This window comes from Stutzerimonas kunmingensis, from assembly GCF_014764705.1.
GTDB lineage: Bacteria > Pseudomonadota > Gammaproteobacteria > Pseudomonadales > Pseudomonadaceae > Stutzerimonas.
The window spans coordinates 1-57,671 of the sequence record NZ_JACXXG010000014.1; the positions used below are offsets into that span (position 1 = coordinate 1).

Sequence of the window (57,671 nt, forward strand, 5' to 3'; positions counted from 1 at the left end):
GGTGCTCTGACCCACTTGCGAATCGTGTTGCGCGCCAACCCGGTGCGCTTGGCTATCTCATGCAGCGACAGCTTGTCGCGGAAATACATCCGGCGGATTTTGCCCATCATTTCCATACTGATCACCCTGTGTTCTCCTGCTCAAAAATTGAGCAGAAGCAGTTGAACACCTGGGTCAGTTTTCAGTCGGCAGAACAGCCTCTACTGGGTCAGTTTTCGGTCAGCGGCAACAATAACTAACTCAATTACTTTTTATTAAAACCATTTTTCATGGTAGCTAATGATACCTACTCTATTGACTTCTAGCTTCAGGTACTTCCCTAGTGTGTAACAGTGATTAGACCGAACGCTCGACTAATACGCAGCCTAACATTTCGCTAACAATGCTGACTTTTCTCTTGCGGATCAGTGTTTTATGCATCTTTCACTCCCTTCTGCTGCGACGTTATATCGAACGCGGTATAAGCCAGTTATAGCCGAATGCGGCATAAGCCCGCGCTTCACAGCATGTCGCCAAAGCTAGCAGGAATGAATGCTTGTGTGAGATAAGCAAGGCATCCATGCCGCCGAAGATGGGACTGCGCGTGAGAAGTTGTTTCCATAATGCTTTTTCTGCTGTTGATTGCCAAGAAATTAGTGGCCGCTTCTGGCCGTTTTCTGCCGGTTGCCACCTGACCGCGCGTTAATGCAAATGGATGGTCGAGGTCATGCAATTACGCAGCTGATTGCCTGAATCGGCATAGGGGGCAGTTTTGATGAACTGCGCCCCTGCCACACCACCCGGCATGCGGGTCCGCACCGGGCGGTTCGAGGGATTGAGGTTATGAGAGTCGGGCTAATCCCAGGCGGTCGAACCAGGCCAGGTTCAACACCCTATTGAGTAGCTTGCCGCTGTTGCACCACCAGCGCCGGCTGTTGGCCGCCACCCGTTGTGCCACTGTACGACTTGCCCCCAGTGCGCGTAGCTCCCGGAACATGGTCTTGCCTTGCTTCCACTGCTTGAGCTGGATCGCGCGCAACCGATGACGCAGCCACTCGTCCAGCATCTGCCAGACTCGCGACGTTTGCGCCAACCGGTAGTAGCCCTTCCAGCCCTCCAGGTAGGAACTCAGGCGTTCAACGACCTGCTGCAGACTGCGACCGCACGAGCGGCGGCTCAGTTGCCGAACTCGTTGCTTGAACGCTTCCAGCGCCTTCTTCGCCACCGTGCGCTTGATCACCCCTTTCGGGGCTACCCAGAAGCTGTACCCCAGGAACTTGCGCCCCGCAAAGACACTGCTCACGCGGCTCTTGGCCTCGTTGATCCTCAAGCGAAGCCTGGCGTACAAACGGCGTAGCAGCGCCATCACCCTTTCTCCCGCTCGGCGGCTGTGCACGTACACGTTGCAGTCGTCGGCGTAGCGAACGAAACAGTGACCGCGGCGCTCCAGCTCCTTGTCCACTTCATCGAGCAGCACGTTGGCCAGCAGCGGCGACAACGGACCACCTTGCGGTGTGCCTTCATGCCGCTGCATGACCAGACCGCCATCAAGGATGCCGCTGTTCAGGTACGCTCGTATCAGACGAAGAACGCCTTGATCCGGGACGCGCTTGCGCAAGCGTTCAATCAGGATGTCGTGGTTGACACGGTCGAAGAATTTCTCCAGATCCACGTCCACCACAATCCGGCGCCCAGATTGCACATACGCCTGAGCGGCAAGCACCGCATCATGCGCACGGCGTCCAGGCCGAAAACCGTAGCTATGCTCGCTGAAACCAGGATCGAGCAACGGTTGCAGCACCTGCAGCAAGGCCTGCTGGATCAGACGGTCGGTCACCGTTGGTATACCCAGCTCGCGCTGGCTTCCGTCCGGCTTGGCAATCATCACCCGCCGTACCGGACTGGGCCGGTACAACCCTGACAAGAGCTGCGCTCGAATCCCCGCCCACTCCGTCAGCAGCCGTTCGGCCGTCTGCTCTATGCTCAGTCCGTCGACACCCGCTGCTCCCTTGTTGGCTTTGACCCGCTTCCACGCTCGTTGCAGGTTTCCTCTCGCAAGGGCCCGATACAGCAGCCCTTGCCCTGTGCTGTCGGTTTCACCCCGCGGGCGCAGTGCCTCGTCGCTGACGGAGCGAATCACGGCTTCACCGCTCATCGCCTGCGCCCGCCCCACCTTCTGGTGAGCATCTGACTTCAGGTCATGTCGCATCAGGATGGCCTATCGCACTCTCTCTCGTTCGGCCCTTCGTCAAAAAAAAAAAACTACTACGGCCTCTGCTGACTTCTCGCTCCGGCTCGACGCCGTTACCCTTTCAGGATCGAGGCGAGATCTCCCCAGGTAAGAACGCACTCCTTCTCTGCACAACCGCCGGATCTACGCCACTTCGCCTTGATCACCAGAGCTTTGCGGTTTCTTGCCCGCTCGCCCTGCTCCATAGCGCCTTCTATCCGGTTCTTGTTCATCGGCTCGCAGATTACGCTCCACGCTTCCTCCCCACGCTCGGTCACCCTCACGCAGTTGCGCTTCACTTCGTTCGCTGTGATCAACTTACGGCGGGACTTGCACCCGCAGGAGGGCGCCCATGCTGGGCGCACAAAAGAAAACTCCCAGCGGCTTGCGCCAACTGGGAGTGGTACACCTAATGGTACATGTACTAAAAAGCAAATTAGCCTGAAGGCCTATCACTCACTCACTCACAGAGTTTTAGTACAATTTTGTGCTGTAAAGAGAGGATGAAACTTTATTTGCATCCCACATCGACTGCGGCCTCTCTCGACCGGCAGCAGTCGGCCGATTCTGTTGAAAAAGTCCCTCTACGATTTCTGCGTGCGAAAGTAGGCCGCTGACGTTGAAATCTGAAGCAGCTCCGCACCGAGTCTGCTTCAGAATTCGCGTAGCAACGCCAAAACCGTGCGTTTTTTGAACGATTGAAAGCGGCTCCAGCAAAGACCGCCTTTTTCAACAGAATCGGCCGATTTCTGCCTGTCGCCACTGGCCACTTCGGGTCGACACCTACCCTTCTCTCTCCTTTCGTTCATAGACCAGGGCTGCTAACCGCCCCTGGCTATCTACCTCACGCACCCCGTCCTGTAACAGCTCCTCAGAGCACATCAAGCGGCATCTTCAGATAACGCACCCCATTGCCCTCAGGCTCAGGCAGCACGCCGGCCCGGATGTTCACCTGGATCGAGGGCAGCAGCAGGTTGGGCATGTCGAGCTGCGCGTCGCGCTGGTTGCGCATGGCAACGAAGTCCCCCTCGCCCACGCCATCATGCATGTGAATGTTCGCCGCGCGCTGCTCGGCCACCGAGCACTCGGCAATCGGCTTGCGCCCAGACGGCGGGTAGTCGTGACACATGAACAGGCGGGTCTCTCCCGGCAGGGCGAGAAGGCGGCGGATCGAGCGATATAGCTGGGCGGCGCAGCCTCCCGGGAAGTCGCAGCGGGCGGTACCGACATCCGGCGGGAACAGGGTGTCACCGACGAATACCAGACGCTCTTCGATCTGGAACGCCAGATCCGCCGGCGTATGCCCGGGCACGTGCAGAGCGCAGGCACGCAGTTCGCCGATGGTGAAGGCCTCGTCGGCCTGGAACAGGTGATCGAACTGGCCATGCTCCGCGCAGTAGTCCGCGGGCAGATTGTAGATGCCCGTGAACACCCTCTGCACGTTACGGATCGCCCCGCTGGCGCCGATCCTGCCGCCCAGGCGCTGACGCAGGTAGGCGGCAGCGGACAGGTGATCGGCATGGGCATGGGTTTCCAGCAGCCACTGCACCGCGAGCCGTTGCTGTTGGACGTAAGCGAGGATTCCATCGGCCGCCCGGGTATCGGTGCGTCCGGATTTCGGGTCATAGCCGAGCACCGAATCGATGATGGCGCAGGGCGTGCCCGGCCCGGCGTGCACCACATGGCTGAAGGTCGAGGTCTGCGCGTCGAAAAAGCTTTCCACATGCGGCTGCATGGCGGGCTCCGGGGTTCAGTGAAGCGGAAAAAGGGATATGAGCGTCTTGCCCAGCAGCATCAGCGCGGCCAGGCCGGCGAGCAGGGCGAAACCCAGTTGCAGGTAGCGGGCAGGCACCCGCGGGGCCAGCAGACGGCCGCCGAGCATCCCGCAGCCGGACCCGGCGATGAACATCCAGGCCGCGGCGGACAGGCTGCCGCCGGACCAGAGGAAACCGGCAACCGTACTGGCGGAGATCAGCGCGATCACCATCAGCGAGGTGGCAACGATGCCGTGCATGCCGAGGTTGCTGAACTGGCGCACCCCGGGGACGACCAGGAAGCCGCCGCCGACGCCGAGCAGGCCGCTGAACAGCCCCGACAGGCCACCGATGGCGGACAAGCTGAAGAAGCACCGCGAATTCCAGCGCAAGCGCCCGGTCTCGGTGTTGAGCATGCAGTTTCTGCGCAAGGCCTCGGGTACCGCGCCCGGCGCAGGGCTGGTCAGGGCCTGGCCCGCCATGCGCCCGGCGATCAGCAGCAGCACGGCGCAGAACAGCAGCATCAGCGCCGCCACCGGCAGAACGGCCGCCAGCCGCAGCCCGAGCGGCGCGCAGAGTGCGCCGCCGAGCGCCATCAGCAGCGCTGCCTTGTAGCGCACCAACCCGCGGCGGAGGCCATCAAGACCGCCGAGGAAGGCCGAAGCACCCACCGCGACCAGCGCCACCGGCGCCGCTTCGGGCAGGCTGTAGCCCAAGCCGAGCACCAGCGCCGGCACGGCCAGCACCCCGCCTCCCCCGGTCATGCCCAGCGCCAGGCCCACACCCAGGCCGTAAAGGCTTTCCAGCAACATGCGTCCTCCTGCGCCTGAGCGGCGCCCGTCGCCGATCAGTAGCGGTACTGCATCTGTACCCAGAACTTGTCGGTATCCACCGCGAACTCGTCGGCGTCGTAGCGGGCGTACTTGGCCATGGCCACCAGGTTCTTCACATAGGGGATCGGTCGGCTGTAGGCCACGTCCAGCTCCTGGCCGTAGCTGTCGCCCCCCTGGTCGGCCCGGAAGTCGTGGTACCAGGCCTGCAGGCTGCCGCCCAGCAGGGGCACGCTGCCGCCGACATAGCTGTCGCGGATACCGGCTGCCGGGGTGATGAGGAACAGGTCGGCCCAGCCCTGGAACTGGTGCTTGGTCGCCAGCGGCGTCTGGAAGGCGCGATTGCCGGCACCTTCCTCCCCGCCGAGCACCTCGTAGCCGACCTTGGCCAGGTAGCCGCCCTGCTGGTAGCCCAGCTCGCCGAGGAAGTAGTGGCCGTTCAGGTCCAGCGGATTGTTGCCGTAGTCGCGCTGGCGGGCATATTCTAGGGTGTAGCTGAAGCCCTCCCGCGCGCCGGCGAGACGCACACCGCTGGTACGGCTGGACTGGCTGCCCGGCGCCGCGGTTGGCGCCACCGCCAGGTTGTCGAGGCCGAGCAGGTAGCTGTAGGCGGTGACCTTCAGCTCCGGGCGCCAAGCATAGGCGACGTTGAACAGGTGACTGTGCCCCTCGATGTTCGCCGGATTGGTCGGATAGCCGTGCTGGCCGTCGGGGCCGAACGTGGTGTTGATGTTGTCGAGGTAGGCGTAGGTCAGGGTCAGCTGGTCCAGCGGCTTGAGCTGGCCAAGGAAGCCGTCGTAGGTCTGCTCGTTCTGCCGCCAGGCGACACCGCCGACGAAGCGCTGATTGTCCAGATCGATGCGCTGGCGGCCGGCCACAGCGCTTCCCTGCGCATGGTCGTAGCGCAGCAGTGCCTGGTTGATTTCAGTACCGTCGGGGTCGCCCACCACCGAGTAATTGCCGCGACCATTGCGGGTATCGTTGAAGCGCTCGTCGCCGATGCGGTTGAGGTTGTCGACCTCGAGCACCCCGGAGAAGCCGTACCAGCTCCCGCTCTGGAAGCCGGCGCGTGTGCGCAGGGTCTGTGCGTTGGCATGGTCGAGGGCGTTGTCCTGATCGACGTGCTCGTAGCGATAACGCAGATCGAGGATCGGCTTGCCCTGGGTAAGCAGGTTGGCAAGGGCTTCTTCGGGCTGGGCTACAGCTGGCGCAGTCGAGGCCAGCAACAGGGGGCACAGCAGAGTGTTGGCACGCATGGGGGCTTTCCTGGCAAGTTTTTCAGGGCGCACCTTTCCCGTGCCGCCAGTACCGGAGTTCTGGCGGCCGCTGATTAGCGGATCGGGAAGGGGCGTTACAGGATGGTCAGTCAGGCGACGACGCGCATCCTGGAGGTCTGTGGTTGCTCGGGGCCGGGCGGCGGCTCGTCACTTTCCAGCCCCGGCCGCACGATCAGCGGCTCGCCACCGGCCTGCGCCGGCGCCCCGCTCTGCTGGATGACCTTGGAGCGGCGCACCAGGAAGTCCACCAGGTGGTTGCGGATGCGGTAGAACTGCGGGTCGTGGTGCATGGTTTCGCGGCTGCGATCACGCGGCAGGGTGTTGATGACGATCTCGGCCACTCGCGCATGGGGGCCGTTGCTCATCAGCATGATCTTGTCGGCCAGCAGGATCGACTCGTCGACGTCGTGGGTGATCATGAACACCGTCTGCCGGGTGGCTGAGCAGATCTTCAGCAGCTCGTCCTGAATCACACCGCGAGTCAACGCATCCAGCGCGCCGAACGGCTCGTCCATCAGCAGCATCTTCGGCTCCACGGCGAAGGCGCGGGCGATACCGACGCGCTGCTTCATGCCACCGGAAAGTTCGCTGGGCTTCTTCTGCGCGGCGGCCTTGAGGCCGACCATGTCGAGGAAGCGGGCGCCATGCTCGGCGATCTGCTTGCGCGACCACTCCGGGTAGCGCGAGCGCACGGCGAAGGCGATGTTCTGCTCCACGGTCAGCCAGGGCAGCAGCGCGTGGCTCTGGAACACCACGCCACGGTCCAGGCTGGGACCGGAGATTTCCTTGCCGGCCATCACCACCCCGCCGCTGCTGGCCTCTTCCAGGCCGGCTATGACGTTGAGGATGGTGCTCTTGCCGCAACCGGAGTGACCGATCACACAGATGAACTCACCCTGCTGGATGCTGAAGTTGATGTTCTCGAACACCGGCGGCAGATCGTCGCGATAGCGCTTGGTCAACCCTTCCACCTTGATGAAGGGGACGCTGTGCTTGTGAGCTTCATTCGACATAGGTCACCTTCTTTTGCAGGCTGGCAAACAGGAGATCAAGGAGCATGCCGATCACGCCGATCATCAGGACGGCGAAGATCACGTTGCCCAGGGACAGGTTGTTCCACTCGTTCCAGACGAAGTAGCCGATGCCGGTACCGCCGATCAGCATTTCCGCGGCGACGATGACCAGCCAGGCGATGCCCATGGAGATGCGCATGCCGGTGATGATGGTCGGCGCGGCAGCCGGCAGGATCACCTGGAAGGCCTTGCGCAACGGACCGACCTCGAGGGTGCGGGCGACGTTGAGCCAGTCCTTGCGCACCCCGGCGACACCGAAGGCGGTATTGATCAGCATCGGCCAGACCGAGCAGATGAAGATCACGAAGATCGCCGAGGTGGTGGAATCCTTGATGGTGTAGAGCGCGATCGGCATCCAGGCCAGCGGCGAGATGGGCTTGAGCACCTGGATGAATGGATCGAAGGCCTTGTAGAGCAGCGGCGACATGCCGATCACGAAGCCCAGCGGGATCGCCACCAGCGCGGCGATCAGGTAGCCGAGCCCCACGCGCCCCAGCGAATGGGCCAGCTGGATGCCGATGCCCTTGTCGTTGGGACCGTTGTCGTAAAAGGGATCGCTGAGCTGCTTCCAGGCCAGGCCGGCGAATTGCGCCGGGGTCGGCATGCCGTTGACCTCCTTCGTTTCACCGCTGACGGTCTGCCCCATCAGCAGGGCGTACTCCTCGTCCATCGCGCTGGTGGCGGCTTGCTTGCCAGGCAGGCTCGCCACCTGCCAGACCATCAGCAGCACCAGCAGCATCACGAAGGACAGCAGCGCGGCTTTCATACGTATCGATTTGCCCATGACGTTCTCCTTAGCTGCGCTTGATGGCGAAGCCATCCAGATAGGCCTGCGGCTGGCGCGGATCGAACGGCCGGCCCATCACCGAGAAGCTCTTGTAGCCGGACGCCGGTTCGGCATTGGCCTCGCTCATCGCCAGGCTAGCCATCTGCCGGCGGGCGTCGGTCATAAGGAACACCTGCTCGGCGAGTGCGCTGAAATTCATCTCACCCTTCACGTACCCCCAGCGCTTCATCTGGGTCAGCATCCAGGTCGCCATGGAGTACCAGGGCATCGCATCAAAGCCGGCGCGGTCCGGCTCGTTCTGCACCTTGCCCAGGCCGTCGGCATAGCGCCCGGTCAGCGCCTGGCGAATGACGATCTCCGGCTGGTTGAGGTAGTTCGGCGTGGAGATGGCCTGGGAAATCGCCGGCAGGTTGGCAGGATCGTTGGCGGCCGTCGCGGCATTGAGGATGGCGCGGTACAGCGCGGCGAAGGTGTTCGGGTTCTGCTCGATGAACGCCTGCGAGGTGCCGAAGGAGCAGCACGGATGGCCATCCCAGATGTCCTTGGAGAGGATGTGGATGAAGCCGATGCCGTCGTACACCGCGCGCTGGTTGAAGGGATCCGGGCCGAGGAAACCGTCGATGTTGCCGGCGCGCAAGTTGGCGATCATTTCCGCCGGCGGGGTCACCCGCAGTTGCACATCGCGATCCGGATCCAGGCCATGCTCGGCCAGGTAGTAGCGCAGCAGGAAGTTGTGCATGGAAAACTCGAAGGGGATGGCGAACTTGAAGCCCTTCCAGTTGTGCGGATCGCGGTTGTCCTTGTGCTTGAGTGCCAGGGTGATGGCCTGGCCGTTGGTGTTCTGGATGGTCGCCACGCGCATCGGCTGGGCGCTGGAGCCGAGGCCCATGGAGATGGCCAGGGGCATCGGGGCGAGGAAGTGCGAGGCATCCAGTTCGCCATTGAGCATGTTGTCGCGAACCAGCGCCCAACCGGCAGTCTTCTGCAGGCTAACGTTGAGCCCCTGCTCCCTATAAAAGCCCATCGGGTCAGCCATGATCAGCGGCGTGGCGCAGTTGATCGGAATGAAGCCGATCTTCAGGTTCTTCTTCTCCAGCGGACCCTTTTCCTCAGCCATCGCCTGCAGCGACTGCAGCGGCAGCACGCTGGCGATGGCCGCCATCGCGGTGCCCATGCCCACCGCCTTGAGGAAACGGCGGCGGGTGGCATCGTGAGGGAACAGCGCGCGCACGGCGGCTGCCTCGACGAAATCGCGGGACAGGGCTTCACTGTCGCGGCCGCGGGCCAGACGCTCCCGCTCGGCCTGCAGGTCATGCTCCTGCTGGCTGCCGTGGGCCCCGCAGGTGCAGCCCGACAGGCTGCTGTGCTCCGAATAGGGGCGGTAGAAATTCTTATCGGTCATGGCTGTGCCCTCTTTTGGCTCATCCGATCAAGCTGCTTTGGCCTGACCTACACGCAAGGTTGAAGCGGTACGGCCGTCGACCAGCTGCTCCATCAGCAGGCAGCTGTCGTCTTCACGCACCACAAGCCACTCGCCCTCAGCACAAGGCGTGCCATGCATCTCGATGGGCAGGGAGCGGGTCTTCAGGCGGATCACTGGCTGGCTGTGGGCGTAGCTCTCGCCAGCCCTGCCGAGCACGGCATGGGCAATCGCCCTCGCCTGCCGAGCGATCGGTTCGATGAAGCGGCAGGCTGCGCCGTCCAGACTGACACAGTCGCCCAGCGCGTAGACATCCGCGGCACTGGTCTGCAGGGTGCAGGGGTCGACCCGGATGCCCTTGTCGAAGGCCAGCCCGGCAATCCGCGCCAGACGGTCATCGGTCACCAGGCCGGTGGCGGCGACGACCTGATCGACGACCAGGCTCTGGCCGCACTGGGTGGTGATGAGCTTGCTGCCATCGTCCTGGGCGCTGATGCCTGCGACCTGGACAGCACCGAGATAGCTGACGCCGAGGCGCTCCTGGCTCTGGCGCAGGCGCTGTGCCGCAATCTCAGGCAACAGGCCCGCCAGCGGCAGGGCAAGGCGGTCCAGCAGGGTCACTTGATGGCCGGCGCGGGCGAAGTCCTCGGCCAGTTCGCAACCGACCATGCCGGCGCCGACGATGGCCACCCGCTGCGGCGCCTTGGCCAGCTGTGCCTGCAGGCCGCTCCAGCCGGCCAGGTCGTTGACTCGCCAGCACAGCGCCGGCGGAAGCGCGGCCGGCAGTGCAGGACGCGCGCCCTGGGCCAGCACCAGCTGGGTGTACGCCAGGGTGCCGCGGGTGGTACGCAGTTGGTGGAGCGCCGGGGCCAGGCCGACCACGAAGGTCTCCGTGTACAAGCGCACCCCCAGGCGGCGGGCGGCGTCAGCCGCCGTCTCGCGGACCAGTGCCTCGGGCGTTTGGCCGCGGCTCAGCGCCACCGACAGTTCCGGCTTGTGGTAGAGGTCGCCCTTACAGGCGCTGATCAGGGTGATCGGCACCTCGGCATCCAGCTCACGCAGGGCTTCGACGGTGGCCCAGCCAGCTAGGCCGGCGCCGACCACCACTACTCCCCTGCCCTGCGGCGCGCCCTGCACCGCACAGGCGGGCGCGGCATCGCGTCTGACGAAAGGCTCGAAGTCCAGCTTGGTCACGCCGCACAGCGGGCATTCCCAGTCTTCGGGGATGTCCTCGAAGCGGGTGCCGGGGGCCAGGCCGCTGTCCGGATCACCCATCTCCTCGTCGTAAATCAGGCCGCAGGCGCGACAGATGAACTGCCGCCAGGCTTGGGTGATGGCGCTCATGCCGGCATCTCCTCTTTCATCAGGCGGGCCATCTCCCAGCGCAGATGCTTGATCGCCGGAGTGACGATGGCGACGAACTGCGCCTCGCGGATGCGCCGCTGCGGCGCGGCGCTCTTCAGGTAGCCGCGCGCCCCCTGGTGCATCAGGGATGACTGCGAGGCGCGCAGGGCCAGCTCGGCGCCCTGGGTGCGGGCGTCGAGCACCTCCAGCATGAAGTCCTTGCTGCCGTCGAAGGGGCTTTGCGCCAGCTTCATGATCCGCCCGCCCAACTCGTCGAACTCGGCCTGCAGCTCGTCCGGGCGGTCGTGCAGGAAGCGGTTGACGTGGCCGAGCACCGGCTCGACCTCGCGGATCGAGTCGAGGCTGCCCTGGACGATGCCGGTGGCCATGCCGGCTTGCAGCAGCACGAAGGCGGCGCGGATGCGGGCGATGAACGGGCGGGCCGGGTCGGCGATCATGCTGTCCTCGCCGACGAAGTAGTCATTGAGCTGGATGCGCCAGGTGCTGGTGCCCTCCATTGCGGAGAACTCCGGGCAGGCCTTGAGCTCGGCGCGCTCGTCGAGATCGAGCAGGAACATGATCTCGTGGGAGCGCGAGCCGTCGTCGCGCTCCACCGCGGCGATCGCGCCGCAGTACTGGCCCTTGGCGATGTGGCTGACCCAGGGCAGCGAACCACTGACCTTGTAGCCGCCCGGCACCTTGCGGGCGCGCAGCAGCATGTTTTCGATGCCGGCCAGCGACTTCATCGGGTTGGACAGCGCGGTGCCGCCGAACGTCCGCCCCATGGCATGGTCGTTCAGCCGTGACAGCAGCGCCGGGTTGCCCGACTGCTCCATGTACAGGCCGCAGACGTCGTGGCACCAGGTCAGGAAACCGGTCGAGCCGCAGGTTCGGCTGACCTCCTGCATAGCCGCCAGCGACAGGCCGAAGCGGCCGCCGTGGCTGTCGAGATGCACACCCAGTGCGCCGCTCTCGCCGAGGGCAGCCATGATATCGAGCGGGTAGTAGCCCTCGTGGTCGATGCGGTTGACCAGTTGGGCCAGCGGACCGCGGGCGATACGGCCCACGTCGGCGAGCACGCGGGCATCGTCGGTCCAGGCGGTGGTTGTGGTGGGAACTGCGATTGCAAGACTGTTCATGGCATCCTCCGGCTAGGCGTGTGCTGGATCAGTCGGCCAGGCCGATGCTGAACGGAATCGGGTTGCGCATGGTGTTGGCCACCGGCGAGTAGAAGTTGGCGTGCTTGACGATTTCGTCCAGCTCCTCGCGGCTCGCATCGCCCTCCACCAGCACCTTCACGCGAATCGCCTGGAAGCCCATCTGCTCAGGCGCCATCTCGGCACCACCGGCACCCCAGGCCGCCGGGTTGCCGATATCGCCCTCGAGGAAAATTTCCAGCTTGCTCAGCTTCACCTGCTTCCAGGTGGCCACCGCGGTGATGCCCACGGCCAGGCAGCCACCGAGGCCGGAGAGGACGATCTCGCCCGGGGCCGGCGCGGTGTCCTCGCCGAACAGGTGCAGCGGCTCGTCGACCACTACCGGCTGGTGATCACCGACATAGCTCAGGCTGCGATACATGCCTTGCGTAACGGAGTGGACCTTGTTGGTGCCACGGGTGGCCGGGTTGTTGCGCCCCTTCTCGGCGAAGGCCATCAGCCCGTTGCGATCGATCGGCTTCAGGTAGGTTTTCACGGTCCTCGGGCAAGTGGCGGTTGCTGCGGTCATGGCATTCTCCAGCGGATCTGGTGAGCAGCGCGGCTGCTCCATCGGGTGTCGAATGCTTGATTGCAGGGGGCGTGCCAAACCGCACAAACCACAGAAAACATCAATAGAATCAATAGATTGAATCCAATACCCCCGACTTTCGAACGCCTCACCAGAGGAGCGGACAGCGGTTTGCACAGAGCCAATTGGCAACATTGTCGACATTGTCGACAGGTCCCGACGCAGCAAAACTGCAGAGACAGAAACGCTCAGGGCAGCCCGTGGTCTGCCCTGAGGGAGGAAAACGCGGGGAGAGTCGGGCTGCGGCCTACAGGCCGAGCTTCTGCCAGCGGTAGTTGAACTGGCGCGAAGTCAGACCGAGAAGCTGGGCTGCACGCGACTTGTTGCCCCCGCACTGGAGCAGCGCCTGCTGCAACGCATCAGCGGAGTGCGAGCCAGCCGGGGCGTAGGGGCGCATTGGCAAGGACATCATCAATGGCTCTGCCTGCAGCCGGCTGCTGACCGGCTGTACCTGCACCTCCTCGACCGTCTCGCCAGTGTTCAAGAAGGGTTCGAGATCGCCGGCATTCAGCGGCGACTTATCGGCCAGCAAAACCACACGCTCGATGACGTTGGACAGCTCGCGGATGTTGCCTGGCCAGGGGTGATTCTGCAGACGGGCGATGGCATCGGAGGTCAGGCTGATGTTGCGCTGGTTGGCCTGGTTGACCCGGTTGAGAAAGTGCATGGCCAAGGCTGGAATGTCGCTACGCCGCTCGGCTAGCGACGGCAGGTGGATCGGGATGACATTGAGTCGGTAGTAGAGGTCCTGGCGGAACTGGCCCCGCGCGACCTCGATCGCCAGGTCACGGTTGGTCGCTGCCACCAGGCGCACGTCGACCGGGATTTCCCGCTTGCCCCCCAGGCGGTTGATGGTGCCTTCCTGCAGGGTGCGCAGCAGCTTAGCCTGCATTCCCAACGGCAGCTCGCCAATCTCGTCGAGAAAGATGGTGCCGCCGTCAGCTTGTTCGAACCAGCCCGCACGCAACGCCGTGGCACCAGTGAAGGCACCACGCTCGTAACCAAATAGCTCGGACTCGAACAGGGTATCGGGAATGGCGGCGCAATTAACCTTGATGAACGGCTTGTCGCGGCGGGGACTGGCCAGGTGCAGGGCGCGGGCGAACAGCTCCTTGCCGCTGCCAGACTCACCGAGCAGCAGCACGCTGGCAGTGGCACTGGATACCCGCTCCAGCTCGGAAATCGCCCGCAGCAGTTCGGGGGAAGTACCGACGATGCCATAACGGGTTGCATCGGCATGCAGGGCACGGGTCAGCATGTCGTTGCGCTGTTCCAGGGCCAGAGTCTTCTCCTCGATGTAGCTGTGCAGATGCAGCATCTGTCCGGCCAGCGTCGCCAGGATGCGCAGTATGGTCAGGTCGTCGGCCAGCGGCCGGGCTCGCATGCGGATGCGATGGCAGGCCAGCACGCCGACAGTCTTCTGGCCGATCTGGATCGGCAGGGCGATGAAGGACACTGGCCCTGCCGGCAGCTTGCTGCGTTCGACCATGCGGCCGAGGAAGATCGGCTCCTTGTCGATGTCCTGCACGATGGTCACCTGGCCATGCGCCAGCACCCTGCCGGTAACACCCTCGTCCAAGGCATAGCGGCCGAGCACCACCTCCTCCTTGGTCAGGCCATACGCATAGCGAATGGTCCCTCCACGCCCATCCTCATCGAGCAGGACGATCCGCCCACGATTGAGGCCCAGCAGCTCGGAAAGCAGGTGGAGCATTTCCTTGAACACCGGCTCGACGGCGAGGCTCTTGCCCGCCAGGGCCATGACCTGCTGCAGCAGGAGCATTTCCTGTGAGCGCCAGAAGGCAGGTGAGCTATTGAGGTCGTCGATTTTAGAGTTATCTGGCATGCGGACTTGGATCTCTTTCATGAAGGACGCAGTGCATTACCGAGTATCTGGGGAATACGCTAAGGGCAATGCCGGGCTATTTGACGAACAGCAAGAATCACGCCAACGAGCAGAGGCATACCTACAGCGCCATCGGCCAAGCCGTTGGAGTTCATCTGCGCACCGTGCCGCATTGGGTCGCAGCCGGGGAGCCCCAAGGCAAAGAGGTCTCTATCGAGGGTGGCCAACGCGGGGCGCCGTCGTTGTTTTTATGCAACGGGAAAAGGGATGGATTACAGACAAGCGCTAGGATCGAGTCTGCGGAGAATTCGTAAGGCTCGCGGGCTTAGCCAGGAATCGTTCATGTCAATTAGCAGTCGAGCACACATCTCGATGCTGGAACGAGGGCTGAAAGGGGTCACTATCGAGAAGATGATAGAGATCGCTGAGGTTATGGGGGTTCACCCCCTCACAGTGCTGCTCGACTCGTTCAGTAGCTACGAAGGGGTGACGTCAGAGAGGCTTTTAAAACAAATTGCCCAAGAGCATGAAGAGCTCGGAGGGGACTAGTACTCCAAACCTAATGATAGCTCACCCATCTCCGTGCAGCTGGAGGTTACCAGCGGTGTGCGAAAGCCGTACGTTTTTGAATCTTAATTCACGCCTCAGGATCAGAGGTATAAACTGTACTCAATAGCAGGAGCCGCATCACACACTCAGTGCAAATAAAACCACCCAAGACTAACGCGTTTTTAGATCTACATAACTATATTAAATAATTAAGCCTGAAATAATAAAACCTAGCTTTAAAGGCTAGGCTTTATTATAAAGGGTATATCAGCAACTATCAGTGACGACCGACTTTCACCCACCGACAGATATATTAGTCGTCAGCCGGCTCTTCTAGAGCGGATAGGTTGGCAGATGTTTCAGGCTGTGGCTTCGACATCAGCTTGTCGCGAATCATGCCTTCCAGCTTGTCCATGGTAGCCTTGTTTTCCATAAGCCACTTCATGGTATTAGCTTTACCTTGGCCAATTTTATTACCCTCGAAGGAGTACCAGGCGCCAGCCTTTTCAACGAAATTATTTGCAACAGCTAGATCAACGATCTCACCCGCCTTGCTGATGCCATGGCCGTAGAGAATCTGGAATTCTGCTTGCCTGAATGGAGCAGCGACTTTGTTCTTGACAACCTTGACGCGTGTTTCACTACCGACCACTTCGTCGCCTTCCTTCACCGCGCCGGTACGGCGGATATCCAGACGCACCGAGGCGTAGAACTTGAGCGCGTTACCACCGGTGGTGGTTTCCGGGCTGCCGAACATCACGCCGATCTTCATGCGAATCTGATTGATGAAGATACACATGGTGTTGGAATTTTTCAGGTTACCAGTAATCTTCCGCATCGCCTGAGACATCATTCGCGCGGCAAGGCCAACATGGGAATCGCCGATCTCCCCTTCGATCTCTGCCTTTGGAACAAGCGCAGCAACGGAATCGACAACAATTACGTTAACCGCACCCGAACGAGTCAATATGTCTACGATCTCAAGAGCCTGTTCACCGGTATCTGGCTGCGAGCACAGGAGGTCATCAATGTTTACACCGAGTTTAGCTGCGTAGATTGGATCAAGAGCATGTTCGGCATCCACGAATGCACAGGTCAAACCTTGACGCTGAGCTTCGGCAATAACCGAAAGAGTGAGGGTAGTTTTACCAGAGGACTCTGGCCCGTAGATCTCGACAATACGACCACGCGGCAGACCACCCACGCCCAAAGCGATGTCGAGACCAAGGGAACCTGTCGAAACAACATCGATATCCATTGTCCGGTCTGAGCCGAGCCGCATTATGGCGCCCTTGCCAAACTGTTTCTCTATCTGAGAAAGAGCCATTTCCAACGCTTTGTTTTTTGCCTGATCCATTCTCACCGACCACTCAAATTAGGAATTAATCGAATACTACTGATTAGCTTAGGGAGTATCCCTTGGTAGGGAAGGAAGACTTCCTAAGTGAACCAAAACTACGCTGCAATACGTGATACTGCATCCTGGAGGCCGACGTGCGTGTCGCCCATCTCGCCTTCGATCTCGGCCTTGGGTACCAGTGCCGCCACGGAGTCGACGATGATCACATCCACCGCGTTGGAGCGCACCAGCATGTCGGTGATTTCCAGTGCCTGCTCGCCGGTATCAGGCTGCGAAACCAGCAGGTCGTCGACGTTCACGCCCAGCTTGCCAGCGTAATCCGGGTCCAGCGCGTGCTCGGCATCGACGAAAGCACAGGTGGCGCCCATCTTCTGCGCTTCAGCGATTACCGACAGGGTCAGAGTGGTCTTACCGGAGGATTCCGGACCGTAGATCTCGACGATACGGCCCTTGGGCAGGCCGCCAATTCCAAGCGCGATATCCAGGCCCAGCGAGCCGGTAGAAATGGCCGGAATGGCCTGGCGATCATGATCGCCCATGCGCATCACTGCACCCTTGCCGAACTGCTTTTCGATCTGGCCCAGGGCTGCAGCCAGGGCGCGCTTCTTGTTCTCGTCCATCAAATCCTCACTTGATCAAGAGGGCCGGAGGCCACAACAACTGTATAAGTAGCCAGTATTAGAACATAGGCAAATTTACTCGCCTAGCCCCGAAACTGTTTTTCTCCGACCGCCAGCACAAGCAAACCTTGCAACGCCGCCGCCACCGTCTGCTCACGTACGGCCTGGCGATCACCGGCGAATAGATAGCGTTGGGCCTGCAGATGCGAGTCATCTGCCCAGGCAATCCAGACCGTACCAACCGGTTTTTCTGCCGTGCCGCCGCCGGGTCCGGCAATGCCGCTGACAGCCACCGCAAAGCGCGCACCACTGTTGCGCTGCGCGCCCCGCGCCATGGCCTGCACCACTTCGGCACTGACCGCGCCGACCTGCTCGAATAGCTCCGCCGGTACACCGAGCTGGCGCGTCTTCTGGGCATTGGAATAGGTGATGTAGCCGGCCTCGAACCAGGCCGAGCTGCCGGCAATACGGGTGATGGCCTCGGCAATGCCACCACCGGTGCAGGATTCCGCGGTGCTGACCTGCGCACCCAGTCGTTGCAGCGCATCACCCAGCTGTGCCGCCAGTTCGGTGAGATTCATCAGGGCTCCGGCCAAAGGAAAGTGGCCGATACCCTACACCAGCGGGCTCCCGAGTTCAGCCATCCGGATGGCCAATGGTCGAGTTACGCGTCGCCCATCAGGCATCCTGGCGAACCGGCAGCACGACACGCTCGCCGATGCTCCGTCCGCGACGGCTTACCACTGCATCACCATAGCGCTGGATGGGATCTGCCAGGGTTCGCTTGACGAAGAAGCCGAACAGCGTCACCAGTAACAGCATCACCGCGATGTAGAGCGGGCCGGGAATGGCCAGCGCTCCAGCGCCGAAGCCCAGCCGCTCGGCGATTGCGAATACCGATGGATGGGCCAGGAAGACGATATAGCCGATCCCGCCTAGCGGCGCGATCCAGCGCAGCCCCTTACCACTGATGCGTGTCGCGCCAATGAAGACGGCAACACCCACCGCATAGCTGACGAAGTAGCGATACCAGGTTTCCCCGAGACCGGTATCGCGCGAGTAGGCCAGCACGCAGATCGGCAACAGAAACAGGTAGAACAGGCCCACTGCGATGCGCGCGTAATGCCCGGTATCGGGTGCGCGACCGTTATCCGTGGCCTTCCACAATGCGCCGAGGAAACACACACTCAGCATCAGCGGCAGGGCCACCGGCAGCTTCATTTCCAGCTTGTAGCGCAGGAACGCGAGCAGCAGGGTGAAGGCGTACTGGGCCAGCAGAAACAGCAGATCGCGCCTGGCCGAGCCGCCCAGACGCAGCGCGAAGATGACAATGCACAGCACATAGAAGGTCAGCTCTATTTGCAGCGTCCAGTACAAACCGATCACATTTTCGACAAATACGAAGCCTTGCAGCATCGTCGCATTGAGCGCGATGACAGCCGGACTGAACACCCGAGCCGGATCGTCCCAGGGAAACATCACGCCGAGAAGCAGCGATAGCCAGTACAGCGGAAAAAGCCTGAAGAAGCGCTGATAGACGAAGGCTGCGACCGGCCGTTCGTAGCGATGGCGGCTCTTGTACAACGCCGCGACGACGAAATAGCCGCTCAGGGCGAACAGCACCAGCACGCTGGTCTTGCCGACATCCAGCACCGTTTTGCTGACAAGGAACAGATCGCTGGTCAGCCCATCGAAATGGCCGTCACGCTTCATTTTTGCGATCAGATGGGAATAGGCGACGCACAACGCCGCAACGCCGCGCAGGGCGTCGAGTCCGAGTAGTCGAGACATGTCTGCTGCTCACTTGACCAGAAAAGGAGGTCGCCAGCATTACTGCAGGAAGAACTGACGCGAGGGGGTAGAACAGGCATTCGCCGAGGCGGGATGGCCGGGGCTGCAATCCACAGGACGGCGAAGCACGAGCGACAATCAGGCAAGCTACCGCGCCAGGCACCGTGGGGGCCTGCGCGACTGCATGATCGAGGGAGTCGCAGGCCCGGCGCGCGCAAGGCACAAGGCGCACCGGCAACCTGTCGACAGGCCAGAGTTACCAACAGCACCGGCTCGCTTGTCAACGCATTCCGCGCCCGGCCCGACAAACGACACCCGACCAAGCGGGAACCGGTCCTCGCCCTCACCTGTGGAGCCGCTCGGCCCGTGTTAACCTTGCCGGCTTCCCGCGGGAACCTGGCTGCGGACGGTCCGACCGCACCGTCATCCGATAGCCTTCCCCGCCACTCAACGAACCGCACGCAAGCCGATGACCAAGCCCAACGCCGACCTTTCCGCCCATACGCCGATGATGCAGCAATATTGGAGACTCAAGCGCGAGCATCCAGACCAGCTGATGTTCTACCGCATGGGCGACTTCTATGAGCTGTTCTACGACGATGCCAAGAAAGCCGCCGCGCTGCTCGACATCACCCTGACCGCGCGTGGGCAGTCGGCGGGCACGGCGATCCCGATGGCAGGCATTCCGTTCCATTCCGCCGAGGGTTATCTGGCGCGGCTGGTGAAGCTTGGCGAGTCGGTGGTGATCTGCGAGCAGATCGGCGATCCGGCCACCAGCAAAGGGCCGGTGGAGCGCCAGGTGGTGCGCATCATCACCCCCGGCACGGTGAGCGACGAGGCATTGCTCGACGAGCGTCGCGACAACCTGCTGGCTGCGGTGGTCGGTGATGAGCGCCTGTTCGGCCTGTCGGTGCTGGACATCGCCAGCGGCCGCTTCAGCGTGCAGGAACTCAAGGGCTGGGAAACCCTGCTCGCGGAACTGGAGCGTTTGAGCCCGGCCGAGCTGCTGATCCCCGACGATTGGCCGCAGGGCCTGCCGCTGGAGAAACGCCGCGGTGTGTGCCGTCGCGCGCCCTGGGATTTTGATCGCGATTCGGCATTCAAGAGCCTCTGCCAGCAGTTCTCCACCCAAGACCTCAAGGGCTTCGGCTGCGAGAACCTGACGCTGGCCATCGGCGCCGCCGGTTGCCTGCTCGCCTACGCCAAGGAAACCCAGCGCACCGCCCTGCCCCACCTGCGCAGCCTGCGTCATGAGCGCCTCGACGACACGGTGATCCTCGACGGCGCCAGCCGGCGCAACCTGGAGCTGGACGTCAATCTGGCCGGCGGCCGCGAGAACACGCTGCAATCGGTCATGGACCGCTGCCAGACCGCCATGGGCTCGCGCCTGCTGACCCGCTGGCTGAACCGCCCGCTGCGCAACCGCGAGATTCTCGAAGCGCGCCAGGATTCGATCACCTGCCTGCTCGAGCATTACCGCTTCGAGCAGCTGCAGCCGCAGCTCAAAGACATCGGCGACCTGGAACGCATCCTCGCCCGGATTGGCCTGCGCAACGCCCGCCCGCGCGATCTGGCGCGCCTGCGCGACGCGCTCGCTGCGCTACCGCAACTGCAGGCGGGCATGCAGGACCTGGTGGCACCGCATCTGCTCGAACTGGCGAAAAGCATCAGCACCTACCCGGAACTGGCCGAACTGCTGGCCCGCGCCATCATCGACAACCCGCCGGCGGTGATCCGCGACGGTGGCGTGCTGAAGACCGGCTACGACGCCGAGCTGGATGAGCTGCAGTCGCTTTCCGAGAACGCCGGCCAGTACCTGATGGACCTGGAAACCCGCGAGAAGGCCCGCACCGGGCTGGCCAACCTCAAAGTCGGCTACAACCGCGTGCACGGCTACTTCATCGAGCTGCCGAGCAAGCAGGCCGAATCGGCGCCAGCCGACTACATCCGCCGGCAGACGCTCAAGGGCGCCGAGCGCTTCATCACCCCGGAACTGAAGGAGTTCGAAGACAAGGCGCTGTCGGCCAAGAGTCGCGCCCTCGCCCGCGAAAAGCTGCTCTACGACGAGCTGCTGGAAATGCTCATCGGCCACCTGGCACCGCTGCAGGAAAGCGCTGCCGCACTGGCCGAGCTGGACGTACTGAGCAACCTGGCCGAGCGCGCGCTCAACCTCGATCTGAACCGCCCGCGCTTCGTCGAGCAGCCGTGCATGCGCATCGAGCAGGGTCGCCATCCGGTGGTCGAGCAGGTATTGGAGACGCCTTTCGTGGCCAATGACCTGGGCCTCGACGACGAAACTCGCATGCTGGTCATTACCGGGCCGAACATGGGCGGTAAATCGACCTACATGCGCCAAACCGCGCTGATCGTGCTGCTGGCACAGATCGGTAGCTTCGTCCCGGCTGCGGCTTGCGAGCTGTCGCTGGTCGACCGCATCTTCACCCGCATCGGCTCTTCGGATGATCTCGCCGGCGGGCGCTCCACCTTCATGGTGGAAATGAGCGAAACCGCGAATATCCTGCACAACGCCAGTGATCGCAGTCTGGTACTGATGGACGAAGTCGGTCGCGGCACCAGCACCTTCGATGGCCTCTCGCTGGCCTGGGCGGCAGCCGAGCACCTCGCCAAGCTGCGCGCCTTTACCCTGTTCGCCACCCACTACTTCGAACTGACCGTGCTGCCGGAAAGCGAGCCGGTCGTGGCCAACGTGCACCTCTCGGCCACCGAGCACAACGAGCGCATCGTCTTCCTGCACCATGTGCTGCCGGGGCCGGCGAGCCAGAGTTATGGATTGGCCGTTGCCCAACTGGCCGGCGTGCCGGGCGAAGTCATCCAGCGTGCACGCGACCATCTGTCGCGGCTGGAAACCACCAGCCTGCCCCACGAAGCGCCGAGAATAGCGCCCGGCCAGCCGGCACCACCGATGCAGAGCGACCTGTTCGCCAGCCTGCCGCATCCGGTGCTCGAGGAATTGGCACGGATCAATCCCGATGATGTGACGCCGCGCCAGGCGCTGGACCTGCTATACAGCTTGAAAACTCGCATTTGATACGCCGCGAAAGCTGCTAGAATCGCGCGCATTTTTTTGATAAGCGGCATTTGCCTGTGCCGCCTACTCGCAGGGGCGTCACCGTAACGCCTACCTGACACGCCTGAGGAGATAGCTAGACATGACCTTCGTCGTCACCGACAACTGCATCAAGTGCAAATACACCGACTGCGTGGAAGTCTGCCCGGTGGACTGCTTCTACGAAGGCCCGAACTTCCTGGTGATCCACCCGGACGAGTGCATCGACTGCGCACTGTGCGAGCCCGAGTGCCCGGCCCAGGCGATCTTCTCCGAAGACGAGGTACCGGAAGATCAGCAGGAGTTCATCGAGCTCAACGCGGATCTGGCGGAAGTCTGGCCGAACATCACCGAGAAGAAAGACGCCTTGGCCGATGCCGAAGAGTGGGATGGCGTGAAGGACAAACTGCAGTATCTGGAGCGCTGATCGCCAGCCGAATCCAGACAAAAAAATGCCCGCAGCGATGCGGGCATTTTCATTTTTACTACCGTAAGACGTCGACCGGTCAGGCCTTGTCGATGCCTTTTTTCAGGGTGTCTTTCACATCACCCTTGACCTGCTGGGCCTCGCCCTTCACTTCCTGGCGCTGGCCTTCGGCTTTCATGCGCTCGTTGTCGGTCGCCTCGCCCACGCCTTGCTTGATCTTGCCGACGGCTTCGTTGGTGTTGCCCTTGACCTTGTCTTCAGTACTGCTCATGGCGAACTCCTGGCTTCTCATTGGTGACATAGGGTGGACCGCCCGTGCGAAACGTTAGTTTCCCCCGGCCATCGGAACAGAGCGGCTCACGCGTGGCGCGAAGGGACTAGGCGGCGCAGCAACGGTCGCCCTGCCAGGTGCAGGAACACCGGCGCGCCCACGATGAGGTAGAAGTAATAGGTCACGAAGCGCCAGATCAGAATTGCCGCGGCCGTCGTCGACTTGCCCACCATCGGCGTCAGCAGCGCGGCCGACGCCAGTTCGGCGCTACCCGCCCCACCGGGCAGCAGGCTCAGTTGGCCGGCGGTCAGCGCCAGTAGCTGGACGAGAAAGGTCCAGGCCCAGGCCAACTCGCTGCCCAGGCCGCGCAGCGTCAGATAGAGCACGCTGAAGCGCAGCAGCCAGTGCAGCGTGGTCAGCCCGAACACCGCAAGCAGAAGACGACGCGGCAGGCGAAAACAGTCGACCAGCGCATTTCGGAAGCCCAGCACCTTGCGTGCCCAACGGCGCTTGCGTGACGGTTTCATGCCAAACCGGCCAACCAGCCAGCCATTGAGCAGAAATACCTGCCGGTGGAAGCGGCCGAGCAGCGCCAGCAGCACCATCACACCGATCAGTAACGCGACGCTGAAGCCCAGCAGGCTGGCGATATGCGCGTTGAGCTTGTGGGTCAGGGCATAGAACAGCACACCGACCAGGGCGCAGGCGAAGAACAGCAGATCACTCAGCTGCTCGACGGCATAGGTCGCCGTGCCCTTGGCCGGCGCCACGCCCTGGCGCATGAGCAGCGCCATCAGGGTCAGCGGCCCGCCGGCTCCCCCGGGCGTCGCACAAATGGCGAATTCGGTGGCCACCACGATGCCGAATGCGCGGCGCTGGCCCAGCTTTCGCCGACCGAGCAGCAGGCGCAGGCGCAGCGCATTCAGATTCCAGCCGACCAGCACCATGACAAGCATGGAGGCCAACAAGCTGCCCGGAAAATGGCGCAGCCGTTCGAACAGGCCGGTGCCACCAAGCAAAAGCGGCACCATGGCCGCCGCGAGCAAAGCACCGCCCAACAACCACCAGCGCCGGTTCATGCCACGGCGCTCGTCTGGCGGTATCGGCGCAGCCAGTCGATCTTGGTCAGTGGGGTCCTGCCGTCCCGCAGCAGACGCTCGAGCACATCGAGCCAATAGCCCCGGGAGAACTCGTGGCGCATATCCACCGGATGCAGGCCCAGCCGCAGCAATGGCGCCTGCCGGCTCTGCCGTAGCTGCCGTTCGCTGACCAGCCAGGACACACCACGGCGCCAGGGGCTGCGAGCACTCCAGACCAGCCCCGGCGCCCTGATCGGAGAAAAATCAGGCAGCAGATAAAGATGGCCTGGATCACTGGTATAGGTCAGCCCGCTGCGGGCCAGTACCCGCCGCGTACCCTCGCTCATCAGCCAGGCGGGTGCGACGAAGCCATGCAGCGGCCATTGCTGGCGCCGGAACAGCTCCAGGCCACGCGCCAGCCGCTCGCCCGCAGCCTGTTCGTCGAGGCCGTAGAACTCGCCTTCATGGGTATATATCCGGCGCATGAACCAGTCCCGCGGCGTCTTCGGTGCGGGCTCGAGATCGGCGTGGTAGCAGCCGTGCAGCACCAGTTCGTCACCACGCTGCACACGCTGGTCCAGCAGCCGGCAAAAATCCGGCTGCCGCTCCAGCGGATTGCGCTGATGAAAGTCCGGGACCACCAGCCAGGTGATCGGCACGCCGCCGATGGCGTCCACCGCCTCGACGAAGGGCCGGTAGGCCGGCCAGGTTTCCGCGGCCACGTCGTGCAGCACCAGCGTCAGAGCCGCCTCAGCCATGTACGGCTACCGGCAGGTCCGCCGTGCCGAGCACCGCGTGGTAATGGGCGAGCAACCCCGCCACCACGGCATCCCAGGCATGATGCGCCTCGACATGCTGGCGCGCCTGCTGTCCGAGCAGTCGCGGATCGTCTTCGAACAGCTCACGCACGGCATGCGCCATGGCCCTCGGGTCGAGCGGCCGACACAGGCGCCCGGTGTAGAACGGCACCAGCTCCGGTAACGCACCGGCACGCGCGGCGATCACCGGAATACCGCTGGCCATGGCTTCGAGCGCCACCAGGCCGAAGGTCTCCTGATTGCCCGCATGCAGCAGCACATCGCTACTGGCCATGTAGCGCGCCACTTCGCTGGCACAACAGAAGCGATCGATCACCGTGACGTTGTCCGGCACCCGCTGCGGCATGCTCGAACCCACCAGCAACAGGTGGTACGGCTTGCCGAGCTGGCGCGCGGTTTCCAGCAGGACGTGCAGGTTCTTCTCCCGCGAACCGCGCCCGGCAAAGATCATCAGCCGGGTGTCGTCGGCCAGGCCCAGCTCGCGGCGCAGATCGGGGTCGCGGCGCTCGGGGCAGAAGGTGTCCAGATCAACCCCCAGGGGCTGCACGAAGACGTTCTTCACGCCGAGGTGCAAGAGCTTGTCGGCCATCACTTCGCTGGGTGCCAACACCCGGTCGAAACTGCCGTACAGCTTTGAAACGTAGCCGTTGAGGTTGGTGCCCAGCCAGCGGCCGATGCGGTTGCTGACCAGCAGTGGCAGGTCGGAGTGATAGAAACCAATGACCGGAACATTGAGCCGACGCCCCGCATCCAGTGCCGCCCATGCGGTCATGTAGGGATCACCGACCTCGATCAGATCGGGACGCAGCGAACGCAGCAGATTGCGCCAGGGCGCGCGGCGGATCGGAAAGCGGTAGCCCTTGCCGAACGGCAGGATCGGTGCCGGCACCTCATAGAGGCCGTCGTTGTGACTGTAGTCGCCGCCCGGCACCAGAATGCTGTGCCGCACGCCGGAGTAAAGCTGCAGCCTGCGATGCTTCGCCTCGAGGTAGGTGCGCACGCCACCACTGGCGGGCGCGTAGAACATGGTCATATCCGCGATATGCAAGGTACTTCTCCGTCGGTCCCATAGCAGAACTCCGGCCTCGCCGGGCACGTCGCGCGTCAGCGGCATGCTCCGCAATCCCTGCGGAATAATTCTGTAATGAAATAGATGACCGTTACGTAGAAGGGTTGTTCGCAGCAGGGCGCCAGACGGCGCCTCAGGCGTCCGGCACCTTCTCGCCCGGATCCTTGCCTTCGACCGAAGCGTGTTCGATCACCGCATTGAGTTCGGCACCGAACAGCAGCACCGCCGAGGAGATGTACAGATAAAGCAGCAAGACGATGATGGCGCCGATGCTGCCGTAGGTCGCGTTGTAGTCGGCGAAGTTCTGCACATAGATGCCGAACGCGATCGAGGCCAGAATCCACACCAGCACGGCTAGCACCGAGCCCGGCGTGATGAAGCGAAACTCCTGCTTCACATCCGGCGCCACGTAGTACAGCAGCGCCACCACCAGCATCAGCATGAGCACGATCACCGGCCAGCGCAGCCAGGTCCAGAGCAGCACGACGACGTCCTTCAGGCCGACCTGCGAAGCCAGCCACTCCATCACCTGCGGCCCGACGATCATCAGCCCGGCCGACAACAGCAGCAGCACGGCGATGCCCACGGTATAGGCCAACGAAAGCAGGATCAGCTTCCAGCTCGGTCGCCCCTCCTCCACGTCGTAGGCGCGGTTCATCGCATTCATCAGCGAGCGAAAACCGACCGAGGCTGTCCACAGCGCCACGACGATACCGAACGACAGCAGCCCCGCCTTCTGTTCCTGCAACTGGTCAATGACCGGATTGATTTGCTCCATCGCCATCGGCGGCAGGGCCAGCTCGGCCTGCATGCGCAACCAGTCGAAGAAGTTCTGTAGATCGAGAAAGCCGAGCAAGGCGATGAGAAACAGCAGGAACGGAAACATCGAGAACAGGCCGCGGTATGCCAGCGCCGAGGCATAGGTCGACATGTCGTCGTTGCCGAATTCCTTGAACGTACGCTTGAGCAAGGTCACGGCCCCGATACCGCGGGTGTCCAGCATGGCCATCGATGTTTCCCCAATCAGTGAAATGTGCGGTCTAGAAAATGGGACGACCGCTCTGCTGGAGAGTTCGCTGCTAGACATCTGACGCAGCCATCGCAGCGGGAACGTTTTCAATGTGCACTCTGTCACATAAAGGCAGATTGGCATCAGCCCATTCCGGGTTGATTCGCTCGACGAGCGTGGGCCATTACCCGCAGAGGACGACAGGATGTTTTCCAGCTATCTCTATGAAGCCGCACTCATCTATGGCCTGGTCTTCACTTCGGTGGGGTTCGTGCTGGGCATGTTCTACAACAACCGCAAGGTCTTCCAACTGGAAGACAAGGTGCAGCGGCTAAAGCGCACCGTGCGGCACCTGCAGCGCAAGGTCGAACCGCCTGCCGCCGCGTCGAGAAGCGTTCAGCGCGCGCGCAGCAGCGCAGGGTTGAGCAGGGTCCGCTGAGCGGACCGGCATCTCGCCACAGTCGGGCGAACACGCCAGCAGCTCGTTCGCGCTCAAACCTTAAGAGCCTTGAAAAATGCCGGGAACTTTCCCGACCGACGGAAATGGCCTGCAGGCCGCGTCCGCCGGGGCTCTTTTGACCTGCGGCAATAAAACGCTAGGCGGCGCAACAAACGCTGAAACTTTTTTTTACACCTTCACGTCCGAGCCATAGGAGCTCAGGGGAAGTCGACCAAGGTGGCCGAAACCCGAGCGAGCACCCACTGATGGACCGAGGATGTCGCAACGCCGACCAGGATGGATCGTCGGTCGCGTGGCGCCAGGACTGAATGGATGACTCGCCCCGCCTTGCCGGCGGCCTGGGCAGCGATGCACGTACGCTGAGCAGGGATAGGGAAAGATGCTTTTCAATTCGATGGAATTCATCGCCGGCTTTCTACCGGTGGTGTTGATTGGATTTTTCGTGCTGACCGGCTCAGGCCGACAACGGCTTGCGGTGATCTGGCTGACCGTCGTCTCGTTGGTGTTCTACGGCTGGTGGAACCCGGTCTATGTGCCACTGCTGGTCGGCAGCATGCTGGTCAACTATCTGCTCGGTGGCTACCTGCGCCGGCACCCCTCACGCCTGGTGCTCGGGCTGGCGGTCGCGGCCAACGTGCTGCTGCTGGTCTACTACAAGTACACCGGCTTTCTGCTCGGCACGCTGGACGCAGCGCTGGATCTCGGTTGGCGGGTGGAAGACATCATCCTGCCGCTGGCGATCTCCTTCTTCACCTTCCAACAGATCGCCTACCTGGTCGACGCCCACGATGGCGTGGTGGAAGAACACGACTTCGCCAACTACTGCCTGTTCATCAGTTTCTTTCCGCAACTGATCGCCGGGCCGATCACCCACCACGGTGAGATGCTCGCGCAGTTTCGTGACCGCGACAGCTTTCGCGCGCGCATCGACAACCTGTCGCTGGGTGCCACGGTGTTTCTGCTCGGCCTGTTCAAGAAGGTGGTTATCGCCGACACCCTCGCGCTGAAAGCCACGCCGGTCTTCAGCCTGGCCGCCGACGGCACCATTCCGGCGTTCTACGACGCATGGACCGGCGCGCTGACCTACACGCTGCAGATCTATTTCGACTTCTCCGGCTACAGCGACATGGCCATCGGCCTGGCGCTGCTGTTCGGCATCAGCCTGCCCGCCAACTTCAACAGCCCATTCAAGGCGCGCAACGTCATCGACTACTGGTCGCGCTGGCACATGACGCTGACGCGTTTTCTCACCGCCTACATCTACAACCCCATCGTGCTGCGGGTGACCCGCGCGCGCATGGCAGCCGGCAAGCCGCAGCCACGGCGGGGCAAGATGACCGCCGGCACCTTCTTTGCGCTGGTCGCCTACCCGACCGTCTTCACCATGTTCATTTCCGGCATCTGGCACGGCGCCGGCTGGCACTTCGTCGCCTTCGGCCTGCTGCACGGCTTCTATTTGGTGGTCGCCCACGGCTGGCGTGCCTGGAAGGCGCGTCAGGGCTGGAAGCTGGACAGCGACATCTGGTGGCACAAGGCCGCGGCCGTCGCGCTGACCTTTGGCTGCGTCGTGGTGGCGATGGTGTTTTTCCGCGCCAGCGACGTACCGGCGGCCATGGCGATCCTCGCCGGCATGCTCGGCCTGAGCCCGATCAGCACGGCGATGGATCGCTCCGACTTCGTCTATATCGCCGCGTTGCTGGTGTTCGTCTGGGGCATGCCCAACGTGCAGCAGTGGATGGGCCATTTCCGAACCGCGCTCAACTTCCAGGCCCAGCCGCACTGGACCGAACGGCTGCTGCCGGTCAGCGCCTGGCGGCCGACGGCGATCCACGGCATGGCGGTAGGTGTGCTCGGTTTCTTCGCCCTGGCGATCGCCTTTTCCATGGCACCGACGGAGTTCCTTTACTTCCAGTTCTGACCACGACAAGGAGTCTCAGGTATGCAACAGCTCTCATGGCTGCCGACACACGCGGATCTCTCCGGTGCCATCGGCCAAGCCAAACGCATCGAAGATCCGCTGCAGCGGCTGCATGAAGCCGCCAAGCTGGCCGCTCATCAACGGGATTTCACCCTGACCGCACGACTGGACAAGCTGGCCGCCACCGGCATCGAACAGTACGCCGCGGCGGCACGACTGACGCCGCGGCGGGTGGCATTGCTGTCCTCGCATACGGTCGATCACCTGCTGCCGGCCGTCCGCGTGGCCGGGCTACAACGGCGCCTGGCGCTGTCGCTGCACGTTGCGCCCTACGGCATGTACCGCCAGGCACTGCTGGCTGATGACCCGGCGCTGAACGCCTTCGCCCCGCAACTTGTGGTGCTAGCGCTGGACGCCCATGACGCGCCGCTGCAACTGCCCTTGCAGGCAGGCCAGGCGGAGGTGGATGCCGCCGTGGCGGAGCGCATCGATGAACTGCGCCTGCTCTGGCGCCGGGCCCGTGAGCGATACGCCGCGCAGGTGGTGCAGCAAACCCTGGTGCCGGTCGCGCCGCCCTTGTTCGGTTCTTACGAAGCACTGGTGCCGGCTTCCCCGCGGGCAGTCATCGAACGGTTGAACGCGGCCATCCGCGCCGCCGCCCGCGAGGATGGCGTGCTGCTGCTCGATCTGGCCTGGCACGCAGCTGCGTATGGCGACGGCCTGGCTGAGCCGGTGCGCTGGCATCAGGCCAAGCAGCTGGTCAGCCCGGCGCTGGCACCGCTATATGGCGAACATCTGGCGCGGATCGCGGCGGCCACTGCCGGGCTGTCGCGCAAATGCCTGGTACTCGATCTGGACAACACCCTCTGGGGCGGCGTGATCGGTGATGACGGCATCGACGGTATCCAGCTCGGCCAGGGCAGCCCCAGCGGCGAGGCGTTTCTCGCGCTGCAGCATTACGCCGCGCAACTGGCGCGCCGTGGGGTGATCCTCGCGGTGTGCAGCAAGAACGACCTGCACGTTGCCGAAGCGGCATTCGCACACCCGGAAATGGCGCTCAAGCGTAGCGATATCGCGGCCTTCGTCGCCAACTGGGAAGACAAGGCCGGCAACCTGCGGCGCATCGCGAGCATGCTCGATATCGGTCTGGACAGCCTGGTGTTCGTCGACGACAACCCCGCCGAGCGCGACATCGTGCGCCGCGAGCTACCGGAAGTCGCCGTACCGGAACTGCCCGACGATGTCGCCGATTACGCCGCGCGCATCGCCGCCGCGGGTTACTTCGAGGCCGTGTCCTTTACCTCCGATGACGCCGAGCGCGGCCGCAGCTATGCGCTGAATGTCGAACGCAAGGCCGCGCTGAACCAGGCCACGGACATGGAAGGCTACCTGCGCGGGCTGCAAATGGTGCTGCGCGTCAGCCGCATCGGCGCCGCCGAGCTGGCGCGCGTCACCCAGCTGATCAACAAGACCAACCAGTTCAATCTCACCACCCGCCGCTATACCGAAGCCGAAGTCGAACGCATGGCCAGCGATCCGCAAACCATCGCGTTGGCCCTGCGGCTGGAAGACAAGTTCGGTGATAACGGCCTGATCAGCGTGGTGCTGGCGCGACCGGATGCAGCTATCGAGGCTGACGAACTGCTGATCGACAGCTGGCTGATGAGCTGCCGCGTGCTGGGCCGTCAGGTCGAAGCGGCAGTGCTGGAGGTGCTGGCCGATGCGGCAGCGGCCGCAGGCTGGTGTGCACTGGTCGGCGAATACCGTCCCACCGAACGCAACGGCATGGTTGCCGAACACTATCCGCGGTTGGGCTTCGAGCAGCGTCCCGCCCCTGCCAGCGCCATCGCCGATGCAAGTTTCTGGCGCTACGAGCTGGCCTCGCGCGCTCCCATCAACCATCACATCCAGGTGCAAGCATGAACGAAAAGGAAATTCTCCAGGCGCTGACCCAGGTCTTCCAAGACGTGTTCGACGATGACGATATCGTCCTCACCTCCGAAACCACCGCCGACGACATCGATGGCTGGGATAGCCAGACCCATGTGCTGCTGATCGTGGCCGCCGAGCAACGCTTCGGCATCAAGTTCCGCACCGCCGAACTGGAATCGCTGAAGAACGTTGGCCACTTCGCGCAACTGATCCAGACCAAACTCGGAGGGCGTTGAGTCATGGCCAGATCCGTCGATACATGCCCGGACGGCGTTGCCGCCGGGGCCCATGCAGACCAGCGGCGGATACGTGCCGGCTACCTGCTGGGCATGTTCGCCGGGCTGTTCGGGATGCTCGGCGGCTTTGCCGCCCTGCTCGCCTGGCTCAATCACACCGACAACCTGCCGCCACCGGCCTTCTCCAACAGCCTGTGTGTGGACGAAAAGCTGCACTTTCTGCGGCACAACCCCATCGCCGATCCGAACCTGCTGATCGTCGGTTCCTCGGTCGCCTGGCGCCATGTCGATGGTGACGTGCTGATCGAGCAGACGCCTGGCTTGCGCCCGCTCAACGGTGCGTTCTGCGGCCTGCACGCCAACCAGTCGATCTATGTCGCCAACTGGCTGCTGGACCGTGAACCGAGCGTCCGCCAGGTGGTGATGATCGTCGATCCGCTGGACTTCGCCGGCTGCTGGAAGGTGCCGGATGCGGTGTTCGACCGCGAGGATGCCGATCACTACGTTTATCAGCAGGCCTCACGCTGGGGTTACTACATGCGCTACTTCTCGCCGCGTTCACTGTTGCGCAATGCGCAGACGGTCAAGGCGCAGCGGGCCAACGAGATCGAATGGGACCCGTTGGTGTTCACCCGCCACGGCGACGGGCCGCTGGAGCCGCAGGGTGATCGCGGCCTGTTCTACGACAAACCGGACGCGCTGGATGACAGCTGCTTTGTCGCCCTGGGCGAGCTGTCGAAACGCCTGAAGAACGAGCAACGCCAGCTGCTTGTGGTTTCCACGCCCCTGCACCCGCAGTGGAAAGCCAAGGTCGATGCCGATGGCAGCTTTCTCGCCCGCTTTGACGCCAAGCTGAACGCTGCCATCGCCGGGCATGCCGGGGCTCAGTACTGGAACGCCGATCGCGAATGGGTTGCTCCACCGGCCGCCTTCGTCGACGCCATTCACCTGCGCTGGTCGGCCGTGCATGACTTTTCCGCGGCACTGGCCGAGCAACTGCAGGAAGCCAGACAGGAGATGTTCAGCAAGGCGGGGCTGGCCAGAAACGGCGGGTACGACGCGCCCTGATCGACAAGCGAACCGCTGGAAGCGGTGATGGTCCGAGAAAGAACATACAAACAAGAACGTAAGCCAGGAGTTGAATCATGCATTCTCGTTCTTTGCTGTGCTTGTGCCTGCTCGCCGCATCCATCACCGCCCCCGCCGTCAGCCATGCGGACATCCTCGCCATCAAGGCGGAGAACGACATCATCGCCTCGGGCAGCGATGGTCACTACACCAACGGCCTGGAAGTCATCTGGGGTTTCGAACCGGACGACCAGAGCTGGACGCGGCGCTTCGCCGAACTGCTGCCCGGCTGGTCGGGCATTGCCGTCGACAACGTCGCCTACCGCTTCGGCCACCAGATCTACACGCCAGAGGAAATCGAAACCCGAAATCTGATCGAAGACGACCGCCCTTACGCCGGCCTTCTGTTCGCCGGCATGTCGATGTTTTCCGACACCCAGTACGACGGCTGGCGCGCCGCGCAGGGGCTGCACCTGGATGTCGGCATAGTTGGCCCGGCGGCGGGCGGCAAGCGTTTGCAGCGTGCCGTGCACAAGGCAACCGACAGCGACGAGCCCAACGGCTGGGATAACCAGCTGGAGAACGAACCCTTCGTCAATCTGGGCTATCAGCATCGCTGGTGGCTGCAGGAGCGCTTCGCCGGGCTGGAGCTGGAATACGGCCCGAGCGTGGGCTTCGCCCTCGGCAACCTGTACAGCTACGGCTCGGCCGGGCTGGGCCTGCGCCTGGGGCAGAACCTGCAACGCAGCTTCAGCATCCCCGCGGTGACGCCGGCGCAAAGCGGCAGCCAGTTCTTCCGCCCCGGCGGCGACTTCGCCTGGTACGGCTTCGCCAATCTCGAAGGCCGCTACATGGCGCACAACATGCTGCTGGACGGCAACACCTTCGAGGACAGCCACTCGGTTGACCGTCGCGAGTGGGTCGGCGACGCCAAGCTCGGCGTGGCACTGACCTGGAGCCGCTGGCAGCTGGCGTTCGCCAGCGTCTGGCGCACTCGCGAATTCCAGGGCCAGCAGGAACACGACCAGTTCGGTTCGATCACCCTCTCCACCGCGCTCTGACCCACTGACGGCGGGCATCGCGCCCGCCGGTTCAGTTACGCGAGATGCCGTGCTTGCGCAGCTTGCGATATAGCGTATTGCGACTGACCCCCAGCTGTTCCGCCACCCGACTGACCTGCCAGTGCCGTTCGCGTAGCACCGCGAGCAGGGCCTCGCGCTCGGCCGACTGCAGCGGGTCACGAGGTGCCTCGACATCGCCCATTTCGGCCGGCAGCACGGCAAGCACGTCGTCCAGCCCAATGCGCCCTTGCTCGCTCAGCGCGACCAACGTGCGCAGCAGATTGCGCAGCTGCCGCACGTTGCCCGGCCAGCTGTAGCGCAGCAAGGCTTGCCGCGCGGCCGGCTCGAGACAGATCGATTCGCCTTGCGCTTCTTCCGCCAGCAGGTGATCGAGCAGCGCAGCCTTGTCGCTGCGCTCGCGCAACGGTGGCAACGCAATCATCAGCCCGCCAAGGCGGTAATACAGGTCTTCGCGGAACGCGCCGCTGGCCACTAGCGCGCGCAGGTCGTGATGACTGGCGCTGATCAGGCGGATATTCAGTTCGGTCGGCGCGGCAGCCCCCAGCGCGGTGACCTTGCGTTCTTCCAGCACCCGCAACAAGCGCGTCTGCAGCGCCAGCGGCATGTCGCCGATCTCGTCGAGAAAGAGAATCCCGCCGTTGGCCTGCTCCAGCTTGCCGACCATACCCTCGCGCCGCGCGCCGGTGAAACTGCCGCCGCGATAGCCGAACAGTTCGCTTTCGATCAGCGTCTCGGGAATCGCCGCGCAATTGAGTGCCACGAACGGCCGACCGGCGCGGCTGCTGGCGCGATGCAGTGCGCTGGCGAATGCCTCCTTGCCGGTGCCGGTCTCACCTTGCAGCAACACCGGCACGTCCCGCTCGAGCACCTTCAGCGCACGGCTGAAACCGGTGCGAATTGACGGATCGAGCAAACACAGGCCCGGCACATCGGCCGGCTCCTGGCGCGGCGCAGCAACCACGCGCAGCTGCGGCCCGCGCAGCTGGCAGAACAGCCGCTGACCGTCATGGGTATGCAAGGGCCAGCAAGCCCCCGGCTGTGGTCGCGCACGCTCCAGCAACTGATCCAGACGCACATCGAGCACAGTTTCCAAGGGCCGGCCTAATAGCGCCTCGCGGCTACTGGCGAGCAGGTTGAGTGCGGTTTCGTTGATCGCGGTGATCCGTCCCTCGCCATCGAAGGCCAGCAGGCCTTCGCTGAGCAGGCCGATATATTCGGGCTGGGCATGGAAGCGCAGCAGGTAGTTGCCCTCGCAGTGCTGCAGGAAGAAACAGCTTTCGATGAGCTTGGCCGACAGGTTGGTCAGCGCCATGGTGTGAAAACGTCGCTGGCGCGACAGGTCTTCGCGCGCCGACGACACATTGAGTACGGCAAGCAAACCGCCTTCGGCATCGAACACCGGGCTCGCCGAACAGGTCAGTGCTGCGTGCCGGCCACGGAAGTGCTCGTCACGCCGAATGGTCAGCGCCTGGCGCTCCAGCAAGCACAGGCCGACGCCATTGGTGCCCTCGGTCGCCTCGTTCCACACCGCCCCGAGCCAGAGCCCGGCGCGCTGGAATTCCGCGCGCTCGGCCTGATCCGCCACGCTGTCGATCACCACGCCGCTGGCGTCGGTCAGCAGTACCGCGTGGCCGCTGCTGCCCAGCTGCTGGTGCAGGCTGTTCATCTGCCAGTGGGCGACGGCGATAACTCGGTCCAGCCGCTCGCGATGCTCATTGAGCCGCGGACTCTCGATCACGCAGGGCGCGCGCGGGCTGGTGGGGTCGAGCTGATGCTGCTCCAGGCAACGGCGCCAGGAACGCGCAATGGCGGGATCGGCAGCCGGGCCCTGGCTGGCTGACGTGCCGTCACCGAAGCTGAGGACCTGGTGCGCGTGCTGACTGAGGCGAGAGGTCATTCTTGTTGTTCTCCGCGATGTTTCGAGGCGGTTTCGCGCCCAGCATAGGCCAATCGCCCGGCCGCCGCATGCTGTGCCACGGCTGGTACAGAGTGTCACCCCCGCCGTACTGGGGATGGCACAGCGCACGCTCGACCGGGCAGTCCCGATACGACTCCAGGCCAGATACGACGCTGCGCGCCGGTTGCTGGCCCGCCGCTTGCTCTGCTGCAAGCACGGTATCCCCGTGAATAACAACAATGACCAGGAGAACCACCATGCGTCCCAGTAACGACGTTCCCTTCGATCTGAAAACCGATAACGGCAGCGACCTCGGCGGTGACCGCCAGGCCACCGACACCCGCTCGCCCACCGAACAACTGGCCGCCTGGGTCGAACGCCTCGGCCAGCGCCTGGCGCAACGCGACGTCGATGGCACGCTTGAGCTGTTCGCCGACGACTGCCACTGGCGTGACCTAGTGCTGTTCAGCTGGAACCTGATCACCCTCGAAGGCAAGACCGACATTCGCGACATGCTGGAAAGCCGCCTGCAAGCCACCCAGCCGGACAACTGGAAGCTCGAAGGCGAGGCGAGCCTGGCCGACGGCGTACTCGAAGGCTGGATCAGCCTGGAAACCGACGTCGCCCGCGGCAAGGGATACGTGCGCCTGAAGGACGGCCTGTGCTGGACGCTGCTGACCACCATGCGCGAGCTGAAGGGGCACGAGGAACCGCTCGGGCGCCGTCGCCCACTGGGCGCCGAACATGGCCACGGCCTGGCCGACAAGCGCAACTGGCTGGAAAAGCGCCGCGACGAGGAAGCCGCACTGGGCATCACCGAGCAGCCCTATTGCCTGGTCATCGGCGGCGGCCAGGGCGGCCTCGGCCTCGGCGCACGGCTCAAGCGCCTCGGCGTGCCGACGCTGATCGTCGACAAGGCCGAGCGCCCCGGCGACCAGTGGCGCGGCCGCTACAAGTCGCTGTGCCTGCACGACCCGGTCTGGTACGACCACATGCCCTACCTGCCCTTCCCCGACCATTGGCCAATCTTCACACCCAAAGACCAGATCGGCGACTGGCTGGAGATGTACGCCAAGGTCATGGAGCTGAACTACTGGGCGAAAACCGAATGCGTGAAGGCCAGCTTCGACGAAGCCGAGGGCCGCTGGACGGTCGACGTGCTGCGCGACGGCAAACCGATGACGCTCAAGCCCGCACAGCTGATCCTCGCCACCGGCATGTCTGGTGTGCCCAACGTGCCGGTCTATCCGGGTGCGGAGACCTTTGCCGGTCAGCAACATCATTCCAGCCAGCACCCTGGCGGCGACGCCTGGCGCGGCAAGCGCGCGGTGGTCATCGGTGCCAACAATTCGGCCCACGATATCTGTGCGGACCTGGTGGAGAACGGCGCGGATGTCACCATGGTGCAGCGCTCCAGCACCCATATCGTGCGCTCCGACACGCTGATGGAAGTGGTCTTCGGCCCGCTCTATTCGGAGGATGCGGTCGAGAGTGGACTGACCACCGACAAGGCCGACATGCTGTTCGCCTCGATCCCCTACAAGGTGCTGCCGCAGTTCCATCGCCAGGCCTTCGAGCAGGTCAAGGAACGCGACAAGGCCTTCTACGACCGCCTGGCCGCAGCGGGCTTCATGCTCGACTTCGGCGATGACGAATCCGGTCTGTTCCTCAAGTACGTGCGCCGCGGCTCGGGCTACTACATCGACGTCGGCGCCTGCGAGCTGATCGCCGACGGCACCATCAAGCTGAAGAGCGGGCCCGGGCTCGGTGTCGACCACATCGAGCCGGATGCCGTGGTGCTCAACGATGGCAGCCGGCTACCGGCCGACCTGATAGTCTACGCCACCGGCTACGGTTCCATGAACGGCTGGGCGGCGCGGCTGATCTCCCAGGAGGTCGCGGACAAGGTCGGCCGTTGCTGGGGCCTCGGCTCCGGCACCACCAAGGACCCGGGCCCGTACGAAGGCGAGCTGCGCAACATGTGGAAGCCCACCCAGCAGCAGAACCTCTGGTTCCACGGCGGTAACCTGCACCAGTCACGGCACTATTCGTTGTATCTGGCACTGCAGCTGAAGGCGCGCTTCGAGGGGCTGGATACCTCGGTCTACAAGCTTGCGCCGAGCTATCACCAAGGCTGAAGCCACATCGGCCAGCTCGAATGAAACAGGCCCGCATCAGCGGGCCTGTTTCGTAGTCAGCTCACCCGCGCCCAGAGCAACAACCATCACGTTCCGCACAGGCAGAGCCAGACAAGGCAGCGCCAGTTGCCGGCTCAGTCGAGCTGCGCCGGCCGCCACAGCACATGGAGCCCGAGCGGCCGCCCAGATCAGGAAGAACACCCGCACCTCTCATTTGCCATACTGCGATAGTTGTACCGGCAGCAGGCGATTGATCCAGAGCAGGCCGCCAGCTCTATATGTATGAGAAGCCACTCGTCAGCCGCGCGCTGCCTGTATCATTCCCAGCCCTTTGGCTTCCGCTTGCCTGAAGCCCCGACAGCAACCTCCATTGGCGCACGCCAAGCACGCATTCGGAGAATCGCGCTTCATGTCCCGGCTGGATCTACAGAAACTCACGCTGCTGCTGGCACTCGTCGCCGGCCTGCTGACCTTCGGTAACAGCTTCTTCGCCGGCTACAGCTCACAGCGCGAACAGTTGTTCGAGCAGACTCTGGAGGCAAACCGGGCCTATGCGCGCAAGCTCGCCGACACCACCGATCAGTTCTTTCTCAACAGCCGTCGCGAACTGGCTTACGCGGCAGAGGTGCTGTCGACGCGCTTCGATGACCCGGCCGCGCGGGACAGCGAGACCGAACGGCTCAAGCTCAAGAGCGAGCAGTTCAGCCGGGCCATAATTGTCAGCGCCGCAGGAGAGATCGTTTCCGCCTCGCCTGAAAGTACTGACCTGGTTGGCCTAAAGGTGAACAGCATAGGGGCAACCCGCGCGCTGAAAGAGCGCATACCGCAGACCAGCGATCCCTACATCGCCACGGACGGCACTTACCTGATCGCGGTCACCCACCCCATCTTCGCCCCCGATGGCCGCTACCTCGGCTTCATCAGTGCGTCGCTGTTCCTGCGCGAGCGCAACGCACTGCACGGCCTGCTAGGTGTGCATTACTACCGCGACGGCTCCTACCTGTACGTGGTCGACGCACAGGGCCGGCTGATCTTCCACGAAGACGGTAAGCGGGTCGGCCAGAACGTATCGAACAATGCGGTGGTCCGGCAGGTGCTGTCGGGCCAGGAGGGCAGCCAGCGCGTCATCAATACGCTCGGCGTGGACATGCTCGCCGGCTTCGCGCCCATGCAGAGCACCGGCTGGGGCATCATCGCCCAGCGCCCGACCGCCGCCATCACCGCGAAGCTCGAACAACTGGCGCGGACCACGCTGCTCAACGCGGTACCGTTCACGCTTATCTCGCTCGCGGTGTTCTGGTGGCTGTCCATACTCATCTCCCGGCCCATTCGCGCCCTGGCCGATACCGCCGAACACTGGGGCGCACCGGAGGCAGCCAGTCGTATTTCGATGGTCAACTCCTGGTATTTCGAGGTCTCGCGATTGAAGGTCGCGATGCTCGCAGGCGTCTCCCTGCTGCAGCAGAAGATGGGCGCACTGGAAGCGGCGTCCATGACTGACCCGCTGACAGGATTGCGTAACCGCCGCGGCCTCGAGCTGGCACTCAAGCAGTTCGACCTGCTCGACCAGCACTACGCGGCGGTGACGCTGGATATCGATCACTTCAAACAGGTCAACGACCAGCACGGCCATGACGTGGGCGATGCGGTGCTGCGTTTTCTTGCCGAGATCATGAAGGAATGCTCGCGCCCCACTGACGTGCTGTGCCGCATGGGTGGTGAAGAATTCCTCATGCTGCTGCCAGAGACGGACGCCGCCGGCGCCAGCATTGCGGCAGAACGCCTGCTCGCCCGCCTGCGGCAAACCGCAAGCCCGACTGGCGTACCGGTGACGGCCTCCATCGGCATCGCCTGCAGCGGCAGCCATGCTTCGCCCGATGCGACGTTCAAAGCCGCGGACGAAGCGCTGTACCAAGCGAAGAGAGCCGGCCGCGACCGCGTCGTCCTCGCCTCCAACTGAGCGCCGAGCAGCCGCCGGATGTGACCCCCGAGCCGCTTAGCAGCCGCCGCTCGCCTGCGCTGCGCGGCGCACTGGGTGCCTGTCGCCACGCGCTCGATCTGCCTGCGCCGCTACGCCCAGCGCAACCTGCCGTAGCATGCAGCAGTTGAGATAGCTTTCTTTTTGATAATCGTTTTCGTTGCTATTAGGATGCCCGCCCTCGCTCCCTTTCCTCAAGGATCATTCGATGCGGCGCCTTCTCCTCCCGATGCTCGCGATTCCCGCCCTCACTTGCCCTGCCGTGGTTTCAGCCAACGACGAACCGCCTGCTGAACCGCTGGCACTGGAGGAGATGCAGGTCACCGCATCGGCCGAGCGCGCCGACGGGCCTGTGCAGGGCTACCGGGCAACCCGCTCGGCCAGCGCCACCCGCACCGACACCGCGATCCACGAAACCCCGCAGTCGATCAGCGTGGTCCCAGCGCAGGTCGTCGAAGACATCGGCGCAACGCGCCTTGAAGATGCGCTCGATTGAACGTGGCAACAACTTCGGCGGCCAGGGCCTGACCGAATTCCTGGTGCGCGGCTTCAGCACCCAGGAGTTCTACCGCAACGGCTTCGCGGTGAACCGTGGCTATCCCAACATGCCCGACGCCAACACGCTGGAACGCATCGAAGTGCTGCGCGGCCCGGCCTCGATGCTGTACGGTGGCGGCGATCCGGGCGGCACCTTCAACATCGTCAGCAAGCAGCCGCAGGCGGAGCGGCGCACGATACTCGGCAGTCAGGTGAACACCGATGGTCTGCGTCGCGGCACTCTGGACACCACCGGCGCACTGGACGAGAGCGCCGCGTTTACCTATCGCCTCAACCTGGTCGCCGAAGGCAGCGACAGCTTCCGCGATCACGTCGAAAGTGAGCGCTACAACATCGCGCCAGTGCTGCGCTGGCAGTTCAGCGACGACACCGCGCTGATCCTCGAAGGCGACTATCTGCACAACCGCCACCCCATGGACCGTGGTCTTACCCGCTACCCCAACCATGCCGGCGACCTGTCGCGCGATCGCTTCCTCGGGGAGGAAAGTGCCGGCAAGCTGACCAACCAGAACGCCACCACGCAACTGCGCCTGGAGCACCAGCCGGACAGTCAGTGGATGCTGCGCGGCGGCATCCAGTACCTCGACGGCAGCCTGGACGGCGGTGCAGTGGAGAACAACGGTCTGGCCAGCGATGGTCGCACGGTAGGCCGCAACCACAGCGAGCGCTGGCTGAACTGGAACGACCTGGCAGTGCAGGCCAATCTGGAGGGTCACTTCGATGCCGCGGGCCTGGCCCACACGCTGCTGCTCGGTGTGGAATTCGACGACTTCAACTACGACTCCCAGATCGATCGCTCGGGTGGTGCGACCAGCGACTTCCCGATCGACCTCTATGATCCAGTCTACGGCCAGCCGCTGCCGGCGCTGACCCGCACCACGACCTACGATGACGAGAACCTGAAGTCCTACGCGTTCTTCCTGCAGGACCAGATCGCCCTCACCGAGCGCCTGACAGCGCAGGTCGGCGCGCGTCTGGAACGCTTCGAGCAGCGCTATGAAAACAAGCTCACCCCCGCCGGCAGCTGGGACCAGGCGCATAACGCCGTCTCCCCGCGTTTCGGGCTGATCTACGACCTGACTGAGGAGTTGGCCGTCTACGCCAACACCTCGCGCTCGTTCAAGCCCAACCGCGGCGCCGACCGCAGCAGCCAGGCGTTCGCCCCGGAAAAAGGCATCGCTCACGAAGTCGGCATCAAGTACGAGCTGCCGGAGCACGACCTCAGCGTCACCGCGGCGCTGTTCCACATCACCAAGGAAAACGTGCTGACCAGCGATCCGGTCGACAGCAACTATCAGATCGCCGCCGGCGAAGCGCGCAGCCGCGGCTTCGACATCAGCGTGGCCGGCAACATCACCCCGCAATGGCGCGTGATCGGCGGCTACGCCTACGTCGATGCCGAAGTCACCGAAAGCTCGAGCGCATTGATGCCGGCCGGCACGCGCCTGGCCAACGTGCCGCGCCACAGCTTCAATTTGCTGGATACCTACGAATTCGCCGAAGGTCCGCTGGCCGGGCTCGGCGTTGGCATGGGCGTCAAGTACGTCGGCGACCGCAAGGGTGGCGCCACCAGCACCGCGTTCGACATGGACGCCTACACCACCGTCGACCTGCTCGCCTACTACCCGCTGACCGAACGGGTTCGCCTGAACCTGAACCTCAACAACCTGTTCGACGAAGAGTACGAAGAGCGCGCCTGGGGCAACATCTGGGCCTACCCGGGCGCCCCCCGCACCCTCCAGGCCGGCATAGCGATCACGCTGTAACGAAGAAGGGCGCAGCCTGTATGGCTGCGCCCCTCGGCTCGCGCTACCTCGGCCAGCTGCGGCCGGGGCTTATGGACTCAACTCAGCAGGCGCACGCGTCAAGCGACCTTGAACCGACCAACGAGCTGCTGTTGCTGCTCGGCCAGCCGCGCAAGCTCCAGACTGGTCATCGCTGTCTGCTCCGCACCGGCGCTCACCTGAATCGCGACATCGTTGATCTCGACGACGTTGCGATTGATGTCTTCGGCCACCGCGCTCTGCTCCTCCGCCGCCGTGGCAATCTGCAGATTGCGATCACTGATTGCAGAAACGCCGTCGGCAATCTCCGCCAGCAACTCCCCGGCACGGCCGATGTTGCTCGAGCCGGTCTGAGCCTTGGCGAGCGTCTCCTGCATCGAGCGCGCGGCCCGGTCAGCCCCGCCCTGGAGATTGGCAATCATGTCCTGAATGCTGCCGGTGGATTCCTGCGTCTTCTGGGCAAGCGTACGCACCTCGGACGCAACGACAGCGAAGCCGCGGCCATGCTCCCCTGCTCGCGCCGCCTCGATAGCCGCGTTCAGTGCCAGCAAATTGGTCTGATCGGCAATGCCGCGGATCACATCCAGCACGGACGAGATCGAATCACTCTCACGCTTGAGGTCCGCAATGATGCTTGCGGTCTGATCGGCCTGGCTCGACAGCTGGCGAATGAGCTCGATGGTGCTCTCCACTTCGGCCCGGCCTTGCGCAGTGTTGGCGTTGAGCTGCTGCGAGAGTTCAGCGGCATCGCTGGTGCTTCTCGCAACGTCGCGCACGGTCGCGCTCATCTCGTTTATCGCGGTAACCACCAGCTCGGTTCCCTGCCGCTGGCGATCGATGCTCTGGCTTGTCTGCACGGTCACCGCAGAGGACTCCTCCGCCGCCGTGGCCACCTGCGCGGTGGCGTTACTGATCTCGCCGACGACCTGCTTGAGCTCGACGGCCATGAGATTGAGGTTACGCGAGATTTCGCCAAACTCGTCCCTGCCTTCGTAGTGCGCCGTTGCGGTCAGATCCCGAGCGGAAAGCGACAACAGCGCATGATTCACATCCTGCACCGCCAGCTTGATGTTGCGAATGATCAGGAAGGAAAGGCCGGTCACCACCAGCAGCGCAATGATCACCGCGGCGAGCGTCAGCCAAAGCGCGTTGCTCGCCTCATCGCGAGCCCGAGCGGCCAGTGTGCCCACTTCCTGCGACAAGGCCTGCTCCAGCTCACCCATCAGGTCGATCCGGCTGGTCGCCGTATCGAACCAGCTCTCGCTGTTGATACCCAGGCTCTGCCCGATCGGCACCTCGAAAGCCAGACGTTGCAGACGAGCAACTTCAACGGCGCTCGGCTGCTGCAGTTTTTCGTCGAGCAAACGGATGAAGTGCTCCGAGGCCGCGCGACGGAAGCCGTCCATATAGGCTGAGAATTCACCCAGGTTCCGGCTGAAGGAGGCAAGCAGCGCCGCGTCGAACCGATCCTGACCGAACACCACGCCCAACAACGCCCGCTCGCGCCCGGCCCGCTCCTTCATCTCGACGAACTGATTGAGCCCGCCTAGCGCTCGTGCAAGCGTGACGTCCTGCACGCTGCGCTCTACCTCGTGGGTAAAGCCGATCAACGCCTTGATGTAGCCAGTAAAGCGAGAACCGGAGTCGATGCTGTTGATTACGAACGAGTCGATTTGCGAACGTGTTGCCTGAAGTTCATCGAGCGAGGCCAAGACGCCCCCGATCTGCGAGCCTTCCTGTTTGGCAAGCACCTGCATGGCACTCAACGCTTCGTCAGTCGCTTGCCGCATCCCCGGCAGGCGCCTGGCCATGGTACGTCCCTGGCTCCCCAGATAGACGCCGCTCGCACCACGCTCACGCTGCAATGCGGTGATCAGCCGGCTTACGTTCTGCGCGGCCACGCTGGCCTCGACGGTGCGCTCCATCTGCCTCAGGGTGGCGTAGCTGTCAGCGACATACAGGCTGGCCAGCCACAGAAAACCGAGCATCGGACACGCGAGGATCAAAAGAAGCTTCGCGCTCAAGGGAATGTTTCTAAGCATGTGTACCTCAGTGCTCCAGGTCATGGAGTTACCAGTGGCAGAAGGCAGGGTGCGCGCAACCGCCGCGCACCGTTCGGTACGCGCGAGGAAGCGATTTATCGGTTTATTGGTCGGTCGAACCGTGGCGTTGAATGCTTTAGCACGTCGCAGGACGAACGGCCCTTACAGGGCTTATCAGCGACCGTTTTGAACTGGCACACATTCTTTCTGTTGCACAGGCGCATAACCCTGACCAAAGTCAATAAATTAACGTCAATGTACTGCCGACTGTCGGACACAACTCCGCTGACAGCCGAGCAGGTCCAGATCCACGGGGGTTAGCCGGCCTGGCGAGAAGGAATTTGGGAGCACGCCTTATACAACGACGCAGTCCTTCCTTGATTGAAAGCCCGCGGGACGAGAAAGGAGGTAATGCAGCTTGAGGTTGACCACGAGGGGGTGGTTCGGCAAAACCACCACAAACAAAAAAGGGCTAGCCGAAGCTAACCCTTTGATTTCATTGGTGCCGGAGACAGGAGTCGAACCTGCGACCTTCGCATTACGAATGCGCTGCTCTACCTACTGAGCTACACCGGCGCCAGGCCGCGGATTATCGGGGGTTCTGCGGTTGGACTCAAGTCCGCGCGCATCGCCCTTGATACTGCAATCCGCATCAGGCGATCAGTGCGGCCGCGATGCAGGCTGGCCGTGGTCGCGTTCGAGGTCGTGCTTGACCTGGCCGGCCAGTTGTTCGCCTTCGGCGCTGGCCATCGCGTAACCCTCTCGGGCCTTGTCCTTGATCTTGCCGGTCAGCTCGTCGCTCTTCTGGCCCATCAGTTCGTCTTCACGACGCGTCGGTGGAACCGAGGCCGCCAGCAGCGCGCCGAGGGCGATGCCCATGGCGCCCAATGCCAGCGGCTGCTCGTTGAGCAACTGAGTGAAACCGCCGCGCGCACGGTCTGCGGTGTGCCGCAGGCTCTCCGCGGCGTGCCGGCTGGAGTCACCGACGCGATGACGGGCGTTGCCCAGTGAGCTGGAGGCGCTATGGCTCATCTGCGCCGCCTTGTCCTTGATGCCGGTGCCCTGCTGCTTAAGCCCAGAGGCCTTGGCGGCGAGCTTGTCGGTCATCGACGGACCGGTCGAAGCGCTATCGCTGTAATCCGGGCGGCGATTCTGCCCGGCCATCAGCCATACTAGACCGATGGAGGTGAGCAGCGTCGGGACCGGATTGGCCTTAACGGTATCGGTGAGGTTATGCAGGAACTCGCCACCCCCGCCTTTGGCGTAGCCGAGCGCGGTATCGATCATCTGCCCCGGGGAGAGCTTGCTTTCCAGCGCGTGGACGATGTTGCCGATTTCGGCGCGCTGCTGGTCGATCTCGCGCTCCAGCGTGTCGGGGTCCTTTTGTGCTTCTACGTCTACCTGGTTATGCGTGCTCATGCGTGCCCCCTTACGACTTCTTTATCCTTCTGCAGCGAATGGATGGTGCGGTCGGGTTTGAACGAAGAGGCTTCGAACTTCTTCTTGCCGGCCGAGACCATGATCATGCCGATGACCACTACGACCACGCCGACGATCAACGCGGCGAGCCAGGGTTCCATCATGGTGCTGAGAAAGTAGACCGCCGACATAAGCAAGATGATGAAGCCGGCCAGGAGCACCGCACCGCCGGTTGCGACGCTGGCGGCACCGGCCTTGGTGGCACGCAGTGATTCGTTCAGCTCGGCCTTGGCCAGCGCCAGTTCCTTGGTGAACAGCGACGGTACTTCACGGGTCAGCTGCCGTAGCAAACCGCCGACCGAATTATCGTGCTCGGGGTTGCCGGGTTCGTAAGGCGTATTGAGGTTGCGTTGTTCGTTCATCGATTAAGCCCTCCGTTCGTGCCTTTGCCAGTGCTGCCAACGCCGTTGCTGCCTACGCCATTGGTGCTGCCCGTGTTCGGCGCCATGCCAGCGTTGCTCACACCGCCGACGGTATTGCTCGGTGTGCCACTGGAAATGCGCGAGTCCAGGTCGGACTGGCTTGGCAGGGTTTCGGCGGTTACGTCTGCCGGCACCCCGAGCGGCGAAGTCGGATGCGGGCGACTGGCGTCGGAATGGCCGTAATCGGTCGTCGGTTCACGTGTTGTGGATTCAGCGCGATGGCTGGAAGCACGGGCGAAACGAGTCAGGCCGAAGCCAAGTGCAACGCTGCCGGCAATGAACAGGCCGGGATTGTTGCGAGCGAGACGGTTCACCTCGCCCACCAGCTCATCAACGCTCTTGCCGCGCAGGTTGTCGGCCAGATCGACCATGCTCTGCGCCATGTCGGAGACGTAATGGGAAAGGCCAGTGCGATCCTGGTTTTCAAGTTCTGCCGCGGCAGCCTTGGCACTCTGCGCGACCTTTTCCAGCTCGTCGGCAGCCGTACCTCGGTAGCTGTCCAGCTGCGCCTTGCCTTGGGTCTTGACCTGCTCGCCGGCTTCGCGTGCCTTTGCCTTGAGTTCCTCGGCACTCGGAGCGGAAACGGAGCTGCTTGCCTGCGTGGTGCCAGCCTGGCCGGTCTGGCCGGTGGGCTGAGCGGGAGCGCTCGTTGACTGCGCGTTGGCGTCGGTTCTGGCTTGGCCGCCGTAACCTGTGATCTCTTCATCGGGTGTCGTCATTTTGTCCACCTTTTATAGGGTCATAGGGTTTGGCCGGATGACCACGGTCCGTGAAGCACAGCAGTGCGGGGTTCCGCGGCTGTGCGATTTCAGTACGCACATAAATGGTGACCGGACCCAAATTTTCGAGTTCCGTGTTTCTGGCCAAGCGGTACGGGCCTTCGAGGACCGAGTTCAGCTATGCCGCACCGCAGGAAGGGAGGACGTGAAACAGCGAGATCTGGTGGCGATCTGCCCGCGATTAGCGCGCAGCCGGCATGCAGCTTGGCTTGGGGGGAATGCGAAGGGCGAACAAGCGGAACGGCGGGAATGGCAGCGATGGTGACCATAGGGTCAGCTCGTTGGCGATCACCCCGTCACAGCGAGCCGACGAGCTGTAATCAGCCAATGCAGTATAGGAACGCAAAAACGGGCCCTTGGGGCCCGTTCTTGTTTGGATGGTGTCGTTACAGCGGACCGATGCTGGTGCAGCTGTTTGCGGCTTTGGCATGCTTCTGCAGAACCGGCAGCTGCGGACGGTACTTGCCACTGCTCACGTCCAGCGACATGGCGTACTCACCCCACCAAGGACCGGCAGCCCAGTAGGTGCTCGGGATGCAGTTCTGACGCAGGTAAGCCAGCAGGTTGTCGGTAGCGACGATGGCCGAGGGCGAGAAGTCCGGTACGCCGTGCTCACCAATATAGCCGCGCAGCTTGTTCTGCTTGAGCCAGTCGACGAAGGGCTTGACGCGATTGACACCAATCATCGGGTCGAATTTCTCGGCCTTGTCGAAGTAGTTGCCCGAGAAATCCTTGTCCACGTACATGTGCGCTTCATAAACCAGGTTGTTCTTCGGATCACGCATCCACGGGTTGGTGACCAGCTGGGTGTTGTAGTGCGGCCAGTGGAAGGCGCTCGACCAGCGATCGCCCGCTACGTAGATCCAGCGCTTGGAGTCGACGGTGCGGATTGCCTGAGCAGCAGCCAGGGCAGCTTGCGGCCAGAGCCCGTTGGTGGAGTGCGGCTCGTTCATCAGGCCGTAGCCCTCGACGGCAGGATGGTTGACCACCTGCTGCACGATCTGCTTCCACACCGCAGCGAAGGAACTGATGGGCACTTCTTTGGAGCCGATCAGCTTGCCGTAGTAACGGTAGTAGTTGTGCAGGTCGAGAATCACCTTGACGTTGTGCTTCTGCGCGAAGTCCAGCGACTGCTTCAGGCGGGCGAACTCCTCAGCGTTCAGCGGAGAGTTCAGTTTGGGCTGGATACGCTCCCAGAGGAACGGCAGGCGAACCAGCGGCATGCCCAGGTCGGAGTACTTCTTGTAGTAAGACTCGGCCGGGTAGGTGTAGTTGGTGCCATGCTTGCCCGGAACAACCGACGGGCCGAAGCCTGCGCCGGACAGGTTGACGCCGACCAGCAGCGGCTTGCCGTTGGTGGTGTCAGGTGCGGTAGGCGCAGGCGCCGGAGCCGGTGCTGCTTCCACTGGCGGAGTAGTCAGAGCCGGAGACGACGGAGAGCTGGTCGATGTGCTTACTACCGAGATGGTCTTCGGATAACCCAGCGTGGTGCCATTGATCACAGCGCCATCGAGAAAGACGCTCATGTTGCTGCCAACCAGCTGAGTGCGCAGCACCTTGCGGGTCTGGCCGTCAGCGAGCTTCACCACAGCGCCAGTCTTGAACGCTGCCACGTTGGCGCTGCTTGCCTGAATAGAGAAGGCGGCAGCAGTACGGAACATACCGTTCAGCCAATGAGTATTGGTGTAGTTGTTCAGGTTACTGGTCGCAATGACTGAGTTAGTCGGAGCAGTAGGCGCCGGAGCCGGGCTGGTAGTAGAGGTTGTCGCCAGCGATAACTTGTTGGGTGCGCCGACCACACTCCCGTTAACTGCCGCACCCTCGAGATAGACGCTCATATTTGCGCCGACAACTTGCACCTGGGTAACTTTGCGGACCTGGCCATCTGCCAGTTTTGCCGACGCACCAACTTTGAAAGCGGCCTTGTTGGCAGCACTTGCTGGAATGGAGAAGCCCGGCGACTTGCGCCATACACCATTGAGCCAATCGGTATTGGTGAATGCATTGATGCTGGTCGAGTGTGCAGCGACGGTGGTCGGTGAAGTGACCGGAGCGGTGGAAGTTATCGGCGCCGTAACGGCCGTACTACCGATGGTGACCACCTGCGGTGCGCCAACCTTGTTGCCGTCCAGCTTTGCACCTTCCAGGAAGATGCTCATGTTGCTGCCGACGATCTGTGCGCGGCTGATCTTGCGTACCTGACCGTCTGCCAGTCGTACCGAAACGCCGGCCACGAACGCGGTGCGGTTTGCCGAGGTGGCAGGGATCGAGAAGCCGGCGCCGGTGCGCCAGACACCGTTCAGCCAATCGGTGTTGGTGAACGCGTTGATCTTGGCGGAAACCGATACAGCGGCAACCGTGGATGCAGCGGCATAAGGCGTGGTTACAACAGTGACGCCACCCAGAAGAACAGCGGCGGCGATGGAAGCGACGAGTGCCTTGCGGGCACCGGAAAACAGGTTGGTGGACATTGAGTCTCTCCGGAACTTACTACTTCAAAGGCCGAGCCTTTAAAAAGTGACGGGAGGTCGATAAGTCGTGGGGCGTTGCTCTTGAGGAGGGCCGCGGTGTCACAACAAACGAACCGTTCAACAAGAAATTTCCCGCCGTCCACCCCCTGAACAAACCGGTAAATCGTCTTGCGTGGCGGCTTTATAATAGGTTCCAAAAATTAATGGAAATTTTTTTGTCAGTAATAGATCGCCAGAAAAACGCCGTACAGGGCAAATAACATTAAGTTGCCATTACTCATATGGCGATAGCTGTCGAATTGATATTACGTTTAACCCCCCTAGTTGGTTGCCTGGCGCCAAAATAAGCGTCGGCTTTTTGAACTTCTGCGGTCTTAAGAGGGATTAACCGCTATCGGACTTGCCGACGAACGGTATATAGCAGAGGAGCTGATAGCCGTCCGTTAGGGGCTAAGAAACTGGCTGCTGGAGGTAACCGATCTTCGTCGGCAGATGGCTGTCGGATGCCTTACCGAACGACGAAACGGAGGCACCATGAGCCATAAGTACAAAGTGGGCGATCACGTCAGCTGGAACTCGGAAGCAGGACGGGTTAGCGGTCACATCACCCGCGTGCACACAGCGGACACCGAATTCATGGGCCGCACACGGCACGCCAGCCCGGATGCCCCGCAATACGAGATCAAGAGCGACAAGACCGATCATGTGGCGATGCATAAAGAGTCGGCACTCAGGAAGCTGAGGTGAGGCATGGTTCAGCCAGCCACGGTGTGGACCATCGGCCACTCGACGCGCTCTCTGGAGCAGCTGATCGAGATACTGCGCCACCATCAGATCGAGGCCATCGCCGACGTCCGCCGCTTTCCCGGCTCACGGCGATTGCCGCAGTTCGGCGAGGCAGCGCTGCGCGAAGGTCTGGAAGCGCACGGGCTGCACTATCAATGGATCGAAGAGCTGGGCGGCAGACGGCGACCTCTGAAGGATTCGCCAAGCCTGGCCTGGCGCAACAGCTCCTTTCGCGGCTATGCCGATCATTTGCGCAGCGATGAATTCAACCGCGGTCTGCAGCGCCTACTGGAAATGGCGGCGCAACGACGCACGGCGATGATGTGCGCCGAGGTGCTCTGGTGGCGCGGCCATCGTTCGCTGGTTTCGGACGTGTTGAAGATACGCGGCATCGAAGTCCTTCATATCCAGGACGAGAAGCCGCCGACCGCCCACCCGTTCACCGCTCCTGCCCGCCTGGTCGACGGGCAGCTGAGCTATGCGGAGGGCAACCGAGAGTCGCTGAGAAAGGAAGTCGGCAGCGGGCAGATCAATCTGGATCTGTAGCGGCCACTGGGTTGGTCATTGCGACCACCCCGGTATGGGATCGGCTCAGGCGCGTTCGATGCGATCCGGGTGGATGACGATGCGGCCCTGCTTGTACAGACCACCGATAGCCTTCTTGAAGTTGCCCTTGCTGACTCCGAAGCGACGGGCAATTTCCTCGGCCGGGCTCTTGTCGCTGACATCCAGCGAGCCCTGGTTTTCTTCCAGCTTCTGCAGGATCAACGCCTGTAGCGCATCGGTCGCTTCGCTGCCCACCGGCTGCAGGCTCAGGCTGATCTTGCCGTCGGGCCGCAGCTCCTTGATGTAACCGCGCTCGCGCATGCCACCACGGAGAAACTTGAACGCCTCGTTCTTGTGAATCAGGCCCCAGTGCTGGCCGTTGATGATCGCCTTGAAACCGAGATCGGTGGCTTCGACGATCAGCAGGTCCACCGCTTCTCCTACCTTGTAGTTCGCCGGGGTCTTGTCCAGATAGCGGTCCAGGCGCGCCGTGGCGGTAATGCGCCGGGTGCGCTTGTCGATGTAGACGTAGACCACGCAGTAATCACCCACCTGCAGCGGCCGCTTCTCTTCCGAGTGCGGCAAGAGCAGGTCCTTGGGTAGTCCCCAGTCGAGAAACAATCCGACGCGGTTGATCTCGGCCACCTTCAGGCTGGCGAATTCACCGACCTGCACCATGGGCTTTTCGGTGGTGGCGATCAGCTTGTCCTCGCTATCGAGGTAGATGAAGACGTTCAGCCAGTCATCCACCTCGGTCGGCATGTCCTTGGGGATATAGCGGTTGGGCAGCAGGATTTCGCCGTCCGGGCCGCCGTCCAGATAGAGGCCGAAACCGGTGTGCTTGACGATCTGCAGGCTGTTGTAACGTCCGATTGCGGCCATGTGGGCGGTCCCGAATATAAAGGCGGCGATTCTAGCGCCTGTCAGCGTGGCAGTGCATAGGCGATCACCGAATCACCGGCCTTGGTGCCCAGCGAGCCATGCCCGCCGGCAACCACCACGACCATCTGCCGGCCGGAGCGGCTCTCGTAGGTCATCGGCGTGGCCTGGCCGCCGGCCGGCAGACGTGCTTTCCATAGTTCGCGGCCGGTGCTGACATCGTAGGCACGCAGGTAGTAGTCCAGCGTGCCGCTCAGGAACGCGACGCCACCAGCGGTGAGCATCGGTCCGCCAAGGCTCGGCACCCCCATCTTGAACGGTAGCGGAATCGGCGAACGATCGCGCACCGTGCCGTTCTTGCGCAGCCAATGCGTCTTGCCGGTACGCAGATCGGCGCCAGCCACATAGCCCCAAGGCGGCGCGGTGCATGGCAGGCCAATGGGCGAGACGAAAGCCTTCAGCTCAACGGCGAAGGGCGAGCCGAAGTTCTCGTTGAGGAACGGCTCCTCCTCGGACACGTAGGTCGTCTCGGCATCCTCCCGGGGAATCAGCTTCGAGGTGAAGGCCAGATAGGCCGGCGCGCTGAATACCATCTGTCGCACCGGGTCCACCGCTACGCCGCCCCAGTTGAACACCCCGAAATTGCCCGGATGGACCAGGGTGCCCTGGGTCGATGGCGGGGTGTACCGCCCTTCGTAGCGCAGCGAGTGGAACTGGATGTGGCACATCATCTGGTCGATCAGCGTGGCACCCCACAGGTCCTTGCCCTGCAGCTTCGGCGGCTCGTAGGTCAGTGCCGACGCAGGCTGCGTCCTGGCGACCCAGTCACCCTTGGCCGCGCCCTGCGGTGCAGGCACCTCGCGCACCGGCAGGACCGGCTCACCCGTGCGACGGTCGAGTACATAGATGTCGCCCTGCTTGGTCGGCGCCACCAGCGCGGGCACCGGCCCCTCCTCGGTCTGGATGTCGATCAGGCTCGGCTGCGCCGGTACGTCCATGTCCCAGAGGTCATGGCGCACGGTCTGGAAGATCCAGCGCAGCTGGCCGCTATCCAGATCGAGGGCGACGATTGAGGAGGAAAAACGCTCGCTGTTCTCGCTGCGCTTACCGCCCCACTGATCCGGCACCTGATTGCCCAGCGGCACGTAGATCAGCCCCAGCGCCTCGTCCGCACTGGAAATGCTCCAGCTGTTCGGGCTGCTCGCGCTGTAGGTCTGCCCGGCGGCGATCGGGGCCGTTTCATCCGGATTGCCCGGGTCCCAGTTCCATTTCAGCTCGCCGGTATAGACGTCATAGGCACGGATGACGCCGGACGGCTCGTTGGCGCGAACGTTGTCATTCACCGCTCCGCCGACGATCACCCGATCACGCGCGACCACCGGCGGCGACGTGGAATAGTAGAAGCCTTCCTTCACGTGGGGCATGTTCGCCCAGAGATCTACCGCGCCGTTGTCGCCGAAACCGGGGCAAATCTCCCCGGTCTTCGCATCCAGCGCGATCAGCCTGGCATCGGCGGTTGGCATGAACAGCCGCTGCCGACAGGCCTGGTCCTCGGTCGCCGGCGGCGCTGCATGGTAGGAGAGCCCGCGGCAGGTCAGGTGCTGGCGGTTGACCGAATGCGGCACCTCGGGATCGAAGCGCCAGCGCTCCTCGCCGGTTTCGGCATCCAGCGCGATGACCAGATTGTGCGGCGTGCACAGGTACAGGCTGTCATCGACCTTGAGCGGGGTGACTTCGTAGGTGGTTTCATCCGGATCGTCCGGACCGCGCAGATCCCCGGTCTGGTAATGCCACACCGGCTCCAGCCGCTCGACGTTGTGCGGCGTGATCTGTGCCAGCGGCGAGTAGCGCTGGCCCTGCTGGCTTCGTCCGTAGGCGTGCCAGTCGCCGGCCGGCACGACTTGGTCCATGGCAGGCGCTTCGGCCAAAGGCGGCGGCAGCATGCCCTTGATGTCGTGACTGTCGTGCCCAACGGCGTACACCGCTGCTGCACCCCAAAGCACGACCGCCAGCATCAGCGGCAGCGCGGCGCCGCCCCAGGCGCGAAAACCGAAGTGCTGCCAGCCCAGTCGCTGCGCGATCCAGGGCGTCAGCAGCCACAACCCGAGCGGCGCGATGATGCTGCCGCGCGGCGCCAGTTGCCACCAGTCCAGCCCCACTTCGTACAGCGCCCAACCGAGCGCGCCGAGCATCAGCAGCGCGTAAACCCAAAGCGCCGCGCGGCGGCGCATCAGCAGCATGACCCCGGTCAGCAGAAACCCTGCCGCGACGATGGCGAAATACCAGGTACCGCCAAGGCTGACGACCTTCGCTCCCCCTGCACCGAGCGCAAGCCCGACGATGATGCAGAACACTCCGCTGATGACCACAGCCACGGCCTGTCTCCCTCGATCTTGTTATTCAAATCACCACACTGCGACGGCCAGCAGGGCTGGCCATCATGAGAGTGGGACAGGCGACGAGCGGGAATGCTCCGTGCACAGGGGCGATTGGCGCGACGTGACTTGGCAAGACGGGGCCGGCAGCCGCGCCAGGCGAGACTTACTGGGTGTCCAGGCCAACCTGAAGCAACTTGCTGTCAGCCGCGTCGGTCAGCAGATAGAGGTAACCGTCGGGGCCAAGGCGTACGTCGCGGATGCGCGCACCGAGGTCCTTGAGCAGGCGTTCCTCACCAACCACGCGGTCGCCGTCGAGCTGCAGGCGTATCAGCGACTGATCCACCAGCGCGCCGATGAACAGACTGTGCTGCCAGCCGGGAAAGCGCTCGGCATCGTAGAACGCCATCCCACTGACGCCCGGCGATTTTTTCCAGACGTGGTGCGGCGGCTCGGTGCCCTCGACGGTTTCGCCCTCGGCTTCAGGAATCGGCAGCATGCTGTAGTTGATGCCGTGGGTTGCCAGCGGCCAGCCGTAGTTCTTGCCGGCCTGGGGAATGTTGACCTCGTCACCGCCGCGCGGCCCATGTTCGTGGGTCCAGAGCACGCCGCTCCAGGGGTTGAGTGCGGCGCCCTGCTGGTTGCGATGGCCGTAGGACCAGATTTCCGGTCGCGCGCCGTTCTGCCCGACGAAGGGGTTGTCCTCCGGCACACTGCCATCCAGGCCGATGCGCACCACCTTGCCCTGATGCTTGTCGAGGTCCTGTGAGGTCGGCCGCTGATTGTTTTCGCCGAGCGCGACGAACAGATGCCCGTTGCCATCGAACACCAGCCGCGAGCCGAAGTGCACCCCGGTGGAGAGCTTCGGCAGCTGACGGAAGATAACCTCGAAGTTCTCCAGCCGTGTGTCATCGTCACTCAGCCGGCCACGACCGACCGCCGTTCCTGCCTTGCCCTGCTCACCAGCCTCGGCATAGGTCAGGTAGACCAGGCGGTCCTTTTCGAAGTCCGGCGACAATCGCACGTCGAGCAAACCACCCTGGGAGCGGGCGAAGACCTCCGGCACGCCAGCAAGCGGCTCGGAGAGGCTGCCATCCAGGCCGATCACGCGCAGGCGTCCAGGCCGTTCGGTCACCAGCATGCGCTTGCCGTCCGGCAGGAAGGCCAGTGCCCAGGCGTTTTCAAGGCCGCTGGCGATCTCCTTGACCGTTACCGGCCCGGCCTCGCTGGAATGACGTTCAGTTTCGGCGACAGCCTGCAGCGAAGCGGCGATGGCAAAACCACAGAGCGTGGTGCGAATGGCATGGCGCAGCATGGTCTTCCTCTCAGGTGATGATCCGGCGTCGAGAAACTCGCTTTCGCGGCTAATTGAAGACCAGACGGCTCGCTGAGTGGTTGCAAAAACGCTTCAAGAAATGACGGCCTGCAAAAACCTGAACAAATTTTGATCAAATCTGTATAATGCCCGGTTCGACTGATTAAAGGAAAAGCGATCCATGGCCACTAAAACCACCAGCGCCAAGCGCAAGCCCGAACCCGCCACCGAAACCAGCCAGTCCCTCGCTGCGCAAATGGCCGCTTTCATCAAGGCAGGCGGCGAAGTCCAGACCATCCCCAACGGTGTGAGTGGCCAGACCAACGGTCCTTCCCGCCAGATCACCATCAGCAAGAAGTGATCTGAACCGCCTTCGGCGAGCCGGCTTTATCATGGCTCGCCGCGTTCTACCTCCTCCTTTCTCGTCTCCGAGCGCACCATGACCGACCCCGTACGCCTTGCCAAACGCCTCGCCGAGCAACTCGGCTGTTCCCGGCGCGAGGCCGAGCTGTATATCGAGGGTGGTTGGGTAACGGTCGACGGAGAACTGGTCGAAGTGCCTTTCATCAAGGTGCGACCTGAACAGCGTGTCGAACTGCAGGCCGGCGCTACCGCGAAGGAAATCACGCCTGTGACGCTGCTGCTGCACAAACCGGCCGGGCAGGTGATCGATGCCGACGTCGACAGCACCCGCCGCATACTGCAGGCCAGCGAGCACTGGAGCGACGACCCCAGCCGCAACGAAGCCCTGCAGCGCCATCTGCTCCAGCAGAACCTGTTGCTGCCTCTGGACGCCGACGCCAGCGGGCTGACCGTCTTCAGCCAGCAACGCGAAGTGATCCGCCTGCTCACCAGCACGCGCGACAAGCTGGAGCAGGAATACGTCGTCGAAGTGAGCGGCGAAGCCGAAGAAAACGGGCTGGCCCTGCTCGCCAAGGGCATTGGCCACCGCGGCAAGATCCTGCCCAAGGCCAAGGTCAGCTGGCAGAGCGAAAACCGTCTGCGCCTGGTGATCAAGGAACCCGCGCCCGGCGAAGTCCGCCTGCTCTGCGAAGCCATCGGGCTGACGGTGCTTGCCTGCAAACGCATTCGCATCGGCCGCCTGTCCATGGCCAAACTACCGGCCGGCCAGTGGCGTTTTGTCGGCGAACACGAGCGCTTCTGACGCCGTACCCGCACGCCATCGCCAGCACCGGCTGGCGGAGCACGCTTGCTTTACCTGCCCTGCTGAATCAGTCTTGAGCGGCAATTCGCCACGACGGCGCTTTCACTCAAGACAGGACCGCGATGCAGAAACTGATGCTCCTGCTGCTGACCGTTTTCCCGCTGAGCATCCTGGCTGCCGAGCCTGTCGCCGTATGGGCTTACCAACCCTCGCCGCCCTTTGCGTCGGGGCAGAACCCCGGGCTATCCGAAGCACTGGTGCAGTTGCTCAACGAGCATCCGACCAACCAGGACCGCTACGACTTTCAGTTGACCCAGTTGCCGCGCAAACGTCTCGATGCACGCCTCGAGGACAAGGAGCCCGGCATCCTCCTATGGGCCACGCCGGAGTTCTTCCCCGAGCGCCTCACCGCCGGCGCCAGCTGGACTCGGCCTCTGCTGTGCGACATCCAGGACTTCGTGTCCCACAACGACAAGCCGGTCGACTATGACGGCCCGAAATCGCTGCACGGGCTGCGTCTGGGCGGCGTGCTCGGGCATCTCTACCGGGCGCTGGAAGGCGATATCGACAAGGGCCTGATCCAGCGCGAAGACGTGCACAACGATCTGCAGAACCTGAACAAGCTGCTCAACCAGCGCATCGATGTCGCGTTGATGCCGCGCTCCTCACGGCTGTTCTTCAGCCTGACAGAGGTGCCGGACGCACCGCTGCATGTTTCGCCACGCCCGCTCTATGTCTTCGACCGGCACGTGCTCATGACCGCCAGCCTGCCAGCCGAAACCACGCAGTTCGTGCATCAGCTCATCGCCGATCTGCCGCACAGCGCGCGCTGGCAGACCCTGCTCAGGCGCTACGGCCTGCAAGAGATGAGCGCGCCCTGTCCCAATTATTGAGCGAACGTAAGCGCCACTGGCGAATCGAAGCTGGCACGGCTCATACTGGCGAAAAGAGAACGGAGTACCAATTCAGCCATGAAAAAGGCACTGCTGGTCAGCCTGCTATTGACCCTCGGCGGCTGCGCCACTCAATCCTGCGACCGCGACTGGAACGACCAATGTCGTGCCGAACGGCTGCTGTACCAGAATGACCTGATGCAGGCGAAGATTCTGATTTCGATCGGCGACGAAGACAGCTACGAACTTGCCCAGGCCCTGCTTGATCGCAGTGCGAAGCTGGATCGGCGCGGCGAGACTGAGTTCTATCAGGCCCTTCTGCTGATTCGCCAAGGCCCGGAGCCATCGGAAGTGCTCGACCTGTTGGAGAAGGCCAAGCGCAAGGGCCACCCCCATGCGGTGGCCCTGCTCTACAAGATCTATCACGAGCCGTACCTGCTCAACGAAGCAGACGAGGATCGCGCGGAACGCTATCGCGACGCCTACGGCGAGCTGGATGTCGCGCGCAGCGGCTATCCATCCTTCGACAAATCACTGGAGCTGGTGAATCAGCTGGTCGCTCCGCCACCGCCATCGGTCCCGTATCAGGCGCCCTGCCCGCAGCACTGCCTGGAACAGTCCCGCTAGTTACGGGCCCGGGCGCCTGGGATTACCGTTTCAGGGCGCCGGGGTCTGCGAGATCCGCGGCTCCTCGTCGCCATCGGCCACCGCACGCGCTTCCTGTTCGGTGGCGTAGGGGCCACCGACGATGGTGCCGTTCAGCTCCACTACCCAGCACACGGCCCAGGTCGGGCGCCAAGCCTTGGGTACGTCTTCGCCGCTGAGGTGCTTGATCTGAGAGGTCATGGCTTTTCTCCACTGCTGCTGGGTAAGTCGGCCGCCCCATATCGTCGGAACGACTCCATGTAGGGAAGACCACAGGCCAGCCGCCTTTGCTCGCCGGCACCGACGAAACGGTCCGCCAGCCGAACCCCCGGCGCTGCCGTGGCTCTACAGAACAGCCGCCGACGCTCGAGGAAAGACGATGCGCCCCATTGCCAGCCTGCTCCTGCTGACCCTGCTCTGCGCCACGCTGTTGAACGG

At 63.1% G+C, this 57,671-nt stretch carries 47 protein-coding genes, 1 tRNA gene and 2 pseudogenes (1 of these 50 running past the window's edge); 19 read left to right on the plus strand and 31 right to left on the minus strand.

Translation table 11 applies throughout. The features are described from left to right. Positions 1-820 precede the first annotated feature (820 nt). The 11 genes from ltrA to IEG05_RS12505 form a co-directional block, all read right to left on the minus strand. Positions 821-2,134 carry a group II intron reverse transcriptase/maturase gene (gene ltrA, locus IEG05_RS12455; RefSeq protein WP_179575937.1) on the minus strand — a complete coding sequence of 438 codons (1,314 nt, stop codon included), beginning with the start codon at positions 2,132-2,134 and terminating at the stop codon, positions 821-823. Between the two features lie 946 nt (positions 2,135-3,080). Further along, complete coding sequence (locus tag IEG05_RS12460; protein WP_046622324.1) at positions 3,081-3,944, minus strand: MBL fold metallo-hydrolase; 864 nt, start codon at positions 3,942-3,944, stop codon at positions 3,081-3,083. A 15-nt stretch (positions 3,945-3,959) separates the two neighbouring features. After that, positions 3,960-4,775 carry a sulfite exporter TauE/SafE family protein gene (locus IEG05_RS12465; protein ID WP_042939165.1) on the minus strand — a complete coding sequence of 272 codons (816 nt, stop codon included), beginning with the start codon at positions 4,773-4,775 and terminating at the stop codon, positions 3,960-3,962. A gap of 35 nt (positions 4,776-4,810) precedes the next feature. Next, complete coding sequence (locus IEG05_RS12470) at positions 4,811-6,049, minus strand: alginate export family protein (RefSeq protein WP_052742233.1); 1,239 nt, start codon at positions 6,047-6,049, stop codon at positions 4,811-4,813. Between the two features lie 110 nt (positions 6,050-6,159). Then, complete coding sequence (locus tag IEG05_RS12475) at positions 6,160-7,083, minus strand: ABC transporter ATP-binding protein (protein WP_046622323.1); 924 nt, start codon at positions 7,081-7,083, stop codon at positions 6,160-6,162. Beyond that, positions 7,073-7,927 carry a nitrate ABC transporter permease gene (gene ntrB / locus IEG05_RS12480; RefSeq protein WP_046622320.1) on the minus strand — a complete coding sequence of 285 codons (855 nt, stop codon included), beginning with the start codon at positions 7,925-7,927 and terminating at the stop codon, positions 7,073-7,075. The genes IEG05_RS12475 and ntrB overlap by 11 nt, the downstream gene beginning before the upstream one ends. Positions 7,928-7,937: 10 nt before the next feature. Further along, positions 7,938-9,332 carry an ABC transporter substrate-binding protein gene (locus tag IEG05_RS12485; RefSeq protein ID WP_046622317.1) on the minus strand — a complete coding sequence of 465 codons (1,395 nt, stop codon included), beginning with the start codon at positions 9,330-9,332 and terminating at the stop codon, positions 7,938-7,940. A 27-nt stretch (positions 9,333-9,359) separates the two neighbouring features. Beyond that, positions 9,360-10,694: an FAD-dependent oxidoreductase gene (locus IEG05_RS12490; protein ID WP_042939174.1), complete on the minus strand. Its 1,335-nt coding sequence runs from the start codon at positions 10,692-10,694 to the stop codon at positions 9,360-9,362. Then, positions 10,691-11,833: an acyl-CoA dehydrogenase family protein gene (locus IEG05_RS12495; RefSeq protein WP_042939177.1), complete on the minus strand. Its 1,143-nt coding sequence runs from the start codon at positions 11,831-11,833 to the stop codon at positions 10,691-10,693. The genes IEG05_RS12490 and IEG05_RS12495 overlap by 4 nt, the downstream gene beginning before the upstream one ends. Before the next feature lie 28 nt (positions 11,834-11,861). After that, a complete protein-coding gene (locus IEG05_RS12500) occupies positions 11,862-12,419 on the minus strand; it encodes an OsmC family protein (RefSeq protein WP_046622330.1) in 558 nt (185 codons plus the stop codon). Positions 12,420-12,726: 307 nt separating this feature from the next. Beyond that, positions 12,727-14,325 carry a sigma-54 interaction domain-containing protein gene (locus IEG05_RS12505; protein WP_046622311.1) on the minus strand — a complete coding sequence of 533 codons (1,599 nt, stop codon included), beginning with the start codon at positions 14,323-14,325 and terminating at the stop codon, positions 12,727-12,729. 267 nt (positions 14,326-14,592) lie between these two features. On the opposite strand from IEG05_RS12505, the gene IEG05_RS12510 reads away from it, so the two are divergent. Next, on the plus strand, positions 14,593-14,874 hold the full coding sequence (locus tag IEG05_RS12510) for a helix-turn-helix domain-containing protein (RefSeq protein ID WP_046622309.1): 282 nt from the start codon (positions 14,593-14,595) through the stop codon (positions 14,872-14,874). A gap of 313 nt (positions 14,875-15,187) precedes the next feature. Here the strand turns inward: IEG05_RS12510 and recA are convergent, their stop codons facing one another. From recA to IEG05_RS12530, 4 genes and pseudogenes are all read right to left on the minus strand, one after another. Continuing rightward, entirely contained in the window at positions 15,188-16,231 is a 1,044-nt protein-coding gene (gene recA / locus IEG05_RS12515; protein WP_046622304.1) for a recombinase RecA, read from the minus strand. 125 nt (positions 16,232-16,356) lie between these two features. Beyond that, positions 16,357-16,854, minus strand: a pseudogene (locus IEG05_RS12520) (ATPase domain-containing protein); the annotation flags it as partial. Positions 16,855-16,937: 83 nt separating this feature from the next. Next, positions 16,938-17,435 carry a CinA family protein gene (locus tag IEG05_RS12525; RefSeq protein WP_090519013.1) on the minus strand — a complete coding sequence of 166 codons (498 nt, stop codon included), beginning with the start codon at positions 17,433-17,435 and terminating at the stop codon, positions 16,938-16,940. A 97-nt stretch (positions 17,436-17,532) separates the two neighbouring features. Continuing rightward, entirely contained in the window at positions 17,533-18,645 is a 1,113-nt protein-coding gene (locus IEG05_RS12530; protein WP_191122140.1) for an acyltransferase family protein, read from the minus strand. 469 nt (positions 18,646-19,114) lie between these two features. On the opposite strand from IEG05_RS12530, the gene mutS reads away from it, so the two are divergent. Together mutS and fdxA are read left to right on the plus strand one after the other, a co-directional pair. Then, positions 19,115-21,694, plus strand: a complete 2,580-nt coding sequence (gene mutS / locus IEG05_RS12535) for a DNA mismatch repair protein MutS (protein ID WP_191122141.1) — start codon at positions 19,115-19,117, stop codon at positions 21,692-21,694. Between the two features lie 121 nt (positions 21,695-21,815). Further along, positions 21,816-22,139 (plus strand): ferredoxin FdxA, encoded by a 324-nt coding sequence (gene fdxA / locus IEG05_RS12540; RefSeq protein WP_003285709.1) that lies wholly within the window; start codon positions 21,816-21,818, stop codon positions 22,137-22,139. A gap of 79 nt (positions 22,140-22,218) precedes the next feature. On the opposite strand, the gene IEG05_RS12545 is transcribed toward fdxA, so the two are convergent. The 5 genes from IEG05_RS12545 to IEG05_RS12565 all read right to left on the minus strand — a co-directional run bounded on the left by IEG05_RS12545 (position 22,219) and on the right by IEG05_RS12565 (position 26,385). Continuing rightward, a complete protein-coding gene (locus tag IEG05_RS12545) occupies positions 22,219-22,410 on the minus strand; it encodes a CsbD family protein (RefSeq protein WP_090519016.1) in 192 nt (63 codons plus the stop codon). A gap of 86 nt (positions 22,411-22,496) precedes the next feature. After that, the gene (locus IEG05_RS12550; protein WP_191122142.1) at positions 22,497-23,489 is read right to left on the minus strand and encodes a glucosaminyl phosphatidylglycerol flippase; all 993 of its coding nucleotides are present in this window, start codon (positions 23,487-23,489) and stop codon (positions 22,497-22,499) included. After that, positions 23,486-24,247 (minus strand): N-acetylglucosaminyl phosphatidylglycerol deacetylase, encoded by a 762-nt coding sequence (locus IEG05_RS12555; protein ID WP_191122143.1) that lies wholly within the window; start codon positions 24,245-24,247, stop codon positions 23,486-23,488. The genes IEG05_RS12550 and IEG05_RS12555 overlap by 4 nt, the downstream gene beginning before the upstream one ends. Next, positions 24,240-25,355 (minus strand): N-acetylglucosaminyl phosphatidylglycerol synthase, encoded by a 1,116-nt coding sequence (locus tag IEG05_RS12560; protein WP_191122173.1) that lies wholly within the window; start codon positions 25,353-25,355, stop codon positions 24,240-24,242. The genes IEG05_RS12555 and IEG05_RS12560 overlap by 8 nt, the downstream gene beginning before the upstream one ends. 154 nt (positions 25,356-25,509) lie before the next feature. Next, a complete protein-coding gene (locus IEG05_RS12565; RefSeq protein ID WP_014819855.1) occupies positions 25,510-26,385 on the minus strand; it encodes a YihY/virulence factor BrkB family protein in 876 nt (291 codons plus the stop codon). Between the two features lie 205 nt (positions 26,386-26,590). Here IEG05_RS12565 and IEG05_RS12570 point away from each other — a divergent pair, with 205 nt between their 5' ends. The 6 genes from IEG05_RS12570 (at position 26,591) to IEG05_RS12595 (ending at position 33,060) form a co-directional block, all read left to right on the plus strand. Then, positions 26,591-26,824: a hypothetical protein gene (locus IEG05_RS12570; RefSeq protein ID WP_191122144.1), complete on the plus strand. Its 234-nt coding sequence runs from the start codon at positions 26,591-26,593 to the stop codon at positions 26,822-26,824. 400 nt (positions 26,825-27,224) lie between these two features. After that, positions 27,225-28,763 (plus strand): MBOAT family O-acyltransferase, encoded by a 1,539-nt coding sequence (locus IEG05_RS12575; protein ID WP_191122145.1) that lies wholly within the window; start codon positions 27,225-27,227, stop codon positions 28,761-28,763. 21 nt (positions 28,764-28,784) lie between these two features. Next, positions 28,785-30,686 (plus strand): HAD-IIIC family phosphatase, encoded by a 1,902-nt coding sequence (locus tag IEG05_RS12580; protein ID WP_191122146.1) that lies wholly within the window; start codon positions 28,785-28,787, stop codon positions 30,684-30,686. Next, a complete protein-coding gene (locus IEG05_RS12585; protein WP_014819840.1) occupies positions 30,683-30,931 on the plus strand; it encodes an acyl carrier protein in 249 nt (82 codons plus the stop codon). The genes IEG05_RS12580 and IEG05_RS12585 overlap by 4 nt, the downstream gene beginning before the upstream one ends. Before the next feature lie 3 nt (positions 30,932-30,934). Further along, positions 30,935-31,999, plus strand: a complete 1,065-nt coding sequence (locus tag IEG05_RS12590) for a hypothetical protein (protein WP_191122147.1) — start codon at positions 30,935-30,937, stop codon at positions 31,997-31,999. Between the two features lie 77 nt (positions 32,000-32,076). Next, positions 32,077-33,060, plus strand: a complete 984-nt coding sequence (locus IEG05_RS12595) for a lipid A deacylase LpxR family protein (protein ID WP_191122148.1) — start codon at positions 32,077-32,079, stop codon at positions 33,058-33,060. A gap of 31 nt (positions 33,061-33,091) precedes the next feature. On the opposite strand, the gene IEG05_RS12600 is transcribed toward IEG05_RS12595, so the two are convergent. Further along, a complete protein-coding gene (locus IEG05_RS12600) occupies positions 33,092-34,978 on the minus strand; it encodes a sigma-54-dependent Fis family transcriptional regulator (protein WP_191122149.1) in 1,887 nt (628 codons plus the stop codon). 257 nt (positions 34,979-35,235) lie between these two features. On the opposite strand from IEG05_RS12600, the gene IEG05_RS12605 reads away from it, so the two are divergent. From IEG05_RS12605 to IEG05_RS12615, 3 genes and pseudogenes are all read left to right on the plus strand, one after another. Further along, a complete protein-coding gene (locus IEG05_RS12605; RefSeq protein WP_224742809.1) occupies positions 35,236-37,116 on the plus strand; it encodes an NAD(P)/FAD-dependent oxidoreductase in 1,881 nt (626 codons plus the stop codon). Positions 37,117-37,525: 409 nt separating this feature from the next. Further along, positions 37,526-39,076 (plus strand): sensor domain-containing diguanylate cyclase, encoded by a 1,551-nt coding sequence (locus IEG05_RS12610; protein ID WP_191122150.1) that lies wholly within the window; start codon positions 37,526-37,528, stop codon positions 39,074-39,076. Positions 39,077-39,302: 226 nt separating this feature from the next. After that, positions 39,303-41,418: pseudogene (locus IEG05_RS12615) on the plus strand (TonB-dependent siderophore receptor). 98 nt (positions 41,419-41,516) lie between these two features. Here IEG05_RS12615 and IEG05_RS12620 read toward each other — a convergent pair. The 6 genes from IEG05_RS12620 to IEG05_RS12645 all read right to left on the minus strand — a co-directional run bounded on the left by IEG05_RS12620 (position 41,517) and on the right by IEG05_RS12645 (position 48,629). After that, on the minus strand, positions 41,517-43,478 hold the full coding sequence (locus IEG05_RS12620; RefSeq protein ID WP_191122151.1) for a methyl-accepting chemotaxis protein: 1,962 nt from the start codon (positions 43,476-43,478) through the stop codon (positions 41,517-41,519). 500 nt (positions 43,479-43,978) lie between these two features. Further along, positions 43,979-44,054, minus strand: a tRNA-Thr gene (locus IEG05_RS12625). An 84-nt stretch (positions 44,055-44,138) separates the two neighbouring features. Then, positions 44,139-44,897 carry a DUF3618 domain-containing protein gene (locus tag IEG05_RS12630; RefSeq protein WP_042928399.1) on the minus strand — a complete coding sequence of 253 codons (759 nt, stop codon included), beginning with the start codon at positions 44,895-44,897 and terminating at the stop codon, positions 44,139-44,141. Beyond that, complete coding sequence (locus tag IEG05_RS12635) at positions 44,894-45,319, minus strand: phage holin family protein (protein ID WP_014819822.1); 426 nt, start codon at positions 45,317-45,319, stop codon at positions 44,894-44,896. Before IEG05_RS12635 ends, IEG05_RS12630 begins: the two co-directional genes overlap by 4 nt. Next, positions 45,316-46,098 (minus strand): hypothetical protein, encoded by a 783-nt coding sequence (locus IEG05_RS12640; RefSeq protein WP_191122152.1) that lies wholly within the window; start codon positions 46,096-46,098, stop codon positions 45,316-45,318. The genes IEG05_RS12635 and IEG05_RS12640 overlap by 4 nt, the downstream gene beginning before the upstream one ends. 446 nt (positions 46,099-46,544) lie before the next feature. Then, on the minus strand, positions 46,545-48,629 hold the full coding sequence (locus tag IEG05_RS12645) for a glycoside hydrolase family 5 protein (protein ID WP_191122153.1): 2,085 nt from the start codon (positions 48,627-48,629) through the stop codon (positions 46,545-46,547). 534 nt (positions 48,630-49,163) lie between these two features. On the opposite strand from IEG05_RS12645, the gene IEG05_RS12650 reads away from it, so the two are divergent. Then, positions 49,164-49,376, plus strand: a complete 213-nt coding sequence (locus IEG05_RS12650) for a hypervirulence associated TUDOR domain-containing protein (RefSeq protein ID WP_191122154.1) — start codon at positions 49,164-49,166, stop codon at positions 49,374-49,376. A gap of 3 nt (positions 49,377-49,379) precedes the next feature. Further along, entirely contained in the window at positions 49,380-49,961 is a 582-nt protein-coding gene (locus IEG05_RS12655; RefSeq protein WP_191122155.1) for a DUF488 domain-containing protein, read from the plus strand. 45 nt (positions 49,962-50,006) lie between these two features. Here the strand turns inward: IEG05_RS12655 and IEG05_RS12660 are convergent, their stop codons facing one another. The 3 genes from IEG05_RS12660 to IEG05_RS12670 form a co-directional block, all read right to left on the minus strand. Further along, positions 50,007-50,843 (minus strand): CvfB family protein, encoded by an 837-nt coding sequence (locus IEG05_RS12660; protein ID WP_191122156.1) that lies wholly within the window; start codon positions 50,841-50,843, stop codon positions 50,007-50,009. 41 nt (positions 50,844-50,884) lie between these two features. Beyond that, on the minus strand, positions 50,885-53,215 hold the full coding sequence (locus IEG05_RS12665) for a membrane-bound PQQ-dependent dehydrogenase, glucose/quinate/shikimate family (protein ID WP_191122157.1): 2,331 nt from the start codon (positions 53,213-53,215) through the stop codon (positions 50,885-50,887). Positions 53,216-53,381: 166 nt separating this feature from the next. Then, a complete protein-coding gene (locus tag IEG05_RS12670) occupies positions 53,382-54,530 on the minus strand; it encodes a PQQ-dependent sugar dehydrogenase (protein WP_191122158.1) in 1,149 nt (382 codons plus the stop codon). Between the two features lie 181 nt (positions 54,531-54,711). On the opposite strand from IEG05_RS12670, the gene IEG05_RS12675 reads away from it, so the two are divergent. The 4 genes from IEG05_RS12675 (at position 54,712) to IEG05_RS12690 (ending at position 57,215) form a co-directional block, all read left to right on the plus strand. Further along, positions 54,712-54,891, plus strand: coding sequence for a hypothetical protein (locus tag IEG05_RS12675; RefSeq protein ID WP_014819814.1), 180 nt, complete (start codon positions 54,712-54,714; stop codon positions 54,889-54,891). 78 nt (positions 54,892-54,969) lie between these two features. Further along, positions 54,970-55,695 (plus strand): RNA pseudouridine synthase, encoded by a 726-nt coding sequence (locus IEG05_RS12680; protein WP_191122159.1) that lies wholly within the window; start codon positions 54,970-54,972, stop codon positions 55,693-55,695. A 122-nt stretch (positions 55,696-55,817) separates the two neighbouring features. Further along, the gene (locus IEG05_RS12685; protein WP_102833270.1) at positions 55,818-56,588 is read left to right on the plus strand and encodes an ABC transporter substrate-binding protein; all 771 of its coding nucleotides are present in this window, start codon (positions 55,818-55,820) and stop codon (positions 56,586-56,588) included. A 78-nt stretch (positions 56,589-56,666) separates the two neighbouring features. Continuing rightward, the gene (locus IEG05_RS12690) at positions 56,667-57,215 is read left to right on the plus strand and encodes a hypothetical protein (RefSeq protein WP_101274243.1); all 549 of its coding nucleotides are present in this window, start codon (positions 56,667-56,669) and stop codon (positions 57,213-57,215) included. A gap of 30 nt (positions 57,216-57,245) precedes the next feature. Here IEG05_RS12690 and IEG05_RS12695 read toward each other — a convergent pair whose 3' ends face one another. Beyond that, on the minus strand, positions 57,246-57,434 hold the full coding sequence (locus IEG05_RS12695) for a hypothetical protein (protein WP_014819810.1): 189 nt from the start codon (positions 57,432-57,434) through the stop codon (positions 57,246-57,248). 178 nt (positions 57,435-57,612) lie between these two features. On the opposite strand from IEG05_RS12695, the gene IEG05_RS12700 reads away from it, so the two are divergent. Continuing rightward, positions 57,613-57,671, plus strand: partial view of a DUF6279 family lipoprotein gene (locus IEG05_RS12700; protein WP_191122160.1) — the 5' end (the start) only. The gene runs 805 nt beyond the window's last position; only the first 59 of its 864 coding nucleotides appear in the window; it begins with the start codon at positions 57,613-57,615; the stop codon falls past the right edge of the window.

Coding starts and splice junctions, on each gene's coding strand:
- IEG05_RS12470 (WP_052742233.1), bottom strand. CDS start 6,049: ATGCGTGCCAACACTCTGCTGTGCCCCCTGTTGCTGGCCTCGACTGCG.
- IEG05_RS12590 (WP_191122147.1), top strand. CDS start 30,935: ATGGCCAGATCCGTCGATACATGCCCGGACGGCGTTGCCGCCGGGGCC.
- IEG05_RS12690 (WP_101274243.1), top strand. CDS start 56,667: ATGAAAAAGGCACTGCTGGTCAGCCTGCTATTGACCCTCGGCGGCTGC.
- IEG05_RS12510 (WP_046622309.1), top strand. CDS start 14,593: ATGGATTACAGACAAGCGCTAGGATCGAGTCTGCGGAGAATTCGTAAG.
- IEG05_RS12640 (WP_191122152.1), bottom strand. CDS start 46,098: ATGACGACACCCGATGAAGAGATCACAGGTTACGGCGGCCAAGCCAGA.
- IEG05_RS12570 (WP_191122144.1), top strand. CDS start 26,591: ATGTTTTCCAGCTATCTCTATGAAGCCGCACTCATCTATGGCCTGGTC.
- IEG05_RS12630 (WP_042928399.1), bottom strand. CDS start 44,897: ATGAGCACGCATAACCAGGTAGACGTAGAAGCACAAAAGGACCCCGAC.
- IEG05_RS12595 (WP_191122148.1), top strand. CDS start 32,077: ATGCATTCTCGTTCTTTGCTGTGCTTGTGCCTGCTCGCCGCATCCATC.
- fdxA (WP_003285709.1), top strand. CDS start 21,816: ATGACCTTCGTCGTCACCGACAACTGCATCAAGTGCAAATACACCGAC.
- IEG05_RS12495 (WP_042939177.1), bottom strand. CDS start 11,833: ATGAACAGTCTTGCAATCGCAGTTCCCACCACAACCACCGCCTGGACC.
- IEG05_RS12465 (WP_042939165.1), bottom strand. CDS start 4,775: ATGTTGCTGGAAAGCCTTTACGGCCTGGGTGTGGGCCTGGCGCTGGGC.
- IEG05_RS12645 (WP_191122153.1), bottom strand. CDS start 48,629: ATGTCCACCAACCTGTTTTCCGGTGCCCGCAAGGCACTCGTCGCTTCC.
- IEG05_RS12680 (WP_191122159.1), top strand. CDS start 54,970: ATGACCGACCCCGTACGCCTTGCCAAACGCCTCGCCGAGCAACTCGGC.
- IEG05_RS12550 (WP_191122142.1), bottom strand. CDS start 23,489: ATGAACCGGCGCTGGTGGTTGTTGGGCGGTGCTTTGCTCGCGGCGGCC.
- IEG05_RS12655 (WP_191122155.1), top strand. CDS start 49,380: ATGGTTCAGCCAGCCACGGTGTGGACCATCGGCCACTCGACGCGCTCT.
- IEG05_RS12525 (WP_090519013.1), bottom strand. CDS start 17,435: ATGAATCTCACCGAACTGGCGGCACAGCTGGGTGATGCGCTGCAACGA.
- IEG05_RS12505 (WP_046622311.1), bottom strand. CDS start 14,325: ATGCCAGATAACTCTAAAATCGACGACCTCAATAGCTCACCTGCCTTC.
- IEG05_RS12490 (WP_042939174.1), bottom strand. CDS start 10,694: ATGAGCGCCATCACCCAAGCCTGGCGGCAGTTCATCTGTCGCGCCTGC.
- IEG05_RS12500 (WP_046622330.1), bottom strand. CDS start 12,419: ATGACCGCAGCAACCGCCACTTGCCCGAGGACCGTGAAAACCTACCTG.
- ltrA (WP_179575937.1), bottom strand. CDS start 2,134: ATGAGCGGTGAAGCCGTGATTCGCTCCGTCAGCGACGAGGCACTGCGC.
- IEG05_RS12650 (WP_191122154.1), top strand. CDS start 49,164: ATGAGCCATAAGTACAAAGTGGGCGATCACGTCAGCTGGAACTCGGAA.
- IEG05_RS12605 (WP_224742809.1), top strand. CDS start 35,236: ATGCGTCCCAGTAACGACGTTCCCTTCGATCTGAAAACCGATAACGGC.
- IEG05_RS12660 (WP_191122156.1), bottom strand. CDS start 50,843: ATGGCCGCAATCGGACGTTACAACAGCCTGCAGATCGTCAAGCACACC.
- IEG05_RS12555 (WP_191122143.1), bottom strand. CDS start 24,247: ATGGCTGAGGCGGCTCTGACGCTGGTGCTGCACGACGTGGCCGCGGAA.
- IEG05_RS12545 (WP_090519016.1), bottom strand. CDS start 22,410: ATGAGCAGTACTGAAGACAAGGTCAAGGGCAACACCAACGAAGCCGTC.
- IEG05_RS12530 (WP_191122140.1), bottom strand. CDS start 18,645: ATGTCTCGACTACTCGGACTCGACGCCCTGCGCGGCGTTGCGGCGTTG.
- IEG05_RS12585 (WP_014819840.1), top strand. CDS start 30,683: ATGAACGAAAAGGAAATTCTCCAGGCGCTGACCCAGGTCTTCCAAGAC.
- IEG05_RS12670 (WP_191122158.1), bottom strand. CDS start 54,530: ATGCTGCGCCATGCCATTCGCACCACGCTCTGTGGTTTTGCCATCGCC.
- IEG05_RS12695 (WP_014819810.1), bottom strand. CDS start 57,434: ATGACCTCTCAGATCAAGCACCTCAGCGGCGAAGACGTACCCAAGGCT.
- IEG05_RS12475 (WP_046622323.1), bottom strand. CDS start 7,083: ATGTCGAATGAAGCTCACAAGCACAGCGTCCCCTTCATCAAGGTGGAA.
- IEG05_RS12565 (WP_014819855.1), bottom strand. CDS start 26,385: ATGGCCATGCTGGACACCCGCGGTATCGGGGCCGTGACCTTGCTCAAG.
- IEG05_RS12485 (WP_046622317.1), bottom strand. CDS start 9,332: ATGACCGATAAGAATTTCTACCGCCCCTATTCGGAGCACAGCAGCCTG.
- mutS (WP_191122141.1), top strand. CDS start 19,115: ATGACCAAGCCCAACGCCGACCTTTCCGCCCATACGCCGATGATGCAG.
- IEG05_RS12685 (WP_102833270.1), top strand. CDS start 55,818: ATGCAGAAACTGATGCTCCTGCTGCTGACCGTTTTCCCGCTGAGCATC.
- IEG05_RS12675 (WP_014819814.1), top strand. CDS start 54,712: ATGGCCACTAAAACCACCAGCGCCAAGCGCAAGCCCGAACCCGCCACC.
- IEG05_RS12575 (WP_191122145.1), top strand. CDS start 27,225: ATGCTTTTCAATTCGATGGAATTCATCGCCGGCTTTCTACCGGTGGTG.
- IEG05_RS12600 (WP_191122149.1), bottom strand. CDS start 34,978: ATGACCTCTCGCCTCAGTCAGCACGCGCACCAGGTCCTCAGCTTCGGT.
- IEG05_RS12610 (WP_191122150.1), top strand. CDS start 37,526: ATGTCCCGGCTGGATCTACAGAAACTCACGCTGCTGCTGGCACTCGTC.
- IEG05_RS12620 (WP_191122151.1), bottom strand. CDS start 43,478: ATGCTTAGAAACATTCCCTTGAGCGCGAAGCTTCTTTTGATCCTCGCG.
- IEG05_RS12460 (WP_046622324.1), bottom strand. CDS start 3,944: ATGCAGCCGCATGTGGAAAGCTTTTTCGACGCGCAGACCTCGACCTTC.
- IEG05_RS12635 (WP_014819822.1), bottom strand. CDS start 45,319: ATGAACGAACAACGCAACCTCAATACGCCTTACGAACCCGGCAACCCC.
- IEG05_RS12580 (WP_191122146.1), top strand. CDS start 28,785: ATGCAACAGCTCTCATGGCTGCCGACACACGCGGATCTCTCCGGTGCC.
- ntrB (WP_046622320.1), bottom strand. CDS start 7,927: ATGGGCAAATCGATACGTATGAAAGCCGCGCTGCTGTCCTTCGTGATG.
- recA (WP_046622304.1), bottom strand. CDS start 16,231: ATGGATCAGGCAAAAAACAAAGCGTTGGAAATGGCTCTTTCTCAGATA.